The 54,451-nt window shown below is 66.7% G+C and carries 60 protein-coding genes, 1 tRNA gene and 6 pseudogenes (2 of these 67 cut by a window edge); 28 read left to right on the top strand and 39 right to left on the bottom strand.

Annotation, left to right across the window (positions count from 1 at the left end):
* The 3 genes from hrpB to IPM80_13985 form a co-directional block, all read left to right on the top strand.
* Window positions 1-1,018, top strand: the 3' portion of a protein-coding gene (gene hrpB / locus IPM80_13975; GenBank protein ID MBK8959501.1) for an ATP-dependent helicase HrpB. The gene continues 1,460 nt to the left of window position 1, outside the view; 1,018 of the gene's 2,478 nt are visible here — the last part of the coding sequence; its start codon lies off the left edge, out of view; its stop codon occupies window positions 1,016-1,018.
* A gap of 61 nt (window positions 1,019-1,079) precedes the next feature.
* Entirely contained in the window at window positions 1,080-1,727 is a 648-nt protein-coding gene (locus tag IPM80_13980; GenBank protein ID MBK8959502.1) for a glutathione S-transferase family protein, read from the top strand.
* 114 nt (window positions 1,728-1,841) lie between these two features.
* Window positions 1,842-2,501, top strand: coding sequence for a nitroreductase family protein (locus IPM80_13985; GenBank protein MBK8959503.1), 660 nt, complete (start codon window positions 1,842-1,844; stop codon window positions 2,499-2,501).
* A 97-nt stretch (window positions 2,502-2,598) separates the two neighbouring features.
* On the opposite strand, the gene IPM80_13990 is transcribed toward IPM80_13985, so the two are convergent.
* Window positions 2,599-4,278: an amidohydrolase family protein gene (locus IPM80_13990; GenBank protein MBK8959504.1), complete on the bottom strand. Its 1,680-nt coding sequence runs from the start codon at window positions 4,276-4,278 to the stop codon at window positions 2,599-2,601.
* A gap of 31 nt (window positions 4,279-4,309) precedes the next feature.
* Window positions 4,310-4,735, bottom strand: coding sequence for a hypothetical protein (locus tag IPM80_13995; GenBank protein ID MBK8959505.1), 426 nt, complete (start codon window positions 4,733-4,735; stop codon window positions 4,310-4,312).
* 215 nt (window positions 4,736-4,950) lie between these two features.
* Between IPM80_13995 and IPM80_14000 the strand changes: the two genes are divergently transcribed.
* The 4 genes from IPM80_14000 to IPM80_14015 all read left to right on the top strand — a co-directional run bounded on the left by IPM80_14000 (window position 4,951) and on the right by IPM80_14015 (window position 8,758).
* The gene (locus IPM80_14000) at window positions 4,951-5,856 is read left to right on the top strand and encodes a CoA ester lyase (GenBank protein ID MBK8959506.1); all 906 of its coding nucleotides are present in this window, start codon (window positions 4,951-4,953) and stop codon (window positions 5,854-5,856) included.
* A gap of 81 nt (window positions 5,857-5,937) precedes the next feature.
* A complete protein-coding gene (locus IPM80_14005; GenBank protein ID MBK8959507.1) occupies window positions 5,938-6,774 on the top strand; it encodes an SDR family oxidoreductase in 837 nt (278 codons plus the stop codon).
* 237 nt (window positions 6,775-7,011) lie between these two features.
* Window positions 7,012-8,265, top strand: coding sequence for a hypothetical protein (locus tag IPM80_14010; GenBank protein MBK8959508.1), 1,254 nt, complete (start codon window positions 7,012-7,014; stop codon window positions 8,263-8,265).
* A gap of 100 nt (window positions 8,266-8,365) precedes the next feature.
* Entirely contained in the window at window positions 8,366-8,758 is a 393-nt protein-coding gene (locus tag IPM80_14015) for a hypothetical protein (GenBank protein MBK8959509.1), read from the top strand.
* A gap of 119 nt (window positions 8,759-8,877) precedes the next feature.
* Here the strand turns inward: IPM80_14015 and IPM80_14020 are convergent, their stop codons facing one another.
* A complete protein-coding gene (locus IPM80_14020) occupies window positions 8,878-9,399 on the bottom strand; it encodes a hypothetical protein (GenBank protein ID MBK8959510.1) in 522 nt (173 codons plus the stop codon).
* Between the two features lie 661 nt (window positions 9,400-10,060).
* Window positions 10,061-10,137 (bottom strand) — tRNA-Arg (locus IPM80_14025).
* A 529-nt stretch (window positions 10,138-10,666) separates the two neighbouring features.
* Between IPM80_14025 and IPM80_14030 the strand changes: the two genes are divergently transcribed.
* Complete coding sequence (locus IPM80_14030; GenBank protein ID MBK8959511.1) at window positions 10,667-11,542, top strand: cytochrome c5 family protein; 876 nt, start codon at window positions 10,667-10,669, stop codon at window positions 11,540-11,542.
* A 94-nt stretch (window positions 11,543-11,636) separates the two neighbouring features.
* Here IPM80_14030 and uvrD read toward each other — a convergent pair.
* Window positions 11,637-13,812 (bottom strand): annotated as a pseudogene (uvrD, locus tag IPM80_14035) (DNA helicase II).
* Between the two features lie 99 nt (window positions 13,813-13,911).
* On the opposite strand from uvrD, the gene pmbA reads away from it, so the two are divergent.
* Window positions 13,912-15,258 (top strand): metalloprotease PmbA, encoded by a 1,347-nt coding sequence (gene pmbA / locus IPM80_14040; protein ID MBK8959512.1) that lies wholly within the window; start codon window positions 13,912-13,914, stop codon window positions 15,256-15,258.
* 135 nt (window positions 15,259-15,393) lie between these two features.
* Here the strand turns inward: pmbA and sthA are convergent, their stop codons facing one another.
* Window positions 15,394-16,776 carry a Si-specific NAD(P)(+) transhydrogenase gene (gene sthA / locus IPM80_14045; protein ID MBK8959513.1) on the bottom strand — a complete coding sequence of 461 codons (1,383 nt, stop codon included), beginning with the start codon at window positions 16,774-16,776 and terminating at the stop codon, window positions 15,394-15,396.
* Between the two features lie 289 nt (window positions 16,777-17,065).
* Between sthA and IPM80_14050 the strand changes: the two genes are divergently transcribed.
* The 4 genes from IPM80_14050 to IPM80_14065 all read left to right on the top strand — a co-directional run bounded on the left by IPM80_14050 (window position 17,066) and on the right by IPM80_14065 (window position 21,710).
* Window positions 17,066-17,983 carry an AAA family ATPase gene (locus IPM80_14050; protein ID MBK8959514.1) on the top strand — a complete coding sequence of 306 codons (918 nt, stop codon included), beginning with the start codon at window positions 17,066-17,068 and terminating at the stop codon, window positions 17,981-17,983.
* Entirely contained in the window at window positions 17,980-18,945 is a 966-nt protein-coding gene (locus IPM80_14055) for a DUF58 domain-containing protein (GenBank protein MBK8959515.1), read from the top strand. Before IPM80_14050 ends, IPM80_14055 begins: the two co-directional genes overlap by 4 nt.
* Entirely contained in the window at window positions 18,942-20,915 is a 1,974-nt protein-coding gene (locus tag IPM80_14060) for a DUF3488 domain-containing transglutaminase family protein (protein MBK8959516.1), read from the top strand. The genes IPM80_14055 and IPM80_14060 overlap by 4 nt, the downstream gene beginning before the upstream one ends.
* Before the next feature lie 147 nt (window positions 20,916-21,062).
* A complete protein-coding gene (locus tag IPM80_14065) occupies window positions 21,063-21,710 on the top strand; it encodes a VPLPA-CTERM sorting domain-containing protein (GenBank protein MBK8959517.1) in 648 nt (215 codons plus the stop codon).
* Between the two features lie 79 nt (window positions 21,711-21,789).
* Here IPM80_14065 and msbA read toward each other — a convergent pair whose 3' ends face one another.
* Window positions 21,790-23,544 carry a lipid A export permease/ATP-binding protein MsbA gene (gene msbA, locus IPM80_14070; GenBank protein ID MBK8959518.1) on the bottom strand — a complete coding sequence of 585 codons (1,755 nt, stop codon included), beginning with the start codon at window positions 23,542-23,544 and terminating at the stop codon, window positions 21,790-21,792.
* A gap of 128 nt (window positions 23,545-23,672) precedes the next feature.
* Here msbA and IPM80_14075 point away from each other — a divergent pair, with 128 nt between their 5' ends.
* The 4 genes and pseudogenes from IPM80_14075 (at window position 23,673) to IPM80_14090 (ending at window position 26,769) form a co-directional block, all read left to right on the top strand.
* Window positions 23,673-24,566, top strand: coding sequence for a phosphoribulokinase (locus tag IPM80_14075; GenBank protein MBK8959519.1), 894 nt, complete (start codon window positions 23,673-23,675; stop codon window positions 24,564-24,566).
* An 84-nt stretch (window positions 24,567-24,650) separates the two neighbouring features.
* A complete protein-coding gene (locus IPM80_14080) occupies window positions 24,651-25,310 on the top strand; it encodes an AAA family ATPase (protein MBK8959520.1) in 660 nt (219 codons plus the stop codon).
* Between the two features lie 124 nt (window positions 25,311-25,434).
* Window positions 25,435-26,056, top strand: a pseudogene (gene gstA / locus IPM80_14085) (glutathione transferase GstA).
* A 113-nt stretch (window positions 26,057-26,169) separates the two neighbouring features.
* Complete coding sequence (locus tag IPM80_14090; GenBank protein MBK8959521.1) at window positions 26,170-26,769, top strand: TetR/AcrR family transcriptional regulator; 600 nt, start codon at window positions 26,170-26,172, stop codon at window positions 26,767-26,769.
* A gap of 32 nt (window positions 26,770-26,801) precedes the next feature.
* On the opposite strand, the gene IPM80_14095 is transcribed toward IPM80_14090, so the two are convergent.
* The 6 genes from IPM80_14095 to hemC all read right to left on the bottom strand — a co-directional run bounded on the left by IPM80_14095 (window position 26,802) and on the right by hemC (window position 32,453).
* Entirely contained in the window at window positions 26,802-27,356 is a 555-nt protein-coding gene (locus IPM80_14095; protein ID MBK8959522.1) for a carboxymuconolactone decarboxylase family protein, read from the bottom strand.
* Window positions 27,357-27,452: 96 nt separating this feature from the next.
* Window positions 27,453-28,304, bottom strand: coding sequence for an amidohydrolase family protein (locus IPM80_14100; protein MBK8959523.1), 852 nt, complete (start codon window positions 28,302-28,304; stop codon window positions 27,453-27,455).
* Window positions 28,305-28,398: 94 nt separating this feature from the next.
* On the bottom strand, window positions 28,399-29,580 hold the full coding sequence (locus IPM80_14105) for a hypothetical protein (protein MBK8959524.1): 1,182 nt from the start codon (window positions 29,578-29,580) through the stop codon (window positions 28,399-28,401).
* Entirely contained in the window at window positions 29,577-30,698 is a 1,122-nt protein-coding gene (locus IPM80_14110) for a uroporphyrinogen-III C-methyltransferase (protein ID MBK8959525.1), read from the bottom strand. Before IPM80_14110 ends, IPM80_14105 begins: the two co-directional genes overlap by 4 nt.
* Window positions 30,695-31,489 carry a uroporphyrinogen-III synthase gene (locus IPM80_14115; protein ID MBK8959526.1) on the bottom strand — a complete coding sequence of 265 codons (795 nt, stop codon included), beginning with the start codon at window positions 31,487-31,489 and terminating at the stop codon, window positions 30,695-30,697. Before IPM80_14115 ends, IPM80_14110 begins: the two co-directional genes overlap by 4 nt.
* A 7-nt stretch (window positions 31,490-31,496) precedes the next feature.
* Entirely contained in the window at window positions 31,497-32,453 is a 957-nt protein-coding gene (gene hemC, locus IPM80_14120) for a hydroxymethylbilane synthase (protein ID MBK8959527.1), read from the bottom strand.
* Window positions 32,454-32,649: 196 nt separating this feature from the next.
* On the opposite strand from hemC, the gene gshB reads away from it, so the two are divergent.
* From gshB to IPM80_14170, 10 genes are all read left to right on the top strand, one after another.
* Window positions 32,650-33,615, top strand: a complete 966-nt coding sequence (gene gshB / locus IPM80_14125) for a glutathione synthase (protein ID MBK8959528.1) — start codon at window positions 32,650-32,652, stop codon at window positions 33,613-33,615.
* 39 nt (window positions 33,616-33,654) lie between these two features.
* Complete coding sequence (locus tag IPM80_14130) at window positions 33,655-34,092, top strand: hypothetical protein (GenBank protein ID MBK8959529.1); 438 nt, start codon at window positions 33,655-33,657, stop codon at window positions 34,090-34,092.
* 166 nt (window positions 34,093-34,258) lie between these two features.
* Complete coding sequence (locus IPM80_14135; GenBank protein ID MBK8959530.1) at window positions 34,259-34,558, top strand: energy transducer TonB; 300 nt, start codon at window positions 34,259-34,261, stop codon at window positions 34,556-34,558.
* The gene (locus tag IPM80_14140) at window positions 34,530-35,552 is read left to right on the top strand and encodes an energy transducer TonB (GenBank protein ID MBK8959531.1); all 1,023 of its coding nucleotides are present in this window, start codon (window positions 34,530-34,532) and stop codon (window positions 35,550-35,552) included. Before IPM80_14135 ends, IPM80_14140 begins: the two co-directional genes overlap by 29 nt.
* A 50-nt stretch (window positions 35,553-35,602) precedes the next feature.
* A complete protein-coding gene (locus tag IPM80_14145) occupies window positions 35,603-36,163 on the top strand; it encodes a YqgE/AlgH family protein (GenBank protein MBK8959532.1) in 561 nt (186 codons plus the stop codon).
* Window positions 36,160-36,555, top strand: coding sequence for a Holliday junction resolvase RuvX (gene ruvX, locus IPM80_14150; GenBank protein ID MBK8959533.1), 396 nt, complete (start codon window positions 36,160-36,162; stop codon window positions 36,553-36,555). Before IPM80_14145 ends, ruvX begins: the two co-directional genes overlap by 4 nt.
* A gap of 96 nt (window positions 36,556-36,651) precedes the next feature.
* Window positions 36,652-37,167 carry a bifunctional pyr operon transcriptional regulator/uracil phosphoribosyltransferase PyrR gene (gene pyrR / locus IPM80_14155; protein MBK8959534.1) on the top strand — a complete coding sequence of 172 codons (516 nt, stop codon included), beginning with the start codon at window positions 36,652-36,654 and terminating at the stop codon, window positions 37,165-37,167.
* 52 nt (window positions 37,168-37,219) lie between these two features.
* Window positions 37,220-38,188, top strand: coding sequence for an aspartate carbamoyltransferase catalytic subunit (locus tag IPM80_14160; GenBank protein MBK8959535.1), 969 nt, complete (start codon window positions 37,220-37,222; stop codon window positions 38,186-38,188).
* 10 nt (window positions 38,189-38,198) lie between these two features.
* Window positions 38,199-39,479, top strand: a complete 1,281-nt coding sequence (locus IPM80_14165; GenBank protein MBK8959536.1) for a dihydroorotase — start codon at window positions 38,199-38,201, stop codon at window positions 39,477-39,479.
* A gap of 1 nt (window position 39,480) precedes the next feature.
* On the top strand, window positions 39,481-40,371 hold the full coding sequence (locus IPM80_14170) for a dihydroorotate dehydrogenase electron transfer subunit (protein MBK8959537.1): 891 nt from the start codon (window positions 39,481-39,483) through the stop codon (window positions 40,369-40,371).
* A gap of 124 nt (window positions 40,372-40,495) precedes the next feature.
* On the opposite strand, the gene IPM80_14175 is transcribed toward IPM80_14170, so the two are convergent.
* The 22 genes and pseudogenes from IPM80_14175 to IPM80_14280 all read right to left on the bottom strand — a co-directional run bounded on the left by IPM80_14175 (window position 40,496) and on the right by IPM80_14280 (window position 51,364).
* The gene (locus tag IPM80_14175) at window positions 40,496-40,885 is read right to left on the bottom strand and encodes a hypothetical protein (protein ID MBK8959538.1); all 390 of its coding nucleotides are present in this window, start codon (window positions 40,883-40,885) and stop codon (window positions 40,496-40,498) included.
* Complete coding sequence (locus IPM80_14180; protein ID MBK8959539.1) at window positions 40,878-41,207, bottom strand: MGMT family protein; 330 nt, start codon at window positions 41,205-41,207, stop codon at window positions 40,878-40,880. Before IPM80_14180 ends, IPM80_14175 begins: the two co-directional genes overlap by 8 nt.
* 35 nt (window positions 41,208-41,242) lie before the next feature.
* Window positions 41,243-41,590, bottom strand: coding sequence for a hypothetical protein (locus IPM80_14185; protein ID MBK8959540.1), 348 nt, complete (start codon window positions 41,588-41,590; stop codon window positions 41,243-41,245).
* A 38-nt stretch (window positions 41,591-41,628) separates the two neighbouring features.
* Window positions 41,629-41,883: a hypothetical protein gene (locus IPM80_14190; GenBank protein MBK8959541.1), complete on the bottom strand. Its 255-nt coding sequence runs from the start codon at window positions 41,881-41,883 to the stop codon at window positions 41,629-41,631.
* A 25-nt stretch (window positions 41,884-41,908) separates the two neighbouring features.
* Entirely contained in the window at window positions 41,909-42,295 is a 387-nt protein-coding gene (locus tag IPM80_14195; protein ID MBK8959542.1) for a hypothetical protein, read from the bottom strand.
* Between the two features lie 94 nt (window positions 42,296-42,389).
* A complete protein-coding gene (locus IPM80_14200; protein ID MBK8959543.1) occupies window positions 42,390-42,683 on the bottom strand; it encodes a cupin domain-containing protein in 294 nt (97 codons plus the stop codon).
* A gap of 22 nt (window positions 42,684-42,705) precedes the next feature.
* Complete coding sequence (locus IPM80_14205) at window positions 42,706-43,185, bottom strand: nuclear transport factor 2 family protein (GenBank protein MBK8959544.1); 480 nt, start codon at window positions 43,183-43,185, stop codon at window positions 42,706-42,708.
* 98 nt (window positions 43,186-43,283) lie between these two features.
* The gene (gene yfcF, locus IPM80_14210) at window positions 43,284-43,928 is read right to left on the bottom strand and encodes a glutathione transferase (GenBank protein MBK8959545.1); all 645 of its coding nucleotides are present in this window, start codon (window positions 43,926-43,928) and stop codon (window positions 43,284-43,286) included.
* Between the two features lie 58 nt (window positions 43,929-43,986).
* Window positions 43,987-44,394, bottom strand: a complete 408-nt coding sequence (locus tag IPM80_14215; GenBank protein MBK8959546.1) for a hypothetical protein — start codon at window positions 44,392-44,394, stop codon at window positions 43,987-43,989.
* 58 nt (window positions 44,395-44,452) lie between these two features.
* Window positions 44,453-45,103, bottom strand: coding sequence for a DUF2238 domain-containing protein (locus IPM80_14220; protein MBK8959547.1), 651 nt, complete (start codon window positions 45,101-45,103; stop codon window positions 44,453-44,455).
* A 31-nt stretch (window positions 45,104-45,134) separates the two neighbouring features.
* On the bottom strand, window positions 45,135-45,740 hold the full coding sequence (locus IPM80_14225; protein MBK8959548.1) for a GNAT family N-acetyltransferase: 606 nt from the start codon (window positions 45,738-45,740) through the stop codon (window positions 45,135-45,137).
* Between the two features lie 42 nt (window positions 45,741-45,782).
* Window positions 45,783-46,241, bottom strand: coding sequence for a DUF3465 domain-containing protein (locus tag IPM80_14230; GenBank protein ID MBK8959549.1), 459 nt, complete (start codon window positions 46,239-46,241; stop codon window positions 45,783-45,785).
* 50 nt (window positions 46,242-46,291) lie between these two features.
* Window positions 46,292-46,723: an SRPBCC family protein gene (locus tag IPM80_14235; protein MBK8959550.1), complete on the bottom strand. Its 432-nt coding sequence runs from the start codon at window positions 46,721-46,723 to the stop codon at window positions 46,292-46,294.
* Window positions 46,724-46,754: 31 nt separating this feature from the next.
* Window positions 46,755-47,174: a hypothetical protein gene (locus IPM80_14240; protein ID MBK8959551.1), complete on the bottom strand. Its 420-nt coding sequence runs from the start codon at window positions 47,172-47,174 to the stop codon at window positions 46,755-46,757.
* A gap of 110 nt (window positions 47,175-47,284) precedes the next feature.
* Complete coding sequence (locus IPM80_14245) at window positions 47,285-47,734, bottom strand: hypothetical protein (GenBank protein MBK8959552.1); 450 nt, start codon at window positions 47,732-47,734, stop codon at window positions 47,285-47,287.
* A gap of 51 nt (window positions 47,735-47,785) precedes the next feature.
* The gene (locus IPM80_14250) at window positions 47,786-48,316 is read right to left on the bottom strand and encodes a hypothetical protein (GenBank protein ID MBK8959553.1); all 531 of its coding nucleotides are present in this window, start codon (window positions 48,314-48,316) and stop codon (window positions 47,786-47,788) included.
* A 9-nt stretch (window positions 48,317-48,325) separates the two neighbouring features.
* Window positions 48,326-48,838: a hypothetical protein gene (locus IPM80_14255; GenBank protein ID MBK8959554.1), complete on the bottom strand. Its 513-nt coding sequence runs from the start codon at window positions 48,836-48,838 to the stop codon at window positions 48,326-48,328.
* Between the two features lie 101 nt (window positions 48,839-48,939).
* Complete coding sequence (locus IPM80_14260) at window positions 48,940-49,368, bottom strand: hypothetical protein (GenBank protein MBK8959555.1); 429 nt, start codon at window positions 49,366-49,368, stop codon at window positions 48,940-48,942.
* A gap of 97 nt (window positions 49,369-49,465) precedes the next feature.
* The gene (gene murI, locus IPM80_14265) at window positions 49,466-50,287 is read right to left on the bottom strand and encodes a glutamate racemase (protein ID MBK8959556.1); all 822 of its coding nucleotides are present in this window, start codon (window positions 50,285-50,287) and stop codon (window positions 49,466-49,468) included.
* Window positions 50,288-50,386: 99 nt separating this feature from the next.
* Window positions 50,387-50,830 carry a GNAT family N-acetyltransferase gene (locus IPM80_14270; protein ID MBK8959557.1) on the bottom strand — a complete coding sequence of 148 codons (444 nt, stop codon included), beginning with the start codon at window positions 50,828-50,830 and terminating at the stop codon, window positions 50,387-50,389.
* A gap of 18 nt (window positions 50,831-50,848) precedes the next feature.
* Complete coding sequence (locus IPM80_14275; GenBank protein MBK8959558.1) at window positions 50,849-51,118, bottom strand: hypothetical protein; 270 nt, start codon at window positions 51,116-51,118, stop codon at window positions 50,849-50,851.
* Between the two features lie 93 nt (window positions 51,119-51,211).
* Window positions 51,212-51,364, bottom strand: a pseudogene (locus tag IPM80_14280) (transposase).
* A 595-nt stretch (window positions 51,365-51,959) separates the two neighbouring features.
* Between IPM80_14280 and IPM80_14285 the strand changes: the two are divergent.
* Window positions 51,960-52,451 (top strand): annotated as a pseudogene (locus IPM80_14285) (IS3 family transposase).
* A gap of 102 nt (window positions 52,452-52,553) precedes the next feature.
* Here the strand turns inward: IPM80_14285 and IPM80_14290 are convergent.
* From IPM80_14290 to IPM80_14305, 4 genes and pseudogenes are all read right to left on the bottom strand, one after another.
* Window positions 52,554-53,693 (bottom strand): annotated as a pseudogene (locus IPM80_14290) (IS256 family transposase).
* Between the two features lie 195 nt (window positions 53,694-53,888).
* Complete coding sequence (locus IPM80_14295; protein ID MBK8959559.1) at window positions 53,889-54,260, bottom strand: transposase; 372 nt, start codon at window positions 54,258-54,260, stop codon at window positions 53,889-53,891.
* Complete coding sequence (locus IPM80_14300) at window positions 54,202-54,381, bottom strand: transposase (protein ID MBK8959560.1); 180 nt, start codon at window positions 54,379-54,381, stop codon at window positions 54,202-54,204. Before IPM80_14300 ends, IPM80_14295 begins: the two co-directional genes overlap by 59 nt.
* Window positions 54,382-54,451 (bottom strand): annotated as a pseudogene (locus tag IPM80_14305) (IS256 family transposase) (it continues 1,182 nt past the right edge of the window).

Here is a 54,451-nt window from a genome sequence, read left to right on the forward strand (position 1 = left end):
GCGCTTGAAAGTCGAGGACACGGACGACGCGCCGCGCGAGCAGCACGCGCTCGGCGACGTGCTGGCGCTGGCCTACCCGGATCGCATCGCGCGCCAGGACGACAACAACCCGCAGCGCTACGTGATGGCCAACGGTCGCGGCGCGCAGCTCGGTCCACTGTCAGGCTTGGTGGGCGAGCCGTGGCTCGCCATTGCCGAATTGCGTTTCGATACGCGCGACAGCCTGGTGCAACGCGCCGCGCCCTGTTCACCGGAGTTTCTGCGCGAGGCCTTCGCCAGCCATTTCACGCGCGAGCGCAAGCGCGCCTTCAACGCCGCCAGCCGCGCGGTCGAGGAAATTGAAGAAACGCGCTTCGCCGCCATCGTGCTCGAACGTCGCACGCGGCCTGTCGCACGGGACGCTGAAACGGCGGCGCTGCTGGCGACCGGCGTAGCATCGCTGGGACTCGACTGCCTGCCGTGGACCGATGCACTGCGCGAATGGCAGGCGCGCGTGGTGAACCTGCGCACCTGGTGCCCCGAGCTCGGCCTGCCCGATGTGTCGGACGCGGCCCTCACCGCCCATGCCGATGTGTGGCTGTCACCGCTGTTCGACGGCAAGGCACGCCTGTCGGAGCTCGGCGGCGGCGAATTCGCCGAGGCCCTGCGTCACCAGCTCGATTACGCCCAGCGTCGCGCGCTCGACGAGCACGCGCCCGAAAACCTCACCGTGCCGAGCGGCATGCAGCGCAAGCTCGCCTATGCCATCGGCGAGCCGCCGGTGCTGGCGGTGAAACTGCAGGAAATGTTCGGCCTGGCCGAGACGCCGCGCATCGCGCGTGGCCGCGTGGCGGTGCTGTTGCACCTCTTGTCGCCGCGCCAGACACCGTTGCAGGTCACGCAGGATCTGAAAGGCTTTTGGGAACGCACCTACCCGGAAGTCAAAAAGGAAATGAAGGGCCGCTATCCCAAGCATCCGTGGCCCGACGACCCGTGGACCGCGACCGCCACGCATCGCGCCAAGCCACGCGGCACCTGAGCGCCACGCGCGCTAAGCTTGGGCGACATCGGCTTCAACAACGCCATCCGGGAGCGCCGCCATGCAGCTTTATTCGTTTGAAGAATCGGGCAACAGTTACAAGGTGCGGCTGTTGTGCGCGCTGCTGGATGTGACACCGGAAGTCAAAAACGTGTCACTGCTGCACGATGAGCAACACCAGCCACCGTTCATCACCTTGAATCCGCGCGGCGAGGTGCCGGTGCTGGTCGATGGCGCGCTGGTGCTGCGCGACTCGGCCGCCATCCTGCTCTACATCGCGAGCAAGCATGGCCACGGACTGTGGTGGCCGCAAGACGCCGCCGCGCAGGCCAAGGTCATGGAGTGGCTGGCGTTCGCCGCGAGCTGGGTGCAGTACGGCGTGTTCACGGCGCGCGCGCTGTTGTCGTTCGGCATTCCGGCCAATGGCCTGCCGGCGGATTTCAAAGGTGAAGCCCTGGCTGCCGCGCAGCTGCGCGGGCAGCGTTCGCTCGAGATCCTCGAAACCGAACTGCGCGCCCAGGACTGGCTGGTGCCGGGGCGTCCGACCATCGCCGACATCGCGGTGTTTCCCTACATCGCGCTCGCGCCCATGGGTGATGTGTCACTGGCGCCTTTTGCCGCGGTCCGGGCGTGGCTGGCACGCATCCGGCAGCTGCCGGGTTTCATCGGCATGCCGGGGCTCGACGATGCGGGCTATCGACGCCGCTGAGTCGGGCGCGGCATGCGCGACTGTCTGGCCTCGCGTATGCTGCCGCACTCTCCCCGGCGCGCGACGTGATGCGCCCGCGCCATTCAACGCCAAGCTTTTTGCCAAGGAGTCTCCATGGACCTCACCACTGTCGATCACCTGCTTTCCACCACGCGCTCGGTGCGCAAGCGCCTCGATTTCAACCGCCCGGTGGAACGCGAAGTCATCACCCGCTGTATCGACCTCGCACTGCAGGCGCCCACCGGCGGCAACTCGCAGGGCTGGTCGTTCATGGTGGTGACCGACGAAGCGAAACGCGCGGCAATCTCGGCGCTGTACAAGAAGGCGTTCAAGCTCTACAGCAGCGACCCGAACATGCGTTCGCGCTATGACGGCGACAGCGACGATCTGCGCGCCAAGCAGTTGGACAGGGTGTTGAGTTCCGCCGACTACCTGTCCGACAACATGCACCGCGCGCCGGCGCTGGTCATTGCCTGCATCGAAGGCCGCGTCGAAAAGGCCAGCGCGCTGGAACAGGCCGGCGTGTATGGCTCGATCCTGCCGGCGGCCTGGTCGTTCATGCTGGCCTTGCGCTCACGCGGGCTCGGCACCGCGTGGACCACGCTGCACATCATGTACGAACAGGAGGTCGCGAACATCCTCGGCATTCCCGCCACCGTCACCCAGGCCGCGCTGTTCCCGGTCGCCTATTTCACCGGTGATGATTTCAAGCCCGCCAAGCGTCTGCCGACCGAGCGCTTCCTGCACTGGGACAGCTGGGGCGCGAAGTCCTGACGTTCCGCCTTGGCCAGGACGCAGCCGCCTCCTGGCCAGGGCAAAGCAGGTCCGATGCCGTGGGTCCGATTGAGATCGGGCCCGCGGAAAATGCCCGTCAAGCTCTCAGCAGGCGCCCCGGCAAGGCACCGGTGTGCACGCCGTTCTCATAGGTGACTTCGCCCTTGCAGATGGTGGCGACATAGCCGCGTGCCTTCTGAATGAGCCGCTTGCCGCCGGCCGGCAGGTCGTAAACCATCTCGGGGTCTTCCAGCGCCAGCGCGTCGAAATCGATGATGTTGAGATCGGCGCGCATACCGGCGGCGATCACGCCGCGATCGGTCAGGCCGTACACCAGCGCCGTGTCGCGCGTCATCTTGTGCACGGTGTATTCAATGGGAAAAATCGGCCCGCGCACGCGGTCGCGGCTCATGTAGGCCAGCATGTAGGTCGGCATGCTGGCATCGCACAACACGCCGCAGTGCGCGCCACCGTCGGACAAGCCGAACACCGAGTGCGGATGGGCGATGCCGGCATGCTGCTTTTCCAGGCTGCCGCTGTACTCGCCGATCAGGAACAACAACGGCCGCCCGGCTGCCATGATGTCCATCAGCGCTTCGCGCACGTGGACGCCTGCGGCCGCGGCGATGCCGGCCACCGACTCGGCGAAGCTCGGTTCGTAGCTGAGATCGGCCGGCAGGATGAACATCTTGTCGAAGGTCGAGATCATGTTGGCGGTGGTCGCGTCGCGCGGCACCTTGGGCGTGTCGGCCAACACGCGGGCACGGAACGCCGGGTCCTTGAGCTTGCGACGCTGTTCGTCGATGGGCAGCCGGGCAATCTCCTTGTAAGTGCCGAACTGGCGCATGGGGTTGACCGTGCCTTCCAGGCTCATCAGCACCGACGCCGGCCGCGCACCGACCTGCGGACGGATCTTGAGTCCTTGGGCATTGAGCCGGTCAGCCATGCCCCACACGTCGGCGCCGATATTGGAGGTGACGAGGATGGTCACCGGGCGCCCGGTGCGACGCGCTATCCACTCCACCCACTGCTGTTCATCGGGGTCGTCCATGCGGTCGGAAATGATCTCGACCGTGCCGTGCGCGACTTCCGCCAGCGCATTGCCAATGGCCTTCAGCTCTTCGCCGTCGGCATGGGTGCCGGGCACGAGCTCACCGTGCTTGTCGAAGTGCCCGTAGAAGCGCGAGGTGGTGAAGCCCAGTGCGCCGTCCTGCAAAGCCTGTTTGGTGATGGCCGCCATCGCGGCAATATCTTCACGGGTGGCGTCGTCGTAGCAACGTGCGCCCATCACGTAGTGACGCACGGCGACGTGCGGCACCTGCGCACCGACGTCCATGGCGTAGGGGGTATCGATGCTCGCGAGGTAGTCGGCGAAACTCTCCCAGCCCCACGGAATGCCTTCGTGCAGGGCCGTGCCGGGAATGTCTTCCACCGATTCCATGATCTCGACCAGCTCGGTTTCGGTGCCGGGCCGCACCGGTGCGAAACCGACGCCGCAATTGCCCATCACGATGGTCGTCACGCCATGCCAGCAACTCGGCGTGAGTTGCTTGTCCCAGCACACCTGGCCATCGTAGTGGGTATGGATGTCGACGAAGCCCGGCGTCAGCAATTTGCCTTGCGCATCGATGCTGCGTTTGGCCGGCCCGGCGATGGGCGGTTCGCCGGCGCGCGCCACCGCGACGATGCGGCCGTCCGCCACCGCCACTTCGCCCATGAAGGGCGGGGCGCCGGTGCCGTCGACGATGCGAGCATTGCGAATGATGAGATCGTGCATGGCGGTGCTCCGTGGCAGTGCGAAGAGTCGGTCAGGCCTGCTTCAAATCGTGCAGGAAGGTTTTCAATTCTTCTTTCAAGGCCGGGTCGTCGTCCTTGGCAAGGCTCTTTTCGGCCTGGCTCGCGTAGGCCAGCGCGGCGTCGAGGTCGTCTAGATCGCGGTAGCGCTCGGCGATGGCCAGCTGGATGGAAGCGCGGCAGTCCGACTGTTCGAGTTTGTCGGCGAGCTCCAGCGCCTGCTCGTAGATGTCGATGGCGTCTTCGTCGTCGAGCGTGAAGTCGCCCAGGGATTCGAGGTAGAAAGGATGGGCGGTGCCGGCGGTCTGCGCTTCGCCGCACAGCTTTTCCAGTTCGGCGTATTGCTTGGTGAAGGCGCGATCGTCATCGCGCTCGACCGCATCGGTCAGGGCGTTGGCGAGCGACAGCACGCGGTCGTAGAGTTTGATATCGAGCGTCATGGGGAAGGTTCCGTGCTGGGGGAAGGCGCGGGCGGTCGCGATGTCGGACGGTCGATGACATCGCGCGTCGACCACCGCCGGATTATCAGTCCACACCGGAGCCGTCACAAGGACGCCGCCGCGCCCATGGCCGGGGCTGCGCGCCGTGGGCACGCACCGCGCGACCATGAACGGCTATCATCCCGTCATTCCGACAAGTCGCCAGCGAGGCCGCCATGCATCTCGTCCGCTCCTCCCTCTTCGTGCCCGGTCACAAGCCCGAATGGGTGCCGAAAGCCCAGGCCGCCGGCGCCGACGAATTGATCCTCGACCTCGAGGACGCCGTTCCGGACGATGCCAAGAGCGCGGCGCGACCGTTGGTGCGCGAGAGCGTGAAAGCACTGCATGCCGCCGGGCAGTACTGCTCGGTGCGCATCAATGGCTATGCCACCGGTCGTACGCTGGACGACCTGGACGGCATCCTGTGCGCCGAGCTGCGCTCGGTGATGCTGCCCAAGGTCGACAGCGTGGCCGACATGCAGGCGCTGGATGCCATGCTCACGCAGCTCGAACGGCGGCATGGCGTCGCCCACGGCACGGTCAACACCACCTTGCTGCTGGAAACCGCCGGCGCCATGCGCAACGCCTATCACATCGCGCTTTCGAGTCCGCGCGTGCATCAGTTGGTATTGGCAGCCGGTCCCGGCGGCGATGCCGCGCGCGCGGTCGGCTACCAGTGGACCAAGGGCGGTGAAGAGACGCTGTTCCTGCGTTCGCATGCGGTGCTCGACGCGCGCGCCGCCGGCATTCCCTATCCCATGACGAGTTCGTGGTGGGACATTCGCGATCTGGACGGCCTGCGTGCCGATGCCATCCGCAATCGTCGTCTCGGCATGCGCGGCATGTGCGTGATGCATCCCAGCCACGTGCCCATCGTCAACGAGATCTTCAGCCCCCAGGCTGACGAGGTCGCCCATGCGCGCGGCGTGCTGGCCGCCATGGCGGCGGCCGAAGCCGAAGGGCGCGCGGCGGTGATCTACGAAGGCGACATGGTCGACTACGCGATGGTGGCGACCGCACGCGAATTGATTGCGCTGGCCGAGAGCATCGAAGCGGCCGGCGGCAAACCGCTCAACACCTGAAGCCATCACGACAAGCCTTAGACACGGCGCCGCGCAGCGCGCTTGCGCCCATCGATCCATCCGACACCATGGGAAGGTTCCATGCAACTCAGTGACAAGACCATCGTCATCACCGGCGCCAACAGCGGCATCGGCCTCGAAACCAGCCGTGAACTGGCGCGCGGCGGCGCGACGGTAGTGATGGCGTGTCGTGATCTCACACGCGCCAAGGCCGCGCGCGCCGACATTGCGAACAGCGTGCCGGGCGCGAAGCTCGCCCTCGTACCGCTCGACCTGGCGTCGCTGGCCTCGGTGCGTGCCTGCGCCGACACCCTGGTCGCGCAATGGCCGCGCATCGACGTGCTCATCAACAACGCCGGCCTGTTCCCCTTCAAGCGGCAGCTGACCGAGGATGGCTTCGAGATGCAGTTCGGCGTCAATCACCTCGCGCATTTCCTGCTGACGCAAAACCTGATGCCGGCGCTGCTGGCCGCCGGTCGCCCACGGGTGGTGAACGTCGCATCGATGATGCATCACCTCGGCAAGATTGATTTCGACAGCTTCCGCGGTGAGCGACCCTACGGCGCGCTCAAGGCTTATGCGCAATCGAAGCTGTGCAACGTGCTGTTCGCGCGCGAACTTGCGCGCCGCCACGGCGGCGATGGCCTGTTGAGCTGGAGCCTGCACCCCGGGCCGGTGGGCACCAACATCATGGGCCGCGGCCTCGTCAATCGCACCCTCTATCGCCTGATCGGTGCCTACATGAGCGCCAGGCGCGGCGCGCGCACCAGCGTGCACCTGGCCTCGGCCGATGGCATCGAAGCGACCAACGGCGCCTACTACGACGAATTCCTGAAAGTGAAGCCGGGCTCCAGGCTGTCGCAGGATGCGACCCTCGCGGCGCGGCTGTGGGAAGTGAGCGCCAGCCTGGTGGCGTGAGCCGCGCACCGGCTCGCAATCACGGCCGCGCCACGCGGCGATTTGTGACGGGGCGGACAATCAAAGCCGCTTATACCCTGCTGACTGTCCGCCAATTTTGTCATCGCGCCGCCGATAAAGAATTCCAGGCGCCGCCCCGGTATCGCCCGTTCCCGCCAGGAACAGCCTCTTCCCGCATGTCGAATGCTGCCCCTCACTCCGGGCGGTTCTCCATTTTCCCGGATTGGATTTACTCGCATGTTTCGCGTCGTCGATTGCATTGCCCTTCAACATGACCGCTCGCTGTTGGTCATCGCGGGGCTCGTCTGTGTTTTTGGTTCGGTGGCCACGGTGCTGTCCGCGCGCCGCCTGGATGCCGGCTCTCACGCCTGGCCGTGGCGCGTGATGGTGGCGGTGTGCGTGGCGTCCACCGTGTGGGCCACGCACTTCCTCGCCATGCTCGCCTACCGCCCGACGCTGGCGGTGGCCTTTGACCTGCCGCAAACCGTGCTCTCGTATTTCATCGGTCTCGCGGTGATGGGGCCGGCCATGGTCTGCGCGCGTTGCGTGGCGGTGTGGCAAACGCGCGTACTGTGTGGCGTGGTGTTCGGCGCGGGTGTGGCCTTGATGCATTACCTCGGCATGGCGGCGGTGCGCGTGCCGGGCACGCTCAGCTACGACTTGGCGCAGGTCGCCTGGTCGGTCGCCGCGAGTTGCGTGGGCGGCGCCGCCACGGTGTTGGCCCTGTACGGACGTCGTACCGCGAGCCGTCGCCTGCTCGCCATGGCGGCACTCTCCTTGACCATCCTCGGCCTGCATTTCACGGGCATGAGCGCGGTAACGCTCACCCTCGATGCCTTGATGCAGTCCACCGACGGCACGCTGTCACGCCAGTTGCTGGTGGTCGAGACCTGCATGGCCGCCGCCGCCGTGCTTGGCATCACCTTGCTCGGCATGCAGTTCGATGAACGCATGACACGCGCCCTGCGCGAGGAAGCGGCACGCTTTCGCACGCTCGCCGACGGCGCGTTCGAAGCGCTCATCATCCATCGCGGCGGCGACATCATCGATCACAACGCGGTGGCTTGCTCCCTGCTCGGCCACGCCACGTTCACCATGCCGTTTGCGTCGCTGTTCCCCGAGGGACTGCTGCACGAGAACACCGGGCAGGCGCTCGAGACCGTCATGCGGCACCGCGACGGGCACCTGATCGCGGTCGAAATCAATCGCCGACCGATACTCACCCCTCAGCGCGAGTGGGCCGAACTGGTCGCGGTCCGCGATCTCACCGCCCAGCATGCGGTCGAGGGCAAACTCGAACAGGCCATGCAAAGCCTGGGCGCGCTGCGCGCGCTGATCCCCATGTGTGCATGGTGTAAACGCGTGCGCGACGACGAAGGCTATTGGAACGCGGTCGATCAATACCTGAAGGAAGTGACCGGCAACGACATCACTCATGGCATTTGTCCGAGCTGCAGCGAAAAAGAACTGGCGAGGTTCGGACGTGCTTAGGGCGCCGGGTGGGCGTGAACATCGGCGCGTCGGCGCGACATTGTCCGACGACGTGACCATACTTGACCCCATGCCTTGGCAAAGGCCGGAGATTGCAACCATGTCGAATGACCTGCCGGCCAAGGATCTCAGCTATTCCATCGATCACGGTAGCGGGCTGTTGCACATGCGCTGGCGCGGCGTGGTGAGCAGCGCCGACGTCGGGCAATTCTGGACACGCCTGCTCGACGATGGCGACGCGCTCGCCATCGGACGTCACCTCGATGACCTGCGTGATTGCCGTTTCACCTTCTCCGGCAACGAATGGCAGGAACTGGTGAAAGGCTACCTGGTGCCGGCGCCGCCCCATGCGCGGTGGAAGGCGGCATTCGTGGTCAACAGCTCGGAAATGTACGGCGTGCTGCGCCAGTTCATCGCCTACGCCGGCGAGCTGGTGGAGGCCGAGATCTTCAGCGACGTGAACAGCGCGCTGGCTTGGTTGGTGAGGAAGTAGGGGCGCGGTGGAGTGAGTTGGCGCGCCCGACAGGATTGATTCGCCCGCGCTTGGGTGCGCGCTCACCCCTGCGGGGCGTCGGCGGGGCCTGTCAGTATTTTTGTGTGCGAGGCATTCGGTTAAGTCGGGTTGGTAAAGCGTTCGCCGAAGGCAATGGCGAACTGGTTCATGGCCTGTCGCCATTCCAACAGACCGGTCCAGTCGGCTGGATGTGCGCAAGGCCAGCCATAGCAGTTTGCTCCCGCTCGTCCAGGGAAGTGTCCCCGGGTCTTGATGATCTTGCGCAGCTGGCTTTGAGGCTGATCGCGTTGGTGGTGTAAATCACGCGCCGGATCCGGGAGCGAACGCGAAGAACGGGAGACGGGCCACCCGGGGCTACCACCGTCGGATGCTTCTGTGGCGCTGGCCTCGAACGCGTTCAATGCCGCCGGCCGCTTCGCGCTGCCGCGTAAATCGCCGGAGCGCCGCCGCCAGCCTGCGGTCTTTCCACGATGCGTAGTCGAGGCTGTTGCGTAGCAGGTGCACGATGCAGGTTTGCAGCGTCTCGCCGGACCGTAGATAAGGCTTGGCAGGCCCTTCAGGCCATCCGTCACCGCGATCAGGATGTCGCCGATGCCGCGGGTCTTCAGGTCGTTGAACACCTTCCGAACTTGGCGCCCGGCTGTTCAATCCACAGGCCCAAGACGCGTGCCGTCCGGCAGCACGGCCAGCGCCAGGTAAACGGCCTTGTTCCGAACCACCGCGTCGGATCTTCACCCGCAGGGCGCGAAGAACGGGCGAGCGGCGGCTCGCCAAGCGACCACGGGGGGGGGGGGGGGGCGGGCCGGGGGGAGCCCCGGGCGCGCTCCCTTGGTCGTCTTTCTGCTTGGCATAACGAGTCCTCGGTCATGTTACGGCAGGCGCATGTTGTCGCAGATCCTCATCGAGCGTCACACAAGAATGGGCCCCACTGGCCCATTTCTTTAGTTGGCGCGCCGACAGGATTGATCGCCCGCGCTTGGGGGCGTCGGCGCACGGCGCCTGTCCAACATCGCTGGCGATGTTGTCGAACCTCAGGTCCTCATCGAGCGGTCAGGCACAACAACTAAAAGAAATGGGCCCCACTGGGCCCATTTCTTTTAGTTGGCGCGCCCGACAGGATTGACTCGCCCGCGCTTCTACGCGTGCTCACCCCTGCGGGGCGTCGGCGCAGGGCGCCTCCGTCCAACATCGCTGCGCGATGTTGTCGAACCCAGGTCCTCATCGAGCGGTCAGGCACAACAACTAAAAGAAATGGGCCCCACTGGGCCCATTTCTTTTAGTTGGCGCGCCCGACAGGATTCGAACCTGTGACCTCTGCCTTCGGAGGGCAGCACTCTATCCAGCTGAGCTACGGGCGCGTGGTGAGGCGGGAAGTATAACGGCATTCGGGGGCGGCCGTTGGCCCGACAGGATTGATTCGCCCGCGCTTGGGCGCGTGCTCACCCCTGCGGGGCGTCGGCGCGTTGCGCCTCCGTCCAACATCGCTGCGCGATGTTGTCGAACCTGTGACCTCTGCCTTCGCCGGAAAGCACTCTATCCAGCTGAGCTACGGGCGCGTGGTGAGGCGGGAAGTATAACGGCATTCGGGGGCGGCCGTTGGCCCGACAGGATTGATTCGCCCGCGCTTGGGCGCGTGCTCACCCCTGCGGGGCGTCGGCGCATGGCGCCGCCGTCCAACATCGCTGCGCGATGTTGTCGAACCTGTGACCTCTGCCTTCGGAGGGCACTCCCTCGAGCTCGGGCCGCGGGCACTCGCTACCCGCTCCCAATGCCCTGAGTAGCCTAGTGAAACAGTTCGATTTGGCTATAATGCCGGCGGCCCGCGTCCGGCTGGAATGCGCGGCATAAGAATGATCTGGCGCTTCCCTCTTCCTTCGAGAGACCAAAATGAGCAATCAACAAGACGACTCGGTGTTCGTTAGAAATTTCTCCCTGGTACTGCTGTTCCTGGTGGTGGTGGGCTTGACGGCCTTCGTGTTGGCGAAAATCGTCAACGGCGGCGCGGAGGTCAAGTACGGACCGAGAGGCAACGAAGCGGCCAATGTCGCGCCGGTCGGCGCGGTCAATACCGGCGGTGATGCGGTCGCCGTGGCGGGCGCCAACACCGGCGCCGAAGTGGCCAGCACGGCGGCACCGGCCGCCGCCGCGAGCAGCGACCCGGGCAAGTCGACTTACGACAGCGTGTGTTTTGCGTGCCATGCGCAAGGCATTGCCGGCGCGCCGAAGCACGGCGATGTGGCGGCCTGGGAAAGCCGCGTGGCGCAGGGTCACGACACCCTGGTGCAGCACGCCATCGCCGGTTTCACCGGGCAGGCGGGCATGATGCCGGCGCGCGGTGGCAACCCGACCCTGACCGACGCCCAGGTCACGGCCGCGGTGGAATACATGATGGCCGCCGTCGGCGGCAAGAAAGAGGGCGACGCCGCACCGGCCGCCGCCCCCGCCGCGGAGCCTGCCGCCGCGGCGCCGGCCGCTGACGCCGCAGCCGCCGCGCCGGCCGTGGCTGACGCCGGCAAGGGCAAGGCCACCTACGACGCAGTGTGCTTCGTGTGCCACACCCCGGGCGCCGCCGGTGCACCGAAACTCGGCGACAAGGCTGGCTGGGAGCCGCGCATCGCCAAGGGCGTCGACGTACTGCACGCCAGCGCCATCAATGGCTTCATGGGCAGCGCCGGCATGATGCCGCCCAAGGGTGGCCGTCCGGACCTGGCGGACGCGGACGTCAAGGCCGCCGTCGACTACATGCTCGAGGCCGTCAAGTAGGCTTCACCGCGACGAGGCCCTGCCCATCACGTTGCACGCGGCGTGATGGGCAGGGCCTCGTTTTTTTTACCGGACTTGCGTGCCCGTCGACACGTCAGCCGCTGGCCTCGAGGTTGGCATAGGCGGCCACCAGCCACTTCACACCATCGGCCTCGAAGTTGACCTGCACCCTGGAATGTTCGCCCTGGCCTTCCATGTGCAACACCACGCCCTCGCCGAAGATCTTGTGACGCACGCGTTGGCCGAGGCGCAGACCGAAAGCGTTGGCGGAGTGCTCCATCACCAGCCCCGAGCCGCCGCTGACGCCGGTGCGCCCGGCGCTCACACGCCCACCCAGCCGCACTTCCTCCATCACCTCGCGCGGCAGTTCGCGGATGAAGCGCGACGGCTGCGGATAGAAATCGGCGCCATGCAGGCGTCGTGATTCCGCGTAGGTGATGGTGAGCTTCTTCATCGCGCGCGTGATGCCGACGTAGCACAGCCGCCGCTCTTCCTCGAGTTGCACCGGGTCTGCCGCCGAGCGCATGGGGGAACAAGCCCTCCTCGACGCCGACCAGGAATACCTGCGGAAACTCGAGGCCCTTGGCCGAATGCAGCGTCATCAGCTGCACGCAATCGCTGTAGGCCTCGGCCTGACCATCGCCCGATTCCAGCGCGGCATGGGTCAAGAAAGCGGCGAGTATCGGGATCTCCTCATCGTCGATGGCAGGCTTGAAGTCGCGCGCGGCGCTCACCAGTTCCTCGAGGTTCTCGATGCGATCCAGCCCGCGCTCGCCCTTCTCCTTCTTGTAATGCTCGACCAGGCCGGACTGCGCGATAACGTGCTCGAGCAGCTCCGCCAGCGGTAGCTCATTGACCGCGATGCTCATGCGGTCGATGAGATCGAGGAAGCGTTGCAGCGCGCCCAGCGAGCGGGCCGACAGTTCCTTGGTGTCGGTCAGGCGTCGCGTCGCCTCCCACAGCGTGATGCGTTCGCGCTTGGCGACTTCGCGCAGCTCATCGATCGAACGCTGCCCGATACCGCGCGGCGGCACGTTGACGATGCGTTCGAAGGCCGCGTCGTCGCCGCGTGAACTGGCGAGGCGCACGTAGGCCAGGGCGTCCTTGATCTCGGCGCGCTCGTAGAAACGGAAGCCACCATACACGCGGTAGGGCAGCTCGGCCTGGCGTAAGGCGTCTTCCAGCACGCGCGACTGGGCGCTGGTGCGATAGAGCATGGCGCACTCGGTGAGGCGTCCGCCGTGGTCATGCCACAGGCGAATGCGGTCCACGCAGAAACGCGCTTCGTCCAGATCGTTATAGGCCGCGTAGAGCGTGATGGGGTCGCCCTTGGCGCCGTCGGTCCACAGCTCCTTGCCGAGCCGTGAAGGATTGTTGGCGATGAGGGTGTTGGCGGCCGACAGGATGTTGCCGGTCGAACGGTAGTTCTGTTCCAGGCGCACCAGCTGGTGGCCAGGAAAATCCTTGCGAAAATGCTGCATGTTCTCGACGCGCGCGCCGCGCCAGCTGTAGATCGACTGGTCGTCGTCGCCGACCACGAAGATATTGCCGTCGTCGCCGACCAGGTTCTTCAGCCACGCGTATTGAATGGCGTTGGTATCCTGGAACTCGTCCACCAGCACGTGCCAGAAGCGTTCGCGGTAATGACGCAAGAGGCCCGGATGAGCGAGCCACAGCTCGTGGGCGCGCAGCAGCATCTCGGCGAAATCGACCAAGCCCGCGCGCTGGCAGGCGTCTTCGTAGGCGCGATAGATGTCGACCATGGTATGCAGCGCGCCGTCGCCGTAATCGTCGACATGCTGCGGACGTTGGCCGTCGTCCTTGCGCGCATTGATGAACCACTGCGCCTCCTTGGCCGGCCATTCGTTCTCGTCGAGATTCAAGCCGCGAATGACGCGCTTGACCACGCGCAGCTGGTCGTCGGAATCGATGATCTGGAAGTTGTCGGGCAGGTTGGCGTCGCGCGCATGGGCGCGCAGGATGCGATGGGCGATGTTGTGAAAGGTGCCGACCCACATGCCGCCGATGGGCCGGCCGGTCAGTTGCTCGATGCGGCCGCGCATTTCGGCGGCAGCCTTGTTGGTGAACGTCACGGCGAGTATGCCGAGCGGCGAGGCTTGGCCGGTCTCCAGGTACCAGGCGATGCGATGCACCAGCACCCGCGTCTTGCCGCTGCCGGCACCGGCCAGCACCAGCACCTGGTCGACGTTGGAGGCGACCGCGTCACGCTGACGCTGATTCAGTTTGGCGAGAATGGGGGAATCGGTCATGGGCGGTGTCGAGGTCAAGGCGGGCAAAGCGCTTAGTTTAGGCCATCGCGCCGCGCCTCGCCGATGGTCGGCCCGCGCGATATTTCTTAAGCTAGCGCCATGAAACAGCCCATCGCCAGCGACTACAACCACCCCGCCGTGCTCGACGAACTGGCGGTGCGCACCCTCGATGCGGCGCGTCGTGCCGGCGCCAAGGCCGTCGAGGTCGGCGTGAGCGCGGGCGAAGGCCTGTCGGTGACGGTGCGCGGCGGCGCCTGCGAGACCGTCGAGCACGAGCGCGACAAGAGCCTCGGCGTGACCATTTACCTCGATGGCCGCAAGGGCAGCGCCACCACCTCGGACTTTTCCGACCAGGCGCTCGACGAAACCGTGCGCGCAGCGCTGCGCATCGCCGAGGTGGCCGAGCCCGATCCCCATGCCGGGCTGGCCGCCCCCGAGTTCCTCGCCAACGCCCTGCCCGATCTCGATCTCGATCATCCGTGGGACATCGACGCCGAGGCGGCGATCGCGCTCGCCATCGAATGCGAGAACGTGGCGCGCGGCGCGGACGCACGCATCAAGCAGTCGGACGGCTGCAGCGTCAACCGCTATCGCGGCAGCCGCGCTTACGCCAACTCCCACGGCTTCCATGCCGCCTACCGCGGCACGCGCCATGGACTGTCGGCGGTCATGATCGCCGAGGACGGCGGCGGCATGCAGCGTGGTTACTGGTTCACCAGCGGGCGCGACGCCACGCGGCTCGAAGACGCAGCCACGGTCGGGCGCCTAGCCGCCGAACGCACGCTGGCCAAGCTCGGCGCACGCAAGATTGCCACCACCCGCCTGCCGGTGATCTTCGAAGCCCGTATCGCCACCGGCCTCATCGGCCACGTGATCGGCGCCATCAGCGGCGGCGCGCAATACCGCCGCGCCTCTTTCCTGCTCGACGCGCTGGGCGAAACCATCCTGCCGTCATTCGTCACCGTCACCGAAGACCCGCTGATCCCGGGCGCGCTCGGCAGCGCCGCCTTCGACGACGACGGCGTCGCCACCCGGCGCAAGACCATCATCGAGCAGGGCCGCTTGAATACCTATCTCTTGAGCGCCTACGCCGCGCGCCGTCTCGGCCGCGAGCCGACCGGCAACGCCGGCGGCACGCACAACCTGTTGGTCAGCCACGGCGAGCGCGCGCTTGCCGACATCATCGCCGGCTGCGACAGGGCGCTGCTGGTCACCGACCTCATGGGCATGGGCGTCAACGGCGTGACCGGCGATTATTCACGCGGCGCCAGCGGCTTTCTCATCGAGAACGGCGAAATCGCCCACGCGGTGGAAGAGATCACCGTGGCCGGCAACCTCAAGGCCATGCTGAAGGACATCCGCGAAATAGGCGCCGACGTCGAAACGCGTGGCACCGTGCATATCGGCTCGGTGATGATCGGGGAGATGGCGGTCGCGGGGTCGTGATTCCCGGGGTGCGATTTCTTCTCCATTCTGAATGTCAGACTGAAGTCTGGCCCACGGAGAAGCCCCGATTTTGGGTGTGCGAATGAATTCGCACCTACCCTGGGAGTTATCCGCGCATGTGCAACGAATTCGCCCCTACAGCTTGTTCCACGCATCCAGCGCCGCGATCTTGTAGGCCTCGGCCAGGGTCGGGTAGTTGAACACCGCATCGACGAAGAAATCGAGCTTGCCGTCATGGGCCAGCACCGCTTGGCCGATGTGGATGAGTTCGGTGGCGCCCTCACCGACGATGTGCACGCCAAGCAGACGGCGGTCTTCGAGCGACACCAAGAGTTTCAACAAGCCTTCACGCAAGCCAAGGATCTGGCCGCGCGAGGTTTCGCGAAAGCGCGCGATGCCGGTTTCGTAGGCGATACCGGCGGCGCGCAGTTCTTCCTCGGTCTTGCCCACCACGCTCATTTCCGGCACCGCGTAGATGCCGAACGGGAAGATGTCGTTGGTGGCCTTGGCCACGCCGTTGAAAGCATGGGCCGCGGCTTGGCGGCCCTGCTCCATGGAAGTCGAGGCCAGCGCCGGAAAGCCGATCACGTCGCCGGCCGCATAGATGTGCGGCACGGCAGTGGCAAAATTGGCATCGACTTCCAGGCGTCCGCGGCTGTCGGTGGTGAGACCGGCGTTCTCGAGCTTGAGCTTGTCGGTGTTGCTCACGCGCCCGGAGGCAAACAAGGCCATGTTGGCGCGGATGTGTTTGCCGCTGGCGAGATGCACGACGAGTTTCTTGTCGTCGATGACTTCCACCGACTGCACGGTTTCGCCGAGGCGCAGGCTCACGCCACGGTCGCGCAGGTGATGGGTGAATTCATCGACGATTTCACGATCGAGAAAACCGAGGATGTCGGTGCGCCCGTCGACCAGCGTCACGCCGATGTCGAGCGCACTCAGCATGGCCGCGTACTCGACGCCGATCACGCCGGCGCCGACCACCACCACGGTGCGCGGCAATTCCTTCATGTCGAGGATGTTGTCGCTGTCGACCACGTTGGGGCGGTCGAAGGGTATGCCCGGCGGCTGCACCGGCCGCGAGCCGGTGGCGATGAGGATCTTGTCGGCCTCGATGAGTTTCACCTCGTCGCTGCCGGTCTCGATGCGCAGCACGTGGGGCGCTTCGAACACCGCGTTGCCGGCGATGGTGTCGACGAAATTCCTGTGCAGCTTGTGCATCAGGATCTCGATTTCGTGGCGGATGGTGATGTCCAGGCGTTGCATCAGGTCTTCGGCGGTGATGCGCTCCTTGACCCGGTAGCTGCGCCCGTAGAAGCCGCGTTGACGCCAGCCGGACAGGTACAACACCGCCTCGCGCAAGGTCTTGCTGGGAATAGTGCCGGTATGCACGCAGGCGCCGCCGATGGAGAACGAACGCTCGATGAGCGCCACGGTGCGTCCGAGCTTGGCGGCCTGGATGGCGGCGCGCTGCCCTGCCGGTCCGCTGCCGATCACAACAAAATCGTACTTGGTCATGGTGTTCCTTTCAGCGACCGCGTCCCGCCGCCCGTTTTCCGCCCCTGCCACGGCTCGCACGCTCGCGCGCGCTTGTTTAAGCTAAAGCGGAGGGCGCCCTGCACGGGGCTTCACGAGTTGAGATCAACGGAAGATGCGCCGATAACTTGAGCGCGGACGTTCCGGCAGCGGCCCGCGCACGCACGCCCGAACGGTCCGGACCGCCCAACAGGAGAACCCTTGCGTGTCACAACGCCCCGTCGAACACATCTCCGAACCCCGCCTGCGCGCGACGCCGGCCGGCGACATCCTGCGCGCCCGCCTGGAGACGGTCATCAAGACCGCCGAGCAGGTGGTGTTCGGCAAGTCCAATGAAATCCGCCTGGCGCTGGCCTGCCTGCTGGCGCGCGGACACCTGTTGATTGAAGACCTGCCGGGCGTCGGCAAGACCACCCTTGCCCACCTGCTGGCGCGCCTTATGGGCGTCGAATTCCAGCGCATCCAGTTCACCAGCGACCTGCTGCCGGCCGATGTGCTGGGCGTCTATGTCTACGAGCGCGACGCCGCGCGCTTCACTTTTCATCCCGGCCCGATCTTCACCCACGTGGTGCTGGCCGACGAGATCAATCGCGCCACGCCGCGCGCCCAGAGCGCGCTGCTGGAAGCGATGGAAGAGCGGCAGGTGACGATAGAGAACGAGACCCATGCCTTGCCGCAACCGTTCTTCGTCATCGCCACGCAGAATCCCAGCGATCAGATAGGCACCTTCGCCTTGCCGGAATCGCAGCTCGATCGTTTTCTCATGTGCATTTCCCTGGGCTACCCCGACCGCCGCGCCGAGCGCGCGCTGTTGAAGGCGCCGGACCGGCGCGTGGCGCTGTCGGAGCTGGCGCCGGTGCTGTCGCGCCAGGAACTGCTCGAACTGCAGGACAAGGTCGACGGCGTGCACGTGAGCGATGCTCTGCTCGACTACGTGCAGGACCTGCTTGATTACAGCCGTCGCGCGCCGCAGTTCGGCTGCGGCCTGTCGCCGCGCGCCGGGCTCGCCCTGTTACGCGCGGCGCGCGCCTGGGCCTTGCTGGACGGCCGCCATCACGTGATGCCGGACGACATCCAGGCGGTGCTGGCGAGTGTCGCCGTGCATCGCCTGCGTCCGCTCGATACCTCGCGCAGCGTCGACGCGGCTTTCGTGCGCGAGCAACTCGCCAACGCCGTGCCCATTCCGTGAGCGTGGTCGCGGCGCCCGCCGCGCGGTCGCGTGAGCAGCGCCTGGACAGGCGGCGGGTCTACATCTTCCCGACCGCGAGCGGCGTCACCTTCGGCGCCATGCTGACCGTGATCCTGATCGGCGCCATCAACTACGACAACGCGCTCGGCTACCTGCTGGCCTTCCTGCTGTTCGGCCTCGTGATGGTGGCGATGCTGCACACCTATCGCAATCTCAACGGGCTGGTGTTCCATGGCGCGCGGGCGCTGCCGGTACATGCCGGCGAGGATGCCGGGTTCGAATGCCGCTTCGAGAATGTCTCTCCCTTGCCGCGCCTCGCGTTGCGCGTCGGGCCGTGGCCACGCGGCCTCGATCGCCAGGCGCGACGATTCATGTTGCGCGCCGAGCGCGGCATGGACATCGCGCCGCTGTCGAGCGACAGCGTCACCTTGGCGCGTCTCACCGACAGGCGCGGCTGGATGTCGCTCGGCCGGTTGCGCGTCGAAAGCGTGTATCCGCTCGGCATCCTGCGCACCTGGGCCTATTTCGAGTGCGACAGTCCGTGCCTCGTGTATCCCGCGCCGCGCGGTCATCTGCCGCTGCCCTACGCGCCCACCACCGCCAGCGGGCAGTCGGATCTGCATGGCGTCGGCAGCGGCGAGTTTGCCGGCCTGCGCCGCTATGCGCCCGGCGACCCGGTGCGCGCCATCGCCTGGAAGACCCTCGCGCAGGAACGCGAAGTGATGGTCAAACGCTTCCATGGTCAGGGCGCGATGCGGCTCACGCTGTCGTGGGCGGCGGTCAGCTCGGTGGCGGGCCTGGAGCCGCGCCTGTCGCAGCTGTGCCGCTGGGTGCTCGATGCCCATGCCGCCGGTCATAGCTATGCACTGGAGCTGCCTGGTGTGTTTTGCGCCCACGGCCGCGGGCGTGAACATCGCGACGCCTGCCTGCGTGCGCTCGCGCTGTACGAGGCGCCGGCGTGAATCCGGCCCCGATCAGCGCGCGCGAAGTCGCATGGGTGGCGGTGGTGCTGATGCTGGCGCTGCTGCCGCACATGCCGCGCTTCCCGTGGATCCTGAATTTCGGTTTCGTGCTGGCCTGCGGCTGGCGTTTTCTCGGCGCACGGGGAGTGTTGCCACTGCCCGATCGCGAGCATCGCCTGCTGTGGCTGTTGAAGCAGCTGCTGGCCATCACCGCCTTCGTCACCATTTACATCGCGTTTCGCGGCAAGCTCGGCCGCGACGCGGGTGTCGAACTGCTGGCCGCGCTGCTGGGCTTGAAGCTGCTGGAAATGCGCAGCCCACGGGATTATTTCGTGGTGACGTTTCTGTGCTACTTCCTGGTGGTCACCAATTTCTTCTACTCCCAGACCATCCCCACCGCGCTCTACATGCTGGGCGTGGTGGTGGCCGCGACCGCGGTGCTCATTCAATACAACACGCCGCCAGCGTGGCGCCAGCCGCGCGCGATGCTGCGCTTGTCAGCGCTGATGACCGCACAGGCGCTGCCCTTGATGCTGATTGCCTTCGTGTTGTTCCCGCGCATACCGGGGCCGCTGTGGGGCTTGCCGCAGGACGCCTTCGACGCGGTCACCGGCTTGAGCGACAGCATGACGGTGGGCGAGATCACACGCCTCGGCATGTCGAACGAGATTGCCTTTCGCGTGCAGTTCCACGGGCCCGAGCCACGCGCCCGCGCGCGTTACTGGCGCGGCCCGGTGCTGTGGCATAGCGACGGCCGCACCTGGCAGGTGGCGACCTTCAACGCGGCGCCGCCGCCGCTCGAACAGCATGGCCAACGCTATTTCTATACCGTGACCATGGAGCCCCATCGCAAGCACTGGCTGTTGGGGCTCGACGCGGTGACGGGCAAACCGCGCGATGTCATGCAGACCAGCGACTACGCGCTCAAGAGCCGCCAGCCGGTGCGCAAGCGCATGCGCTACGACCTCGACTCCGCCATCGAGTACCGCATGGCGGGCCTCGGCGATGCCGAGCGTCACGCTGCGCTGGAGCTGCCGCCTGGCCATCATGCGCGCGCGCGTGAACTGGCGGAAAGCTGGCGCGCCGCCAACAGCGACGCCGGCGCCGTCATCGAGCGCGCGTTGGCCTTCTACCGCGACCAGAAATTCGTCTACTCCTTGACGCCGCCGGCGCTGCCCGGCGACGCGGTCGATGATTTCCTGTTCGTGACCCACGAGGGCTTCTGCGAGCACTTCGCCTCGAGCTTCGTCATCCTCATGCGGGCGGCCGGCATTCCGGCGCGGGTCGTGACCGGCTACCAGGGCGGTGAATACAACGAAGTCGGTGAATACATGGTGGTGCGACAGCGCGACGCCCACGCCTGGGCCGAGGTCTATCTCGACGGGCAGGGCTGGGTGCGCGTCGACCCGACCGCCACCATCGCACCGAATCGCGTGTCGCTGGGTTTTGCCGACGCCAATGCGCGCGGCGCGCCGGGCAGCGGCTTTGCGCGCGACGCCTTCGGCGGCCGCGTGTGGACACGTCTGCGCGATTCCTTCGACGCCATCACCTATGGCTGGAATCAATGGGTGCTGGGTTACACCAGCGCGCAACAGCGCAACCTGTTCGAAGACCTCGGCTTCGAGGACCTCGACTACGGCTCACTGGTGATCGGTCTGACGCTGGCGCTCGCCCTGACCACCGGCGCGCTGGCCTTGATGATGTGGCGCGCCACGCGCAAACCGCTCGATCCGCTCGGCGCCGCCTACGCGTTGTTCTGCGCGCGACTCGCGCGCATCGGCTTCACGCGTGGTGCCAGCGAAGCGCCGCTCGCATTCGCCGAACGAGTCATCCGCTTGCGCGGCGATCTGGCCGACGAGGTGCGCGCCATCACGCGCCTGTATGGATTGCTGCGCTATGGGCGCGGCGGCGTGGACGTCAAAGCGCTACGGCGACGGGTGGCGAAGTTCAAACCGCGACGGCGGAGCTGAGGGACCATCGCCCTGCGTGCGGGGGAGACGAACTGACGGGAATCAAGACGCCTCGCCTGCGCCGGGTGGAGCATGGGACCATGCTCGCCCGAGATTGGACGGCGAGCGTGCGCGCTTCGTCGCTACCTACAAGAAGGAGAATCCACCATGCGCTACCCATCCGCACTCGTCGTCGCACTCGCGACTTTGTCCTTCGCGTCCGCCAGCCAGGCCGCCACCCTGCCGTTCGCCTCGACCTCCGATACCGCCGCGTGGCAGGTCGCGACCAATCTCAGCGATATCGATGGCGGCCCCTTTCCGACCAGTGGCTTCGTGACCGCCAGCCGCGTCGATGGGCGCGTCACCGAAGGCATCAACTGGTTGGCCAACAATACCAGCGGCAGCAACGGTGGCGTCGGCAACTGGACGCAGTTCGTGTTCCGCCAGTCTTTCGACCTGACCGGCTTCAATGCCGCGGATACCGAACTCGAGTTCCAATGGGCGGCGGATGACTCGGGCGAAATCATTGCCGACCGTGGCCATTGGGTACCGAAGTTCAGCCTCAACGGTGGCGCACTCGTGCCCTGGGGCACGGGCCCGACCTACAACTTCGGCCCGGTGGTGACTGTCAACAGCGGTTTTGTCGCCGGCCTCAATCACATCGACTTCTTCGTGCAGGGCAATGGCCAGACCGACGGTTTCGCGCTCAAGGCCTTGAGCCTCACCGCAAGCCCGGTGCCGGCGCCGGCCAGTGTCGGCTTGATGCTGGGCGGTGTGGCGGTGCTGACGGGGCTCAAGCGCAAACGCAATTGCTGACTTATGCCGTCAGGCTGAAGCCTGACCCACAAGGGAAAGGTGCGGCCGTGGGTCAGGCTTCAGCCTGACATGTTCGCGCCTATACCGCGACTTCGGACAACTCTTCGAAGCCCGCCGAGTAGAGGCGCGCATAGGCGCCGCCGGCGGCCAGCAGATCGCGGTGGCAGCCGCTTTCGATGATGCGGCCACCGTCCAGCACCACGATGCGATCGGCTTGTTCGATGGTCGACAGTCGATGCGCGACGATGAGGCTGGTGCGGCCTTTGCGCACCGTGTTGAGCGCCTCCTGCACCAGGCGCTCGGCTTCGTTGTCGAGCGCGGCGGTCGCTTCGTCGAGGATCAGGATCGGCGCGTCTTTGAGCAAGGCGCGCGCGATCGCCACGCGCTGGCGTTGTCCGCCCGACAGGCGCACGCCGTTCTCGCCGATCAAGGTATCCAGGCCCTGCGGCAGGCCGTCGGTGAAGGCGCTGACCTGCGCTTCGCGCGCCACGCGTTCCACCGCTTCGCGCGGCACCTGGCGCAGGGCACCGTAGGCGATGTTGTTGTACAGGGTGTCGTTGAACAGCACGATGTGCTGGCCGACGTAGGCGATGTGGCGGCGCAGGCTGGCGAGGGTGTATTCCTCGAGCGGCCGACCGTCAATCAACAGGCGTCCGCTGGTGAGCGGGTAGAAGCGCGGCACGAGATTGACCAGCGAAGTCTTGCCGCCGCCCGAGCGCCCCACCAGGGCCACGGTCTCGCCGGCCTTGATGTCGAGATTGATGTCATCGAGCGCGGTGCGTTCGCCATAGCGCAAGCTCACGTGTTCGAAACGGATGGCGCCTTCGAGCTTGGCGTCGTGCTGGCCCTGGTCGACTTCCGGCGTGACATCGACCAGCGCGAAAATCGAATCGGCGGCGGCGAGGCCGCGCTGCAGGAATTCGTTGACGCCGGCCAGGCGCTTGGTCGGCGGCAGCACCAGCGCGGTGGCGGTGACGAAGGCAATGAAGTCGCCGCGCGTCATGCTGCCGCTGGCGGCGGCGCGCACCGCCAGCACCACCATCAGCGCGATGCCGACCGACACGCACAACTGGATCAGCGGCACGATGGTGGCGCTGGACCCCACCACCTTCATGTGGAATTTGCGCGCGTCGTTGATGGCGCGGTCGAAGCGCTGGGTCTCGTAGTCGTAGCCGTCGAAGACCTTGACCTCGCGGTGGCCGCGCACCGATTCCTCGGTGACCTGGTTGATGGCGCCGACCGACTCCTGCAGGCGGCGGCTCATCTGCCGCATGCGCTGCGAGGCGCGCCGCACGATGAAGGCGATGGGCGCCGCGAACAGCACCAACAGCGCGGTCAGCTGCCAGTTGAGATAGAACAGGTAGCCGAACAGCACCGTGATGATGGCGGTGTCCTTGATCAGCACTTCGATGACGCGGGTCGCGGCCTGCGCCACCTGGGTCACGTCGAAGGTGAACTTCGAGATCAGCTCGCCGCTCGAGCGGCTGTCGAAGAAGCTCGCGGGCAGCCGCACCAGGGTCTTGAACATGGCCATGCGCAAGTCCGCGATGGTGCGCTGGGCGACCCACTGCAGGGCGAACATGTCGATGTAGTTGAGCAGGCCGCGGGCCGCGAACAGGGCCACCAGCAGGCCGCCCGTGATATAGGCGTTGCGCCCGTGGGCGATATCGAAATCTTTGTCGATCAGCGGTTTGAGCAGCGCCGGCAGCATCCACTCGGTGGCGGCCAGGGCCACCATGGCGGTAATCGCCCAGGCGAACTGGCGCCAGTAGGGGCGTACGAAGCCGAGCAGTCGATGATAGATCTCGCGGTCCGCGATGGTCCTCTGGCGCATCGCGCTAGTGTGCCCGCCAGCCACCTTTTTTGCATCCGCACATCGGCTCCGGCCAACGGTGGCTGGCCGCAGATTTCGCCCCTACAATACCGACGAGCCTGCATTTCGAACCATAAATACGACAGCCCATGTCCGAACTGCACCCCATCGTGGCCGTCACCGGTTCGTCCGGCGCCGGCACCAGCAGCGTCAAGACTGCCTTCGAGCGCATTTTCCAGCGCGAGGGCATCAATCCGGCCGTCATCGAGGGCGACAGCTTCCACCGCTACGATCGCAAGCAGATGTCCTGGGAGGTCGAGAAAGCCGCCCTGCAGGGCAAGACCCTCACCCACTTCGGCCCCGACGGCAACCTGCTCGGCGAGCTCGAAACCCTGTTCCGCGCCTACAGCGAGAACGGCAGCGGCAAGCGCCGCTACTACGTGCACACCAGCAAGGAATCGAAGCGCCTGGAGAGCAAGCCCGGCACTTTCACCGAGTGGCAACCGCTGCCGCGCGACACCGACCTGTTGTTCTACGAGGGGCTGCACGGCGGGTTCATCGGCGATGAGGCCAATATCGCGCGCTTCGTCGACCTGCTGGTCGGCGTGGTGCCGATCATCAACCTCGAATGGATCCAGAAAATCCATCGCGACCGCGCGGTACGCGGTTATTCGGCCGAGGCCGCGACCCAGATGATCCTGCGCCGCATGCCCGACTACGTGCACTACATCTGCCCGCAGTTCTCGCGCACCGACGTCAACTTCCAGCGCGTGCCGACCATCGACACCTCCAACCCCTTCACCGCCAGCGAGATCCCGACCAACGACGAAAGCATGGTGGTGGTGAAAATAGCCAACCGGCGCAAGATCAACCCGGATTACCGTTACCTGCTGGAAATGCTGCAGGGTTCGTTCATGTCGCGCCCGGATACCATCGTGGTGCCGGCGGGCAAGATGGTATTTGCCATGGAGTTGCTCCTGAACCCGGTCATCGAACGCATGATGGAGCGGCGCGACCGCGCGGTGAAGCAAAGCGCGGCCTAGCGGTTGCGAGGGATTCGAACGGCGCCGCCGAACGCGCGCGCCGCGATTGATATTGGACAGGTCAAACCCTTAAGGGGGCTCGCGATGCGCGCGATTCTGGTGCTGAACGCCAAAGGTGGCAGCGGCAAGACGACGGTGGCGACCAATCTCGCCGGTTATTACGCGGCCGAGGGCGCCAAGGTGGTGCTGGCGGATTACGACCCGCAGGGCTCGAGCATGGACTGGCTGCGTCAGCGCGGCGCCAATGCGGCGAAGATCGGCGCTGTGGACGCGGCGGCCGGCCCGCTGCGCGTGCCGCGCAGCACCGACGTCGTGATCATGGACGCGCCGGCCGGCACCCATGGCGACATCCTCGCCGTCTTGTTGCGCAAGGCGCACACCGCCATCGTGCCGGTGGTGCCCTCGCCAGTCGACATTCGCGCCGCCCAGCGATTCTTTGGCGAGCTGCGCGAAGTGCGGCCGCTGGTGGAGAACGACGTCAAGATCTGCACGATCGCGAGCCGGGTGCGCGATGGCGCCCGCACCTCGGACGACCTCGAGGACTTCCTCATGGATCAGAAACTGCCGTCCGGACGGCGCTTTCCGTTCCTGACCTGGCTGCGCTTGAGCGCCGCCTATCTCAAGGCCGCCGAGAAAGGCCTGTCGATCTTCGAGATGCCGCCCTCCCAGAGCGCGGTCGACCGCGAATACTGGATGCCCCTGCTGAAATGGCTGGCAAGCCCGCGCAGCATGCCCGACGCGTGAGGCCGTCGCGCGGCAGCGGTTGAAATCCCGCACCGGGGGGACGGAAACCTGCTCGACGTCGATGGGGGTTTTATTTTGTACTTTTTAGTACATAATGAAACCACCCCATCACCGAGACGCCGCCATGCAACTGTACTTCTCGCCGTTTGCCTGTTCCCTCGCAAGCCATATCACCGCCCGCGAGGCCGGTCTCCCCATCGACCTCTGCCGTCACGCTCGCCACCAAGCGTACTGCCGACGGCGGCGATTTCCTGACCGTCACGCCCAAGGGCCAGGTGCCGGCGCTGCGCCTGGACAGCGGAACGGTGCTGACCGAAGGCCCTTCCGTCCTGCAATACCTGGCCGACGCCGCGCCCGCCGCGGGCCTGTTGCCGGCACCCGGCAGCGAACAGCGCTACCGGGTCGTCGAGTGGGTAAACTACGTCGGCACCGAGGTGCACAAGCTGTGCTTCTACCTGATGTTCGCACCCGATTCGCCGGCCGAGGCCAAGGCCTGGGGTCGTTCACTGCTGGACAGGAAGCTGGCCTATGTCGACGGCCAACTGGCAGGGCGCCAGTTCCTGGTCGGCGAGCGCTTCACCATCGCCGATGCCTACCTGACCTGGGCGCTGACGCTGTGCGCCAAGATAGGCGTCGGTCTCGACGCCTACCCGGCGGTGGGCGCCTACCTGTCGGCCATGCACGCGCGCCCCGCGGTGCAGGCGGCGATCGCGGCGGAAGCTGCCGCCGCGCAGCAGGCCGCGTAAGCCTGGCGGCCGCGCCCAACGCCGGGCGCGGCCACCGCCTGCCGGCGCAGCAGCGAAAGCCGGTTAAGATGCCACCATGTGCCGCCGCCTGAACGCTCGCCCACCGAACTCGCATGTCTCCACCCCGCGGTAGGCCCCGCCAGTTCGAGCACGGCGCGGTGCTGCTGCGCGCACTCGAAGTGTTCTGGCGGCAAGGCTTTGCGGCCACCACCATGGACAACCTGGCGGCGGCCATGGGGCTCAACAAGCCCAGTCTCTACAACGCCTACGGCGACAAGCAGGCCATCTACCGCCAGGCGCTGGCGGCCTTCATCGCCCAGGTCGAACAGGAGGTCGGCGCCGCCCTCGCCAGCAGCGGCGAGCTGCGCGAAGCGCTGCAAGCCTTCTTCGATGGCGCACTGGCCGTGTATTGCGCCCATGACCCACCCCTGGGCTGTTTCGCCATCTGCACCGCCACCGCCGAAGCCGTCGCCCATGGGGAAATCCAGCGCGACCTGGCCGGCGTCATCGCCGGTCTGGATGGCATGTTGGCCGCACGTTTCAGCGCCGCGCTCGACGCCGGGCAGATCAAACCGACGCCCACCCCGCGTGACCGCGCGCGCTTGACCCAGGCGGTGCTGCACAGCCTGGCGGTGCGTTCGCGTGCGGGGGAGTCGCGGGACAGCTTGCGCGAATTGGCGACCCAGGCCATCGCCATGGTGTGTGGTGACTGAGGGCGCGAGTTCATTCGCGCCGTCAGCGACGTTCAATCTTTCCTGGGCTGCAACTGTTCGAGCGAATAGGTGCCGGCGCTCGGCTCGAGTTCTATTTCGAACACTTCCATCACGCGCGCCGCCAGGCCATAGAAGGCGGCGGCCAAGGTCAACTCCACCAGTTGTCGTGGCGGCAACAGGGCCGCGAGCGCCTGGAACGTCGCATCGGACACCCGCACCTTGGTCGTCAACTCGTCGGTGAAGGCCAGCGTCTTGTTCTCGAGATCGTTGAACGCCGCCGCGCCCGCGCCCTCGGCGATGGCCGCAACCTGCGCATCGCTCGCCCCGCACTGCTTCGCGATCGGGACGTGTTGCGTCCACTCGTAGTGCGCGCCGGTCAGATGCGCGACGCGCAGGATCGCCAGCTCGCGCAGTTTGCCGTCCAGCGACTGCCCGCTGAGGATGGACGAGCCCATGGCCAGGAACGGAATGAAATTACCTTGCGCATGGGACAGGATGCGCAGGATGTTGAGCGGCGGCAGTTGCGCCAGCCGCGTGCGCACTTTGTCGTCGAGCTCGGCGGGATCGGGATAGGGAATGCGCGCCACGGAACCTCCTCGTCGGTGTCATGGAGGGCAGACGATACTGCGCTCGAGCCGACGGTAACGCGCGACCGCGAAGCGGTCAAACCACGCGCGTGCGTGTCAGCGACGCGGCGCCCAACGATAGACGCGCGTGAGGCTGCCGCCCATCAAGGCCGCGCGCTCGCTGCTCGACAGTCCCAGCGCATCACGAAACATGTCGACGCCTTGCGCATAGGTGACGAAGGCCGTGGCGCGCGTCCAGTCCGTGCCCCACAGGCAACGCTCGAAGCCGTAAGCATCGAACAGGCGTTTCAAGGGCGCATGGATGTCGGCATAGGGATAGGGCTGATGCGACAAGGTGCAGGCGCCCGTGATCTTGATGACGACATTGTCGAGGCGCGCCAGTGCCAACACTTCATCCAGCGCGGCGAACGGCGCGGCCGGTGGCGGTGGCGTGAACGCCTGGCGCAGCCCGCAGTGATCGAGCACCAGCTGGGTGTCGGGATGCGCGCGCGCCAGGGTGGCGAAGAGGTGGAGTCGCTCCCAGGCGAGGATATTGATCGGCAGCGCGTGTCGGGCGCCGGCCTTGAGGATGCGCGACAGCCCCGGATCCTTTTCATCGATGACATGGTCGTGCCACAGCACGATGCGCGCGCCGACCGCCCCGGGCGTACGCGCCCATTGGGCGATCTCCTCTTCAATCGCGGGCGAGGCCGGATCGAAAGGCTTGATGAGCCCGAAGCGGTCGCCGTGCCTGGCATGCACCTCGAGCGCATAGCTCGCGTCGAAGCGATACAAACTCCACGGCGAGATCAACAGCGCGCCGTCGACGCCCACCGCGTCCATGGCCGCCACCATGTCGTCGCCCGTGACTTCATCCGGACCGTGCAGATGGCCGACCCAGGGTCGCGCCGCGTGGTTGCGCTGGTAGGCGTGGACCTGGGCGTCGATGACGAGAGAGTCGTGGGACATCGGGATCCTTGCCGGTGGTATGGGCCAGAATTCAGTCTGACATTCGAACGACGAAAGGTGGCGTCAGGCTGAAGCCCGACCCACAAAGGCACGCTCAGCTCGTCGCCAACTCCAGGCCCTGCTTGCGATAGCGCTGCGCGGCCTCGGCATCACCGGCGCCGTCGGCGACTTCGGCCAGCAGGCGATAGAACAGCGGCAGGGGATGATCGCGCACCAGTTGTTCGAGCTGGCTGCGCGCCGGACCCCACAGCTGCGAGCGCATGGCGAGCCGCGCGCGCGCCAGGCGCAAACCGGCATCGGCGTCGTGGCGCTGCGCCCACTGTTCGACGCGCCGCAGCTGGCGGGCTGCCGGCTCGCAGTGGATTTCGCCGTAGAGCGCGGCCAGGTCGCTGTGCCAGCTGTGATCGAGATGGCGCGCGAGCAGACGTTCGGCTTCATCATCGCGCCCGACGCGCATCAGCGCGCGCACATGGGCCGCCAGCACTTCGGGCGTGGCGCGCAGCGACTTCGAGAAACCTTCCCACAGCGTGGTCAAGGCCGCGGCGTCGAGTTGCGCGTCAGCGAGCACCGCCACCGCGCATTGTCTTTCCAGGGCGTCGGCCTGGTCATGGCTCATCACCCGGTCGCGACGCAGCGCCGGCAACAGGCGCAGCACGGCGGCATGCTCGCCGCGCTGACGGGCGAGTTTCAACTCCAGCGCCAACAGCGCCGGACTCTGCGGCTGGCTGTGCTTGAGCTGCTGGAGCAGCGCCGCGGCCTCGTCGGTGTGCGCCTGATCCAAGAGCCATCCCGCGCGCTGCATGTCGAGGCTGACGCTCGCTTCCGGTTTCAGGTCGCGCGCCAGGCGCAGGTAATTGTCACGGCGTCCGTTGGCGCTCTGCGCCTGCGCGGCCTCGGCGGCGGCAAGGTAATGCACTTCCGGTTGCGCCTGGTCGTCGGCGCCGAGGCTGAACAGGCGCTCGGCGCGCGCGTGATCGCCGGCCGCGCGCGCCAGCAGGCCGTCGGCGAGCGAACGATAGGCACGACGCCGACGATAATCGCCCGACCAGCGTCCGAAGCGTCCGCGCAGGGCGAAAAGATGCGCCATGAGGCGCAGACCGATGTACAGCGCCAGCACGCTGCCGAGCACCGCGATCACGAAGAACGCGAAGGTCGTGCGGATGACCTTGCCGCCGATGCCGATGACCATGAAGCCCGGATCGACGGCGATGAAATGACCGGCCAGCACGGCCGCCATCAAGGCCACCAGCACCACCAGGACCAGGCGCACCATCATGGCTGGGCGGAGGGCTCCGTCGGCGTCGACTGCGCGGTTTCGGCGGGCGCGGGTGCGGGCGTGGCCGGCGTGACGGGCGCGACACGCAGCGCTTCGCGCGCGGCGCGCACCGCGTCGAGGCTGGCGTTGACGTCGGGCAGCTTGGGCGCGAGTTCGATGTTGCGCACATCGGTCAGCATCTGCGCCAGCGCCTTCACGCCGGCATCGTCGGCGTCGTAGTAGCGCGACACGGCGTCCTGCACGATCTCCACCGCCACGCGGTAGTTGGTGGTGTCCCGTTCGAGGATGGCGAGGCGCGCGCTCGACAGTTCGAGTTTCAGGTTCTGTTCGACGAAGTGGCGCAGCTTGGGATCGAACAGCACGCTGTCCGGCAGTTCGTCGTCCTTGATCTGGACCAGGCTCATGAGGTCGTCCCACATGGCCTGCAACACGCCGCGCCAGTTGTCGGGCGTGACGCGCTGTTCCCGGCTGTGCTTGAACGACGTATCGACCTCGGCGATCGCCTTGGTGGGCAGGCGGTCGGCCTTGCGGATCTGCGCGGCGAATTTCAGCGACAGCCCTTCGATGTCGGGCTCGGCCACCGCCGCCAAGGCCTGCAGGTCGCGCGCCAGCTGTTCGCGCAGCGGCGCGAGCGCCGGATGCTCGGCGCCGCGCAAACGCTCGTCCGCGGCCGCGAGCGCCGCCCGCGCACTGGCGACGTCATGCGCGAGCGCCAGGCGCTGGCTGGCGGTCAGCACCAGGTATTCGCATTCGGCCAGCACCCAGTCGAGGGCATGATCGCCACGCTGCGCGGCGAGTTCGTTCACGGACCGGCTCAAAGCCTGGTTGTCACGACGCAAGGTTTCGATAGCGGCCAGCGTGTCGCCGTGATTGTTCTCGAGCTTGGCGAGGCGCTGGTCCGCGTCGCTCACGCGCCTCGCCAGTTCGTCGCGCTCGGCGCCGACATCGTCGAGACGTGCGCGCAGCGCGGCGGCGCCCGGCTCGGCGACGAAGCGCGTCCAGTAATATCCGCCGGCCGCCAGCGCCACGGTCAGGATCAGGGCCAGCAGCGCGAGCTTGCCACCGCGCGCGGGCGCGGCTTGCGGCGCGGCGGCCGCCGGGGGCGGGGTATCGCTCATGCTTCGTCGTTGGCCCAGTGGATGAGACGTTTCAAGATGCTGTCGTCGGACGGATTCTCGACCACCAGCGCGCGATGCGTGAAACCACGCGCTTCGACTTCCTGGCCGACGCGCGCGCCGACCACCAGCATCTGCATGTCGAACAACTGGTCGATGCCTTCGTCTTCGATTTTCTCTACCAGGTTGTCGAGCACCTCGATGCTGGTGGCAAGACCGATGTCCGGCACTTTCACCGCGCTCTTCTTGAGGGTCGAACCCAACACCAGCGGCGGCTTGCTGCGCTCGTAGCATTCGCAATAGACGACATCGGCATTGCGCCGCTCGAGGGTCTTGGCCAGGTACTCGCGCCCGCCGACGCCGCGGAAGATGACGATACGCTTGTCCTTGATCTTGGCCTCGGACAGGCCGTCGAGTCGCAACAGCCCTTCGGAGCTGAATTCGCTGGCGGGCGTGATGACGTTCTTGACGCCGAGATTCTTCAGGCACGCGGCGGTGCCGAGTCCGACCGCGAACACCGCCATGCCGTCCAGCGACTGCCCTTCTTCCTTGATCAGGGCCACGCCAAATTCGGCGGCGTTGCGACTGACGAAGATCACGATGTCGAAGCTGGCGAGCTCACGAGCCACGGCGCCCGCCACGGAGCCGTCGTGCAAGCCGGTAATCACGATCATGGGCGCGCGTATGGCGGTGCCGCCGGCGCCTTCGATGGCGCGCGCCAGGCTCTCGGCCTGTTCGGCCGGGCGCGTCACCAGCACCGAGATTCCGTCCAATGCGTCGTCTTGTGTCTGCATTTTGGGATTAACTCTGTTCGTGCAATCGACGCAGGATGCGATCCGCTCCCGCGGCCAGCAAAGCCTGGCCCAATTCATCACCAACACGTTCGGCCTCGGCGACGAGGCCGCTGGCAGTTTGCCGGACGATGTCGTCGCCGTCGACCGCGGCAACCAGGCCACGCAAGGTCAATTGTCCGTCATGCAATTGCGCATGCCCCGCCACCGGCACCGTGCAGCTGCCGCCGAGGCGCGCATTCATGGCGCGCTCGGCATGCACACAGCTGGCGGTCGCGGCATCGTGCAATGGTGCAACCAGGCTTTCAATATCAACATCACCACGCCGGCATTCGATACCGATGGCGCCTTGGCCGACCGCTGGCAGCATGTCGCTGACGTCGAACGCGCGAGCAGTGTCGCCATACAGGCCGAGACGCTTGAGGCCGGCCGCGGCCAGCACGATGGCATCGTATTCGCCGCGTGCCAGGCGACCGAGTCGCGTCGGCACGTTGCCACGCAAATCGAGCAGCTTGAGGTCGGGCCGCAAGGCGAGGATCTGACTGCGACGGCGCAGGCTCGACGTACCGACCCGGCAGCCCGGCGGCAAGGCGTCGAGGCGCCGCGCGTCGGCGCTCAGCAATACGTCGCGCGGGTCTTCACGGCCGAGGATGGCGGCGATGTAAAGCTCGTCGGGCAATTCGAACGGCACATCCTTCATCGAATGCACGGCGAGATCGGCACGACCTTCCATCATCGCCACCTCGAGCTCCTTGATGAACAGGCCCTTGCCGCCGATCAGCGCCAGCGGCCTGTCGAGAATGCGGTCACCGGTGGTGGTGATGGGCACCAGCTCGGTGGCGAGTCCCGGCCACGCGGCTTCCAGCGCGGCCGCGACATGACGACTCTGCCACATCGCCAGTTCGCTGGCGCGCGTGGCGATGCGCACCAGGGCGCGCGCGGGACGCGGAGTATCGAAACGGGTCATGGCTAGCTGCGCTTGCTCGAACGCTGGTTGTGGGCGGCAATGCTAACGAGCGCGCCCTTGAAAAACTACTGCGCGAAGCGCCCGGCGCCGGGCCATGCGGCGCGGCCTTGCGCGCCGTCAAGCAGCGAGCCCCCGGACGGGGAGGTCGGGTGTGATAAGGTGTGTGTTGACCATTCCATAGTTAGAGGGTGTGCGCATGTCACGGCGTCTTGGCGTCATCATGGATCCGATAGACGCGATCAAGCCCAAGAAGGACACCACGCTCGCGCTGCTGCTCGCAGCCGCCCGTCACGGCTATGAACTCTATTACATGGAGATGTCCGACCTGAGTCTGCGCGACGGTCGCGCCTGCGCGCGCACGCGACGGCTCAAGGTCCATAACGACCTCGAGCACTGGTACGACTTCGACGGGCCGCGCAGCGAGGAGCCGATGCCGCTGGCCACGCTCGACGTGGTGCTGATGCGCAAGGACCCGCCCTTCGACATGGAATTCGTGTTCGCCACCTACATGCTCGAACGCGCGCAGGCCGAGGGTGCGCTGGTGGTGAACGATCCGCGCTCCATTCGCGACGCCAGCGAAAAGCTCTTCACCGCGTGGTTTTCCGATGTGTGTCCGCCGACGCTGGTGACACGCAACATGGACGAGCTGCGCGCCTTTCAGCGCGAACATGGCGACATCGTGGTCAAGCCGCTGGACGGCATGGGCGGCGCGTCGGTGTTTCGCGTGCGGCCCGATGACGGCAACGCCAGCGTCATTTTTGAAACGATCACGGCGCTCGAGCAGCGCTACTGCATGGCGCAGCGCTACCTGCCGGCGATCCTCGACGGCGACAAGCGCATCCTGGTGGTGGACGGCGTGCCGCTGCCCTACGCCTTGGCGCGCATCCCGGCCAGCGGCGAGCTGCGCGGCAACCTCGCCGCCGGCGGACGCGGCGTGCCGCAACCCTTGTCGGCGTCCGATCGCGCGATCGCCGAAAGGGTCGCGCCGGAATTGAAAAAGCGCGGCCTCATCTTCGTCGGCCTCGACGTGATCGGCGATCGGCTGACGGAAATCAACGTCACCAGTCCGACCTGCGCACGCGAGATCGAGGCGGTCTACGACATCGACGTCGGCGGCCTCTTGATGCAGGCCATCGACAGCCGCCTCGCCGCGCGCGGCTGACGAGCGCGACGGGGTCCGCCCACGCGTCGCACTATCGACATGAGCGAGGCGCTGCTCGAACCGCCGGTGCGGAGCGACGACCGGCTGCTGCTGACCATCGTGATCGCGGCGGCGGTGCACGTGATGGTGGTGCTGGGCGTGCGCTTGCCGCCCGACGCGCCGGTCAAGTCGCGGTTCTCGGCCATGGAAGTGGTGCTGGTACCGGCCGCCGTGCCTGGCGCGCCGGTGGCCACCAACGCCGCGCTGACGCCGGCCGCCGAAAACCAGGACGAACCGCCGCTGCTGCCCATGCCGCCGGTGGAAAAGCCCGAAATCAAAGCCGCGCCGGCGCCCGTGATCGCGCCCGTCAGGCCCGCGCCGACGCCGCGGGTCGCGGCCCGGCCCGCGCCAAAAGCAACGCCCAAGCCACGCCGGCGCCGCCCGCGGCAGCCACCGCGCCGCCGGCCGCCGAGGCCGCGCCGGCGCGGCCTCGGGTAGCGGCGATGCGCCGCCCCTGCCCCTGCCCACCGCCGCGCAGCTCATCGAACGCTCGCTGGCCATCGCCGCCACCGGCGCCGGCCTCATCGAAGAAAAGACCGTCAGCGGCCAGTCGCTCAGCGAGCGCACGCTCTATATCAGGAACAACACGCGCGATCTGACCGAGATGGCCTATGCCGAGGGCGTGCGCAACCGCGCCAAGCGCTTCGGCGAGCTGTTCGAACGCGACGTGCCGAGCGGCCGCGTCGGCCTCGACGTGGCGGTGGCCAGCGACGGCAGCCTGGCCAACGTCACCATCACTCGCTCATCGGGCATCGAGGCCACCGACGCCAAGGCCGTGCGCATCATCGAGAAGGCCGCGCCTTTCGGCGCGCTGCCGCCGGAGATCGCCAAGAAGTACGACGTCGCGCACATCGAGTTCACCATGAGCATCGTCGATGACCAGGGCTTCAGCGGTGGTCAGTAACGTACGCGCGCTACGCCAGGCCACGCGTCCTGGCGACTTCAACAGCGACGACCGCCTGGCGCTGACCATCGTCGTCGCCATCGTGCTGCACGCCATGGTGCTGCTGGGTGTGAGTTTCGCGCCCGAGCCCAAGGCGCCGTCGCGCTTCGAGTCGATGGAAGTGATCCTGGTGGCGGAGAAATCGGCGCGCGCCCCCAAGGAGGCCAAGCTGCTGTCGCAGGCCAATCTCGAGGGTGGCGGCGACACCGACGACGAGCTCAGGCCCAGCGCGCCGGTCAAGTCGCCCCTGCCGGCGCCGACCGCGGCGGTCGCGAGCCCACCGCCACCGCCGGCGCGCGCACGGCCGGCGCCGCCGGTGGCACAGCCGGCGCCCGCGCCGGCGCGCCAGGGCCGCACCCAGGTCAAGGATCACGTGGCGCGCGTGGCCCGCCAGGGCGAATTGCCGGTGCCGCACGAGAGCGCCACGCGACCCACCCAGGTGCGGCCCGAAGCGCCGCCCGAACCGCAACCCGAGCCACAACCGGTGGTCGACAACGAACCCCTGCCCGACGGCGCACAGCAACTCGTGCACTCCTTCGCCATCGCCAACCTGTCGGCCGAGATCCAGGAAAAACTCGAGAGCCGCGCCAAGCGCCCGCGCCGCAAGTACGTGTCGGCCACCACCCAGGAATATCGTTACGCGGCCTACATGGAGGCGTGGCGCGCCAAGGTCGAACGCATCGGCAACATCAACTATCCCGAGGAGGCGCGTCGTCGGCGCCTGTCGGGCACGGTGATGCTGGACGTGGCGGTCAACCGTGACGGCAGCGTCGGCGAGATCAGCATCCGCAAGTCGTCCGGCATCACGCTGCTCGATGATGCCGCCGTGCGCAGCGTGCATCTGGCCGCGCCCTATGATCCGCTGCCGCCCGAGATCCGTAAGGAAGTGGACGAACTGCACGTCACGCGCACCTGGAAATTCTTCGATGCCAGCGGCGTGTCGGTGTCGCGCTGAGCCGCATGGCGCGGCTTGTCAGCGCACGCCGCCAGGGAGAAACTGACTCGATGCAGCACTTCAATCTCACCGACCATTTCCTGATCGCGATGCCGCAACTGGCGGATCCGAACTTCGTGCGCTCGGTGACCTACATCTGCGCGCACAACGAGGACGGCGCCATGGGCATCGTCATCAACCGTCCGCTGGACATGGCGCTGGGCGAGGTGCTGATGCAGATGGAACTCGCGGCCAGCACGCCGGCCATCGCCGAGTCGCTGGTGTATCTCGGCGGGCCGGTGCATACCGACCGGGGCTTCGTGCTGCACCGGCCGGCGCAGAACTGGAACTCGACCATCGCCATCACCGCCGAAGTCGCGGTCTCGACCTCGCGCGACATTCTCGAAGCCATCGCCCGCGGCCAGGGCCCCATTGATGCGCTGGTGGCGCTCGGCTATGCCGGCTGGGGCGCCGGCCAGCTCGAGAACGAGATGGCGCAGAACGCCTGGCTGTCGGGCCCGGCCGATCTCGACATCGTGTTCAAGACGCCGGCCGAATTACGCTGGCAACGCGCTGCCGCGCGGCTCGGCATCGATCTGGCGTCGATTTCCCACGACGTCGGCCACGCTTGAGCACGGTCACCGCGCTGGGCTTCGACTACGGCGAGCGGCGCATCGGCGTGGCGGTGGGTCAGAGCCTGACGCGCACCGCCGAGGCGCTCGTCACCCTGCCGGTGCGCCATGGCCAGGTCGATTGGCCGGCCATCTCGCGACTCATCGACACCTGGCGACCGCAGCAATTGGTGGTGGGCCTGCCCGGCACAGAGGACGGCCAGCCGCACGCCAATGCCGACGCCATCGCGCGCTTCGCACGACGTCTGCACGGCCGCTTCAAGTTGCCGGTCGCGTTTGTCGATGAACGCCTGTCGTCGTATGCTGCCAGCGAGGATCCGGATACCCGACGCGTCGGCCTCGACGCGGTGGCGGCACGGCTGATACTCGAAACTTGGCTGGCCGGGTGCTGACGAGCATCCTCGACACCGGCGTGCGCCCACTGGCGCCGCGCACCAGCGCATTCCACTTTTAGTCCCTGGACGCGGCGCCGGCCGCACGCTAACGCCATGCACGAACTCGAACAACTCGATGTCGATTCCTTGATAGCCGACATCGCGGCCCGCCTGAAGAAACGGATCGCCGAACAGAACCTCACCAACCCCGCGCTGGTCGGCATTCGCACCGGCGGCGTTTGGCTGGCGCAACGCCTGCAGAAGAAACTGAAACTGGCCGGTCCCATCGGCGAATTGAACATTGCCTTCTATCGCGATGACTTCAGCCGCATCGGCATGCACCCGACCGTCGAACCGTCGGCGCTGCCTTTCGATGTCAACGATCGGCACCTGTTGCTGGTCGACGACATTCTCTACACCGGTCGCACCATTCGCGCGGCCATGAACGAGATCTTCGATTACGGCCGGCCGCGCTCCATCAGCCTGGTGGTGCTCATCGACAGGGGCGGCCGCGAACTGCCGATCGATGCCAACGTCTACGGCGCGCGCGTCACCCTGCCGCCTGGACAGCATGTTAAACTCATCGGACCCGATCCCCTGCGACTCGAAATTGGCGCGACCAAGTCATGACCAGCGAAGGCGGCCGCTTGTCCGGCGCACACATGTTCGATGAGGCCCGCTGATGGCGCAGGACAGCATTCAACTCGACAGCCAGGGGCGGCTGAAGCATTTCCTGAGTACCGAGCACCTGCCGAGGAGCCTGCTCACCGCCATCCTCGACCACGCCGAACGCTTCACCGTGGTGGGCGACCGCGCGGTCAAGAAAGTGCCTTTGCTGCGCGGCAAGACCGTCGTCAACCTGTTCTTCGAGCCGAGCACGCGCACCCGCACCACCTTTGAACTCGCGGCCAAGCGCCTGTCGGCCGACGTCATGAATCTCAACATCGAGGCCAGCGCCGCCAAGAAGGGCGAATCGCTGGCCGATACCCTGCGCACCCTCGAAGCGATGCAGACCGACATGTTCGTGGTGCGTCACCATGAATCGGGCGCGCCGGAATTCATCGCGCGCCAGGTCGGGCCCGAGGTCAGCGTCATCAACGCCGGCGACGGCCGCCACGCGCACCCGACCCAGGCGATGCTCGACATGTTCACCATCCGCCGCTACAAGCGCGACTTCGCGCAGCTGAAGGTGGCGATCGTCGGCGATGTCGCCCATTCGCGCGTGGCGCGCTCCGAGATCCATGCCTTGAAGACGCTCGGCGTGCCGGAGATCCGCGTGGTCGGACCCAAGACCCTGTTGCCGCGCGGCATCGAGGCGCTGGGCGTCGACGTGCATCATTCGCTCGACACCGGCCTCGAAGGGGTGGACGTGGTGATGATGCTGCGCCTGCAACAGGAACGCATGCAGAGTGCCCTGTTGCCGAGTGGTCACGAATACTTCCATACCTTCGGCCTGACGCCGGCGCGTTTGAAACGCGCCAAGCCCGACGCCATCGTCATGCATCCCGGCCCCATCAATCGCGGCGTCGAAATCGACTCGGCGGTGGCCGACGGCAAGCAGTCGGTGATCCTGCAGCAGGTTACCCACGGCATCGCGGTGCGCATGGCGGTGATGTCGATGGCGATGGGCACGGCCGCGCAGGCCTCATGAAGTCCGCAGCATGAAGATTACGATCAGTGGCGGCCGCGTCATCGACCCGGTCAACCAGCGCGATGAAGTCGTCGATGTCTTCGTCGACGGCGACACCATCATCGGCCTCGGCCGCACGCCGGCCGGCTTCAAGCCGGCGCGCGTCATCGACGCCAAGGGCGCCATCGTGTGCCCGGGCTTCACCGAGGTCGGCGCGCGCCTGCGCGAGCCCGGCGCCGAGCACAAGGCCACCATCGCCAGCGAACTGGAAGCCGCCGCCGCCGGCGGCTTCACCACCGTGTGCTGCATGCCCGACACCAATCCCGTCATCGACACGCCGGCGGTGGTGGAACTCGTCAACCAACGCGCGCGCGGCGTGCGCGGCGCGCGGGTGCGCTGCATCGGCGCCTTGACCCAGGATCTCGGCGGCTCGGTGCTGGCCGAGATGGCGGCGTTGAAAGACATCGGCTGCGTGGGCGTGGCCAATGCCGGTCGCGCACTGCGTGACAGCAACGTCTTGAAAAACGCCCTCGCCTACGCCGCCACGCTCGACATGACGGTGTTCCTCGATGCCGAGGACCCCTGGCTGTCGGCGCAGGGCTGCATGCACGAAGGCGCGGTCAGCACGCGCCTCGGCCTGCCCGGCATTCCGGCCGCCGCCGAGCTCATCGGCTTGGGACGCGACCTGGTGCTGCTCGAAGACTCGGGCGCGCGCGCGCACTTCCGCACCCTGACCTGCGGCCGCTCCATCAAGTACGTCAACAACGCGCGCAAGACCGGCCTCGAGGTCAGCGCCAGCGTCGGCATCTCGCACCTCGTCCTCACCGACGAGGACATCACGCGCTTCGACGGCCTGTTCCATGTGCGGCCACCGCTGCGCACGCGCCGCGATCGCGCGCGCCTCATTCGCGGCCTGGCCGAGGGCCAGGTCGAGGTGCTGACCGCCCATCACGAACCCCAGGACGCCGACGCCAAGGCCGGGCCTTTCGGCGCGACCGCGCCCGGCATCTCGACCCTGGACAGCTTCCTGCCGTCGATGCTGAGCCTGGTCGAGTCCGGCCAGATGGACCTCATGCGCGCCATCGACGCGGCGGCCGTGCAGCCGGCGCGCGTGATCGGCAATGCGCCGGCCAGCCTCGGCGTCGATGCGGTGGCCGACATCTGCATTTTCTCGCCGACCGATAGCTGGACCTTGAGCGCCGACACCATGCTCTCCCGCGGCAAGAACACGCCCCTGCTCGGGCGCGCCATGCGCGGACGCGTGCTGGCGACGCTGGTCGGCGGTCGCATCGTGCACGAACGGAAAGCCTGAGATGGCCGACGCGGCCGGCAGTTCACGCCCACATCGCGGCACGATTGGTCTCGCCGACGCCACCATCGTCGCCGTCGAACACTTCGCCGGCGCGCAGCATTACCTGCGCCTGCAATGTCCGGGCATCGCCGCACGCGCCCTGCCGGGCAGCTTCGTGCATCTGAAATGCGACAACGAACTGCCGATGCGGCGGCCGATGTCGGTGATGCGCGCCTCGGCGCGCGACGGCTGGCTGGATGTGCTGTACAAGGCCCACGGCCATGGCAGCGGCCTGTTGGCAACGCGCGTGGTCGGCGAAACCCTGAGCGTGATGGGTCCCATCGGCCAGCCTTTCAAGCTTCGCGATTACCGTCCGCGCCCGCTGCTGATCGGCGGCGGCGTCGGCATGCCGCCCATGCTGTACCTGGCCGAGCACCTGCGTGCCACCGCGCCCGGCGTGCAGCCACTGGTATTGCTCGGATCCGAAGTGCCGTTCCCGTTCAGCGCGCGGCCCTCGACCATCATGGTGCCCGGCGTGCCGGCCGACGTGATCGCGGCCATGCCGCTGCTCGAGGATTGGCACATCGCCTCGCGTCTCGCCAGCCTCGCCGGCTTCCCCGGTTGCTACGAGGGCTATGTCACCGAGCTCGCGCGTGCGTGGATTACGAGCAGTGGCGTGGCGCGCGACGACATCGAGATCTTCGCCTGCGGCCCGACGCCCATGCTGCGCGCGGTCAAGGCGCTGGCCGCCGAGTTCGCACTGCCCTGTCAGATCTCGCTCGAGGAATACATGGCCTGCGCGGTCGGCGGCTGCGCCGGCTGCACGGTCAAGGTCGAGACCGCCAACGGCCCGGCCATGAAGCGCGTGTGCGTGGACGGGCCGGTGTTCGAAGCGTCGACTGTCGCTATCTGAGCGTAGTGCCGTCGATCGCCTCTTGCAGGCGCGAATTCATTCGCACGCTTCGGTTGTCAGGCTGAAGCCTGACCCACAAAGAGAGCGCTGGCCAAGCAGTCTGAGTGTGCGAATGAATTCGCACCTACAGGCTCTTGAGCCCCTTCGCGACCAGCGCCTGTTCAATCTGTTCACGCTCGAAGCCGACGAAGGTCTGATCGCGCAGCGTCAGGATTGGGATCACCTTGACCGCTTGCGCGGCGAAGCGCCGCTTGCCTTCGGCATCGGTCTCGATGTCGTATTCGCAGTACTTGATGCGCTCACCGACCAGGTAGCGGCGCGCCTGGCGACAATAGCCGCACCAGGTGGCGCTCAGCATCACCACGGTGTCGGCGTCAGGGGTAAGATCCTGCCCGCAGCGTATCGCCTCAGGCGAGCGGTTGTTCACCATCTGGATCATCGCCCATAACCCGATCACCACCACCAACGCATAGGTCGGCAGGTGGTTGCGCGATACGGCGGGCGGCTCAGCCACCGTAATCCCACTCGAAACGCGCGAGGTCGATACGTCCGAGCGCGTCGAAGGCCACGCCTTCCAATGCCAGGCGATCGTATTGCTCGTTGGGCGCCTCGCCGTCGCCGCGTGGGCTGATAGCGCCTTTCACGTTCACCACCCGATGCCAGGGCACCTCGCTGTCGATAGCGAGCGCGGCCAGCGCATAGCCGACCTGGCGCGCGCCGCTCGGCCCTTCGATATGCGCGAGCGCCGCGACCTGCTTGTAGGTGGCGACGCGTCCGCTGGGAATGGCACTGACCACCGCCCACACGCGCGCGTTACGGCCCGGCGTTTCCGCCACCGGTTGCGCGGACGGGCGCGCGCGCAGCGAGCGCTTCAACACTTGACCTCGTCGTCGACCCGCGGCGGGTCCGACAATTCCACGCGCACGCCATGGTGTGCCGCGCCGCGGGGTTTGAGACACATGAGCACCGTGCGCTGCGCGAGCCAGGTCAGGCCTATCTGCTTGCCGGAAAACGGTGCGCCGTCGTTGGCGAGTTCGGTGCTCACCGCCGGCGCGCCGGCCGCCATGCCGCGCGGCACGAGGTAGAGATGGACCTGGTGCGCGCCATCGCGACCGGCGCCCGCCACCAGCGTCACGCGCAACAGGTAATCGCCGTCGGGCGAGGTGAATTCACTCAGGGTCTGTTCGGGCGCCGCGCCGCAGGCGGTCAGCAGGAGCACCAGTGCAGCGCATGGGCCCGACCGCCGCAATTGCGCCATCATCGCTGGCCGAGGGCCTCGTCACGCGCGGTTTTGTAATCCTGGTAGCGGCTGCGATCGGGGTGCTGCGGGTTGGCGCATTGGCTGGCGCGGGCCTCGGCGTCGCGCTGGTGGGCGCCGCCCTGCTGGCAGGCGAGGTTGTCGCCGACGTCGTAGAACCACTGCTGCCACGGCGCCGTCGTGCAGGCGCTGAGCGAGACACACACCGCCGCCAGCAGCGGTGCGGCGAGTTTGCAGCGCCGGTGCAAGCTCATGCCCGTGCCACACCTGCCGCCGCGCTCAGCGCGCGCGCTCGTGGCGCGCGTCGAGAAAGTCGACCCAGGCCTCCCAACGCTTGGTATCGGACGGGAACTTGGGATGATCGAAACGCGCGATGACGACATGCTCGGGACCGGCGCGGTAGGCGATGGCGGCGACGAAGATCAAGCCATCCTTGTAGGCCTGCCGCTGTTCGTCGGGCACGCTCTTGTGCGGCGTATCGGACCATAAGCCGCCGGCACGCAGCGGCGCTATCCAGCTGTCGGCGGCGTTCGCGGTGCTGCCACGCAGGGTGCCGAGGTACAGGCTGCCGTTCAGTTTGTCGCCCGGATCGAAAGCCAGGTCGTAGTTGTCGACGATGACGGCGTTGCTGAACTCGGCCGGCACGCCAGGCGATTGCGCGCTCATGAAGAATGCTCCCGTGGATCATGCCGCGGCTCCGGTGCCGCGGCGTTGAAAGACCACGCTAACCCAGGCGCGACACCCGATCAATCCTGCCGCTTCAGGGTTTCAATTCGACTTCGACGAATGACAAGAAATGATCGCTGGCGTTGATGACATTGTGTTCGACACCGACATTGCGCGAATAAGACACACCGACCTTGAGTTCGGCGCGCTTCTCGCCTTCCGGCGTTTCCAGCAGCAAGGTGCCATCGGTGAGCGGCACCACCACGTAGTCGTGACCGTGGACGTGCCAACCGGTTTCGGCGCCTGCCGCGAAACGCCATTCGGTGACGATCACGCGTTCGTTTTCGAACTGCTTGACGCCTTCGGCCTGGGGGCGGGATTGACTCATGAAAATTCCTCGTTCGATTGATTCAGGCGAGCGCGGCGGCATCGCTCCAGGCCAGCGCGGGGAAGCGTTCCACGCCGTCGGCGAGAAATTCCCCGTCGCTGTCCATGCACACGCAATGGCGGCGTGTGATGCGCCAGCCGGCGTCGGTCAGCGCAAAGGTATCGTGATAAGAGCCGCGCACTTCCCAGCGCGTCAGCGTACCTTCCGGCAGACGCTGCAGATGGGTGGCGATGACGCGCGCGCTGGCATGCGCGCTCCGGCCCGTGACTTCGATCATGGGGCTCGCGATCACGTGGTTGGTCCAGTAGCACAGATCGAGGAACTGGCTGAAAGCGGCGACCGCGCCGGCGCCGGTGCAATCGAACACGTGACCCGACACCTCGTAATGCAGCGCGGCGGTGGGCGTGAATACCTGGTCGAGGTACTCGAAGCGCTTCTCGTCGAGGGCGCGGGCATAGATGGCGTAGTTATGCGAGATGGCAATGTAGGCGTCGTGATCCATGGGCTCCCCTTGCGTGCGAACCGTGCGTCGCGTCGCCGCCAGTGTAGGCGTGACGCGCGGGGCGGCATAGCCTCGCGGTCAGCGCATGCGTCGCGCCGTCACAGCCCCGACGGTCGCGGCAGCGACAGCCAGGCCTGCACCGACGGCCGTTGCCATTGCGCGCGCGCATAGGCGGCGACCGTCGCCGGCACCGCGTCGCCGCTGTTCAACAAGCGCTGCACCATCAGCGCGAGATCGGTGTCGGCAATCGACCACTCGTCGAACAGCTGGCTGGCGCCCGCCGGCAACAGCGACTCGACCAGTGCGCACAAGCGCTGCGCGTCATCGCGCGCCGCGGCGGGCAACGGCGTCGCCAACGGCGCGCCGAATACCGCGGTGGTCGGACGCGCCTCGCGCAGCGCGCCGAGATCGCTGCGCAGCCAGGCCTGGATCTGCCGCGCACGGGCACGCGCCTTCACGGCCTGCGGGTACAGGGCGCGATAACCGGGCGCCGGCAGCAGGTCTTCGAGATATTCACCGATCGCCGACGATTCACTCACATGGAAATCGACATGGCTCAACATCGGCACGCGGCAGGTCAAGGATGCTCGTGCATAGTCCGGCGCGCGATGGGCGGCGGCGCCGAGGTCCACCAGTTGCAGCGTGAACGGCACGCCCTTCTCGGTCAGCGCCACGTAGGCCGACATCGCGTAAGGGCTGACATAACGAGCATCGACATGCAGCAGGAAGGGCGTGGTGGACATGGCGGACTGGCGCTCCGGTGACGGGATATGGATACGGCGGCCGCGCGGCCGGCCGCGCTCAGGGCAATACGGTCGTGCAGCGCGAAGTGCAGCGCGCGATCTGGTTCTTGAGGCGCGTGTACAGCGTGTCGCAGGCGCCGCGCTTCGATTCGCACAGCACGCGCGTCACCAGGGTCGGGTTGCCGTTCTTGAACACGATGTCGCGGCGCACGAGGGTCGGGTAGGCCGGATGCCCCTTGGGCGCGAAGGTCCAGGTGGTGAAGTCATCGCCGGCTTCGTCGGTGATGATGGTCCAGCCGCCGTGGTCGGCGGTCGCGACGGCCGGCTTGGCGCTGAGCGCCTTGCGCGCGGCGCCGACCGACGCGTAGCCGATGCCGCTGACGGTGGTCTGGGCGGCGAGCAGGGCCGGCGCGAGGCTGGCGGCAAGCGCGAGCATCAGCAAGGAATGACGGACGTGATGGCGCATGACGAACTTCGGCAGGAAAAGCAGGGCAGCGGCCGGCCGTCGGCAAGGATAGCCGCTTTCACGCGCGTGGCGGAACGTCGGCCAGCGCCGCGCTCGCCAACGCCGCCAGTTGGCGGTCGTGCCATCGCGCCAGCAGCAGCAAGGCAGCGCAGGCGCCAATCAGTGCGCAGAACATGTCCCACTGGGTGTCCCACGGGTCGCCCTGGGTGCCGAGGAATTGATCGGCGCCCTGGCCGAGGATCATGGCCGCGGCCCATTCGATCAGTTCGTAGCTGGCGCTCACCGCCAGCACGATGGCGACGCAGATGAAGGCCAGCATGCGGCTGCCGCGCACGTAGTCGCCGCCCTTCAGGATCTCGCGCGCCACCATCACCGGCACGAAGCCCTGGAACAGGTGGCCGATGCGATCGTAGGGATTGCGCTCGAGGTGCAGCAGGTGCTGAAGCTCGAAGCCGAGCGGCACCCGCGCATAGGTGTAGGCGCCGCCCAGCATCAACACGCAGGCGTGCAGGAAAATGAGCACGTAGAGCAGCGTGGTCAGCGGCATGCGGCGACAGGTCCAGGCCAGCAGCGGCAGCGCCAGCATCACCGGCATCACTTCCATCAGCCAGGTGGCGCGGTCGTAGGGCGCGCTGCCGGACCAGACGAGCAATGCCACCAGCGCCAATGCCGCCGCCGCCAGGCGACGCTCCCGTGTTTCGCGTGTCATGACGAGCTGACTCCCAAGCGCCTTGCCAGGTTCACGCGCCGCGCGCGTCATGACGCGCCAGCCGATGCTGAAGATGATGTTTCACGTCCGGCCATTCACTGGCGAGGATGCTGTACATGACAGTGTCGCGCACCGTGCCGTCGCGACGCAGGGCATGATGCCGGATCACGCCGTCGCGCTTGGCGCCCAAGGCCTCGATGGCGCGCTGCGAACGGAAATTGAAGTTGTCGGTGCGCAGACCCACCACCTTGCATTCCAGCGTTTCGAAAGCATGGCCGAGCAGCAACAGCTTGCATACGGTGTTCAACGGGCTGCGCTGGCGGCGCTCGGCGTACCAGGTGTAACCAATCTCGACGCGCGAGACGCCGGGGATGATGTCGTGATAGCGCGTGCTGCCCAGCACGTCGCCGCTGCGCGCGTCGCACACCACCCATGGCAGCATGTGGCCGGCGCGCTGGCCGTCGAGCGCCGTGGCGATGTAGCCATCAACCTCGGCGGGTTCCGGCACCGAGGTGTACCACAGTTCCCACAGGCGGCCATCGGCGGCGGCGGCGGCGATGCCCGCCGCGTGGGCGGTACCCATCGGCATCAGCCGCACGTCGCGCATTTCTAGCGTGGTGGGGATCGGAGTCTTCATGCTGTGTTTCCTCGCGCGAACGGCACGACGCCCGGCGCTCGTTCATTCATAACGCCTGCCGCGCAGCTCGAGCCAGCCGCCGGGATGTTGGCCGCGCGGGTCTCGATGCGTCCAATGCAGCACGCCGCCGCGTTCGTTCCATTCGTATTCGCCGGCAAAGCGCACGCGATCGCCGACTTCGAGCGCGTCGAGGCGCGGCGCGAGGTCGATGTTGTGCGCCACCAGCAAGGTGGCGCCCGACGCCAGGCGCAGGATGAAACGTTGATGACGGCTGCCGCGCTCGTCGTCGTCCAACAATTTGATCACCTCGCCTTCGCCCTCGATGGCCACATCGCTGCGTCGTGCCGCGAACGCCGCCGCCACCGCCTGGTCGGCATTGCCGACCGCGACCGCCGGCGCGGAAGAAGCCGGCCCGGGCAGGCGGTCGTGGCCGAAAACATAGGCCAGCACCAGGGCCAGCGCGATGCTGAGCAGGCGGCTGCCCAAGCGGGAATGTGTCATCGCAAGTCTGCCTCGGCCGTGCGCCGCGGCGGCACGGCATGGTGCTCCGTTCAAATGGCGGCGCTGCTTTCCGCGTGCCGCTTCAAGCCACGCGCTTCCTGTTCGAGGTAGCGGCGCGTGGTGCGTCCCGCCAGCCACGCGACGGGACGCGCCAGGATGCCATCGAAGCACAGGCGCAGAGCGACCATGCAGCCGCCATCGCGCGGCGTCAGCGTGTGCTCGGCGCGCAGCTTGAGACCCGGACTCGCCGTGGTCCAGGAAAAACCCTGGCCCTGACGCCAGTCATCGATCTCCCACACCGCCGGCTTGAGGCGCGGCTGGGTGATGCGCACGCGCATGCCGATGGCGGGCGGCCCCGGCTCAAGGCATTCCACTGTGCTCATGGTCGGCGTCCAGTTGGGCCAGCGTTCAATGGCGGCCAGCACCGCCCACACCCGCGCCGGCGACGCATCGATCATCACCTTCTCACGAAATTCGACCATGATGAGGGCCTCCTTCGTGCTTCGAAACGGGCTAGGGCGTGGCGCTGCTCGCGGCCTCGGGCGCCGCTTCGTCACGGCGCCCGGCGGACGGCGGCCGATGCAGGATGATCTCCTCGCCCGGACTGTCGGCGTCGGTGAGCACCAGGCGCTCTTCGCCGATCTCGACGACCTTGTAGTCGTACTCGACGTCTTCGCAGCAGGTGATGGAGAGGCGGGAGCCGATCAATCGCCATCGCCCGTCCACCGCCGATGGGCGATCGTGCAGCCACGAATTGTAGGTGTGCACGCCGTCGTTATCGGCCAGTTCGATGGCTTCGTCGGGACAGTCACCGCTTTCGCACTGCCAATAGCCCAGCAATCCATCGGCCTGCGGGTCGTCGGCCCAGGCCGGAGACAAGGTCACGAGACCGCCGAGCACCACGCACAGATGGAGTTTCGCTGTTCGCACCATGGCCACCCTCCGCATCGCTGCCACCATGGTACCGCACGGCGTCCATGGGCGACGCCGGGTCGTGACCGGGAAACGCCATCATCAACGGTTGACGCCTGGCCTCGTCAGGCTCATTCGTGGCGCACGGGAAAGCGCGCCAGCAGCGCCGCGCACGCCTCGATCAGCGCCTCGAGCTCCGCCTGCTCGAAGGCGAAGCCGAAATCGTGCATCTCCGACTTGTGGTCGGGCGTGATGCGCACCTTGCCGATGAACTTGTCGCCGGGCACGGCCCACAGTTCCATCTTGAGATTCGGTTCCATGCAGAACAGGCCGGCTTCCTGAACCTGGCGCGCCGCAAGCTTGGTGCAGCCGTTGTGCAGGGTGACGATTTCGCTGAGGTGCACCAGCGGTCCGGCCACTGTCACGCGAGCGCGGGCACTGCGATACTCGGCGCGCACCGTCATCCAGTTGCCGTCCCAGTAATCGCTGCGCTCGCCCGGGTGGCGACCATCCACCCACAGGCGCAGGCCCGCGAGCTCAAGGTCCGGCTTGCTGTCGCGCTCTCGACTTCGTTCATTCATGGTCACGGGGGGCGGCTGTCGGTCAGGGTTCGATGGTCTCACGATCGCAGCCTAGATCGCCGCGTCGTGCAGGCCGATTTCAAGAAAACGCAGGCGCAGTTCGCTGCGCTGATCGTCCGACGGCGCGGCGCGCAATGCCAGGCGGGCCGCCGCGTCGGCAGCATCGGCGTCGGCCACGGCGAGCCACGCCTCGGCCGCCACCGCGTGCAATAACCACACGCCGCCCGCGTGCGGGACGAGATGGGGCGCGATGTCGTCCAGGGCCGTGCGCGCCTCGCCATGTCGCACCAGGAATCCGGCCAGGAAATATCGCGCGACGTTGACGCCGGTCGCGTCACCGTCACCGGCGAGGGCCCGTTCGCTGGCCAACGCCGCGCGCAGCTGCTGCTCGGCCGCGTGGTGTTTGCCTGCCGCTTCCAGCACCGCCGCCAGCTCGCTGTGATAGTCGGCGCGCGCGGGGTCATCGACGGGCGCCGCCGCGAGGGCGGCCTGGTACTCGGCTTCGGCCTCGTCGAAACGGTCCTGCTGCCACAGCGCCAAGCCTTCGGCGGCGTGTCGCGCGGCGGCGCGGCTATCGGGCATGGGCTCGACTCACGGCGCCGTGCTGCCCCATTTCGCGAGGTCTTCGACGTCCTGCATGATGGGCAGCTTGGTGGCCTTGGCGAACTCGTCGATGTTCATGCTGCCGACGTCGACCAAGGTCATGGCGTACTTGCACACTTCGTCCTTCGGCCCCTTGCTGAACAACTGCGTGGTGGCGGCTTCGCCGGTGCGCTGCGCCGAGGCGTAATAGGCGCGCTCCACCGTGTCGCGCGCCTCGGGGTTCTCGATCTCGCGCAGGCGCGCCGCGAGATATTTGCGTGCCGCATCGAAATAGCGGGCGTTGTCGCGTTGCCATTTGTGCTGGAACTCGGCCGGCGTTTCCTTGCGGCCGATCTCCGCCAGGCAATCGCGGCCGATGCGTCCGACAATGAAGTGCTGGGTTTCGATGAAGGTCGACGATGCGTCCCGCGCCTTCGATTCCACCGAATCGGCGCTGGCGTGCTGCGCAGGGGCGAGCCACAGCGCGAGGGCGGAATAGAGGATGAGGAAATGACGCTTCATGCGGCGCTCTCCGTGCTGGTTGGTGGCTATCAATGAACAGTGCGCGGAAATGTAACCGGGATGTGGACCCGCGCGGCAATGGTACAGGCCAGGCGCGCTAATCATTTTGCGTATTTCCGCAAGGCGTCGGGCGGCAGGCTCCAGGCGTGACCAGCGAGGGTCGGCGTAGCCGTGGTGAGGTTGGCGAGACGTGTCGAGCATTCCTTGTTGCGCTCCTCTTCCGACAGGTTGCGTAGCGCTTCGGTGGCCGCGAAGCTGGCATTGATGGTAGGCGCGGTGCCCTCGCGCGTGACGTCGGCGAGCCCCGGGATCGGCATCCGCAGCACTGCCCAGTGCTTGATGGCTCGCGCGTAGACCGGCTTCACGGCCGGGTAGGCTGCCGAGCACGCGGCCACGTAGCCGATGTTCTCGAGCACCAGGGTGCGCACACAAGCATCGATGTCGGCGCCACAGGCGGGCGCCTCTGCGTGGGCGGGCATCATTGCGCATAGGGTCATCAGCGCCAGGGCCAGGCTCGTGCAGTCAGTCATGCAATGAATCTCGCGGTAAAGGGTGACGGTTGGCAAGTCGAGGAAGTCTGGCGTAGACCGGGCCCGGCGACGACGGTTCGCGGCGGTTCACAGCCCGTCAGTGACAAGCCGGCTCGCCGGCCAGCACTTCGACTTCGACCGGAGCGCCCCACAGCTGCGAAAACACCGTGCGGGCATGTTCGGGCGAGCCGGTGGTGAGGAATATCTCGCGCGGCGGTGACGACGTCATCGCCGGCAGCGGCGCCTGGTCGACATGGCGCAGCGTGTGGCGCGCAACGGCGTCGGACGACTCGATGATGGTCACCGTCTCGCCCGCCAGTTCGCGAATGAGGGGCGCGAGGAACACGTAGTGAGTGCAGCCGAGCACCAGGGTGTCGGCGCCCTTGGCCAATAGCGGCGCAATGAGAGCGCTGAGCGCGCTGCGCGTGGCGGCGCTGCCGAGTTCGCCGCGTTCGACCAGTTCCACGAGTCCCGGGCAGGGCTGCAACAGCACTTCCACACCGCGCCCGAAGTCGCGGCACAAACGCGCGACGTTGGCGCTTTCCAAGGTGCGGGTGGTCGCCAGTACGCCGATCACGCCGGAACGGGTATGGGCCACGGCAGGTTTGATGGCCGGCTCCATCGCCACCAGCGGCACCGGCAGCTGCGAGCGCAGCTTTTCGACCGCGACCGCGGTGGCGGTATTGCAGGCCACCACGATGACCCCGGCGCCGGCGTCGAGCAAGGCTTCGGCGATGCGCGCCGCGCGCGCCGCGATGAAGGCCGGCGGCCGTTGCCCGTAGGGTGCGTACAGCGAATCGGCGATGTAGATGAAATCCATCGTCGCTCGCTGGCGGCGAATGGCTTTCAACACCGACAGGCCGCCGACCCCGGAATCGAACACCCCCACCAGGTGGCCCGCGCTGGAATTGTGCTGCATGGATCTGACTGCGTTATCGGCCGGTGTGCCTCGCCGTCGGCATGCGGCGCTGAGCGTCGGCGAGGCACCGGCCAAGGATAGTGGCAAGGTCGGTCCGCATCAAAGCAGGATGCGCATCGGCACCATGCTCGAACGTGCAAAGCCGTGCTTCGCGTAGAAGCGCTGGGCGTCGTGATTGTCGTGGTCGGTGAGCAAGGTGATGCGCTTGCAGCCCGCGCCGCGCGCGGCCACCAGCGCCTCGCCCAGCAGGCGTGAACCGAGTCCCGTGCCTCGAACGCCTGGCGCCACCACCATGTCTTCAAGCAAGGCCACACGCTCGCCGAGCGCCGTGGACACTGTAAACAGGAGATTGACCATGGCCAATACGCGCTCGTCGGCAGCGGCCAACAGCACCAGCCCCGTGTCGGGACTCGCAATGATGCGCGTGAGGCCGCGCCGTTGAGCGGGAACATCGGGCCTGAACTCGTGCTCCTGGCCGAACAACACGCTCAGGAGATCCGACAACGCATCAACATCGGCCAGTGTCGCGACGCGGATGGTCACTGCGACCGGCAGTGGCATCTAGCCGTGCCCGCCCGCATCCGCCCGCGAGGCATCCCGCGTGCCCGGCAGTTTGCGCAGGACGCCAAGCGCCACGGTGAACGCGCACACCGTCAGCGGCAAGCCGACGGCAAACGTGTAATGCAAGGCGTTCCATCCCCACCAACTTGCCGGCCGCGTGCCGGGGTTACTGAGCATGTAAGCCAGGATTCCGAACAGGCTAGCACCGGCCGTCAGGCTCATGAGGCCGGCAAGCACTGTCCAAAGCGTGGTAATGACCGCGGTTCGCATTCGCCTAGCTGACGGTAATCCGGCGAGGAATTCAATGCTGACGTACAACGCGCGCGTCTGAGGATCGTGAAGGAAAAGGGTTCTTCACCCAACTCAAGTGAAGGCTGCTCGGATCTTGAGGAAGAAGTAGGTGTCACCGTGGAAGCCGTAGGCCATGCGCTTGATGGCTTTGATTTTGTTATTAATGCCCTCGATGAGGTTGGTGCCTAGGGGGTATCGGCAATGGGCCAGGATGCCGGGCAGATAAGTTCGTGAAGTTGATCCGCTTTCGTGGACATCCGATCCTTTTGAGTCTGGAGGCCACGATGCCGAAATCAAGAATGCCCTACCCGCCGGAGTTCGGCGCAAGATTGTCGAACTGGTTTGAGTCTGGGCGAACGCCCGAGAAGGCTCCGGGAATACGAGCCGTCTGCGGAGTCGATCCGGAACTGGGTCAAGCAGGCCGAGCGTGACGCTGGCGAGCGCCAGGACGGTCTGACAACGGACGAGCGGGACGAGCTCAATCGCCTGCGGCGTGAGGTCAGGCAGCTCAAGGAGGAGCGCGAAATCCAAAAAAGCCGCAGCGTGGTTCGCTCGGAGACCGGGGCGGTGCCCGGGAAGTCTTCGAGTTCGTGAAGGCGAACCACGCGACCTACGGCGTGAGAGCGATGTGTCGGGTGCTGGGCGTGACGGCGAGCGGCTACTACGCGTGGCGTCACCGGCCGCTCTCGGCGCGGCAGCGAGACGATGCCTTCTGACCGACCAACTACGGCGTTTCCATCGACTGTCCCAGAGCGATACGGACGGCCGAAGCTCTGCATGGATCTGGCCGAGGCAGGATTCCGGGTGAGCGGCAAACGGGTTGACGCTTGATGCGGGCGGCCGGTCTGTCGGCGTTTCCCGGCGCCGGTGGCCGAAGACGACGGTGCGTGACCGCGAGGCTCGGCCGGCCCCTGACCTGGTCGAGCGGCGGTTCTGGGCGTCGCGCCCGGACGAACTGTGGGTGGCGGACATCACCTACGTGCCGACCTGGGCGGGCTTCCTGTACCTGGCGGTGGTACTGGACGTCTGCAGCCGGCGCATCGTCGGTTGGGCCATGGCCAACCACCTGCGTGCCGAACTCGTGCTCGACGCGCTCGAGATGGCGCTCCAGCAGCGACGGCCGCAGAACGTCATCCATCACAGCGACCAGGGCACGCAGTACACCTCGATAGCCTTCGGCAAGCGCTGCCGCGAGGCCGGCGTGCGGCCCTCGATGGGATCGGTCGGCGACTGCTACGACAACGCGATGTGCGAAAGCTTCTTCGCAACCCTGGAATGCGAGCTCCTGGCCAGTGCCCGCTTCCCAGCACGCCGCGGCCCGGCTCGCGCTCTTCGAGTTCATCGAGGGCTGGTACAACGATCGTGTCCCTGGACGTGGTGTAAGAGCGCGAGCCTGGGCAGGTGCTCACCTGCGTTAGTTGATCACGGCGGAGAGCCGTGCAGCGGGATTGTCGATCAGGGACTGCAAGCCCTCAAGCTGCATGTAGCGCCGCTGCAGGGCCCACCTCCGTCGTCTGCTCGAGCAGTATCGCGCCGACGAGCCTGGTCACCGCCGCGTCGTTCGGGAAGATGCCGACCACGTCGGTGCGTCGTTTGACCTCGGCGTTGAGTCGCTCAAGCGGGTTGGTCGAGTGGATCTGAGTTCGATGGGCCTTGGGGAAGGCGAGGTAGCCCAGCACCTCGGTCTGCCTCGTCCATCAACGCGCCGAGCTTGGGGAACTTGACGCGTAACTGGTCAGCGACGATGCGCCATTGCGCGACCGCCGCCTCGCGTGTCTCCTGGGCGAAGGCGGTGTTGATGGCGGCCAGCACCATCTGCCGTTGGCCCTTGCCGGCGTGAGCGAGCGCGTTGCGCAGGAAGTGCACCTTGCAGCGCTGCCAGGTCGCGCTCAACGCCTTCGACGCCGCCGTCTTCAAGCCTTGATGGGCGTCGGAGATCGACGAGCTTCACGCCGCGTAATCCGCGCCGTGTCAGGCTGCGCAGGAAGTGCGTCCAGAACGGCTCGGCCCGTTTGGCCCAACCGCCATGCCGCGCACCTCGCGCATGCCGTCGGTATCGACCGCCACGGCGATTATTACCGCCTTACAGATCCGGCCGGCCTCCGCGCTTTGAGTAGGTGGCGTCGACCCACAGGTACGGCCAGCGCCTCCAGCGGCCGGTCCAGGAACGCCCCGACCCGCTGGTCCATTTCGGCGCACAGTCGCGACGCCTGGATCTTGAGATCCCGGCTGATACCCATCGCCTTGACCAACTGGTCCACTGAACGGCCCGACGCCTTTGTACGCAGGGTGCTGATGACCGCCGCCAGGGCCTTCTGCCGCGGCGCGGCTCGAGGAACGGCGGAAGTAGCCCCACCGCGCAGCGGATCTTGAGCGGGATGCCGCCGGCGCGCGTCTCCCCACAGGCGCGCGGTAGCTGCGGCTGTCTGTTGCGTCGCGCGTCGCCGCAGGCCGCGCGCAGATTGCGACGTCCACGCCATCAGGCCTCGACGACGTGGTGACCGGGCTCGCGAAGGGGAAAACTTTGTCGGCCCCTCTCGACCAGCTCGGTCAGGCAATGCTTGTCAGGTCGTCGGGTTTCCAGGTCACGGCTGGCTGATAACTCAAGCCAACCCAGACCCACGATGGCCTTGATCCGGCGCCAGCCTCGCGGTGCGGGCTGGGCTAACCGGACCAGCCACCTTCGCCACACCCGGCGCTACCGGCATAACCCGCGTCGACGGCACTCGGCCATCGACTATCTCTCCCATCAACTACGAAAAGGAGGCTGCATCTTCAAGATACCAACCGTGCGACACTGAGCGCGGCTTGAGACCCAAGCCGTTGACCGTCCAAGAACACGGATCAACTTCATTCGGAGCTTCGTGGCAAAGTGGCGCAGCGGCGCGATACCGCTGCGCAGTGCCTTGCGGTACCAGATCTTCCAGGCGCGCACGGCCAATGCCGGTCGGCGTTGGGTCCTCAAGTTCTTGAGCGCATCGCGCCGTATGTAGACGACAAACAAGCTGTGATTGGCAGCCTGTAACTCGTCAAGTGCAATGTCCTCGCCAGGGCGCAACGAGTCACGGTTCCGGAGCAGCAGCCAGCGCGCCCTTGACGATGGGCCGCCCTCGGCGGTCATGACGTAGCTCATTGGCCCGGTTGACCCTTACTCGGTCGATGACCTCGCGAACGTGTTTCGCGACAACGTGGAACAGGTCGAAGACGATGATGGCGTTCGGGCAATGACGCTGGACCTCCACCTAATAGCCGGCATTCATGTACATCACGGCCGCCTCGAGCCGTGCGCTGCGCTGCCACTCCATGACCGAT

This window comes from Pseudomonadota bacterium (assembly GCA_016719885.1).
Lineage (GTDB): Bacteria > Pseudomonadota > Gammaproteobacteria.

What these genes read in the sequence shown, in the direction of transcription:
- sthA (MBK8959513.1), bottom strand. Translation starts at nt 16,776, where the DNA reads ATGACCAAGTACGATTTTGTTGTGATCGGCAGCGGACCGGCAGGGCAG.
- IPM80_14100 (MBK8959523.1), bottom strand. Translation starts at nt 28,304, where the DNA reads ATGTCCCACGACTCTCTCGTCATCGACGCCCAGGTCCACGCCTACCAG.
- IPM80_14200 (MBK8959543.1), bottom strand. Translation starts at nt 42,683, where the DNA reads ATGAGTCAATCCCGCCCCCAGGCCGAAGGCGTCAAGCAGTTCGAAAAC.
- IPM80_14145 (MBK8959532.1), top strand. Translation starts at nt 35,603, where the DNA reads ATGCAGCACTTCAATCTCACCGACCATTTCCTGATCGCGATGCCGCAA.
- IPM80_14030 (MBK8959511.1), top strand. Translation starts at nt 10,667, where the DNA reads ATGAGCAATCAACAAGACGACTCGGTGTTCGTTAGAAATTTCTCCCTG.
- IPM80_14065 (MBK8959517.1), top strand. Translation starts at nt 21,063, where the DNA reads ATGCGCTACCCATCCGCACTCGTCGTCGCACTCGCGACTTTGTCCTTC.
- IPM80_14240 (MBK8959551.1), bottom strand. Translation starts at nt 47,174, where the DNA reads ATGGTGCGAACAGCGAAACTCCATCTGTGCGTGGTGCTCGGCGGTCTC.
- IPM80_14005 (MBK8959507.1), top strand. Translation starts at nt 5,938, where the DNA reads ATGCAACTCAGTGACAAGACCATCGTCATCACCGGCGCCAACAGCGGC.
- IPM80_14205 (MBK8959544.1), bottom strand. Translation starts at nt 43,185, where the DNA reads ATGGATCACGACGCCTACATTGCCATCTCGCATAACTACGCCATCTAT.
- IPM80_14140 (MBK8959531.1), top strand. Translation starts at nt 34,530, where the DNA reads ATGACCAGGGCTTCAGCGGTGGTCAGTAACGTACGCGCGCTACGCCAG.
- hemC (MBK8959527.1), bottom strand. Translation starts at nt 32,453, where the DNA reads ATGACCCGTTTCGATACTCCGCGTCCCGCGCGCGCCCTGGTGCGCATC.
- yfcF (MBK8959545.1), bottom strand. Translation starts at nt 43,928, where the DNA reads ATGTCCACCACGCCCTTCCTGCTGCATGTCGATGCTCGTTATGTCAGC.
- IPM80_14130 (MBK8959529.1), top strand. Translation starts at nt 33,655, where the DNA reads ATGAGCGAGGCGCTGCTCGAACCGCCGGTGCGGAGCGACGACCGGCTG.
- IPM80_13995 (MBK8959505.1), bottom strand. Translation starts at nt 4,735, where the DNA reads ATGACGCTCGATATCAAACTCTACGACCGCGTGCTGTCGCTCGCCAAC.
- IPM80_14250 (MBK8959553.1), bottom strand. Translation starts at nt 48,316, where the DNA reads ATGCCCGATAGCCGCGCCGCCGCGCGACACGCCGCCGAAGGCTTGGCG.
- IPM80_14295 (MBK8959559.1), bottom strand. Translation starts at nt 54,260, where the DNA reads ATGACCGCCGAGGGCGGCCCATCGTCAAGGGCGCGCTGGCTGCTGCTC.
- IPM80_14165 (MBK8959536.1), top strand. Translation starts at nt 38,199, where the DNA reads ATGAAGATTACGATCAGTGGCGGCCGCGTCATCGACCCGGTCAACCAG.
- IPM80_14190 (MBK8959541.1), bottom strand. Translation starts at nt 41,883, where the DNA reads ATGAGCTTGCACCGGCGCTGCAAACTCGCCGCACCGCTGCTGGCGGCG.
- msbA (MBK8959518.1), bottom strand. Translation starts at nt 23,544, where the DNA reads ATGCGCCAGAGGACCATCGCGGACCGCGAGATCTATCATCGACTGCTC.
- IPM80_14225 (MBK8959548.1), bottom strand. Translation starts at nt 45,740, where the DNA reads ATGAAGACTCCGATCCCCACCACGCTAGAAATGCGCGACGTGCGGCTG.
- IPM80_13980 (MBK8959502.1), top strand. Translation starts at nt 1,080, where the DNA reads ATGCAGCTTTATTCGTTTGAAGAATCGGGCAACAGTTACAAGGTGCGG.
- IPM80_14215 (MBK8959546.1), bottom strand. Translation starts at nt 44,394, where the DNA reads ATGCGCCATCACGTCCGTCATTCCTTGCTGATGCTCGCGCTTGCCGCC.
- IPM80_14000 (MBK8959506.1), top strand. Translation starts at nt 4,951, where the DNA reads ATGCATCTCGTCCGCTCCTCCCTCTTCGTGCCCGGTCACAAGCCCGAA.
- IPM80_14245 (MBK8959552.1), bottom strand. Translation starts at nt 47,734, where the DNA reads ATGAATGAACGAAGTCGAGAGCGCGACAGCAAGCCGGACCTTGAGCTC.
- IPM80_14075 (MBK8959519.1), top strand. Translation starts at nt 23,673, where the DNA reads ATGTCCGAACTGCACCCCATCGTGGCCGTCACCGGTTCGTCCGGCGCC.
- IPM80_14080 (MBK8959520.1), top strand. Translation starts at nt 24,651, where the DNA reads ATGCGCGCGATTCTGGTGCTGAACGCCAAAGGTGGCAGCGGCAAGACG.
- IPM80_14010 (MBK8959508.1), top strand. Translation starts at nt 7,012, where the DNA reads ATGTTTCGCGTCGTCGATTGCATTGCCCTTCAACATGACCGCTCGCTG.
- IPM80_14220 (MBK8959547.1), bottom strand. Translation starts at nt 45,103, where the DNA reads ATGACACGCGAAACACGGGAGCGTCGCCTGGCGGCGGCGGCATTGGCG.
- IPM80_14015 (MBK8959509.1), top strand. Translation starts at nt 8,366, where the DNA reads ATGTCGAATGACCTGCCGGCCAAGGATCTCAGCTATTCCATCGATCAC.
- gshB (MBK8959528.1), top strand. Translation starts at nt 32,650, where the DNA reads ATGTCACGGCGTCTTGGCGTCATCATGGATCCGATAGACGCGATCAAG.
- pyrR (MBK8959534.1), top strand. Translation starts at nt 36,652, where the DNA reads ATGCACGAACTCGAACAACTCGATGTCGATTCCTTGATAGCCGACATC.
- IPM80_14260 (MBK8959555.1), bottom strand. Translation starts at nt 49,368, where the DNA reads ATGACTGACTGCACGAGCCTGGCCCTGGCGCTGATGACCCTATGCGCA.
- IPM80_14275 (MBK8959558.1), bottom strand. Translation starts at nt 51,118, where the DNA reads ATGCGAACCGCGGTCATTACCACGCTTTGGACAGTGCTTGCCGGCCTC.
- IPM80_13990 (MBK8959504.1), bottom strand. Translation starts at nt 4,278, where the DNA reads ATGCACGATCTCATCATTCGCAATGCTCGCATCGTCGACGGCACCGGC.
- murI (MBK8959556.1), bottom strand. Translation starts at nt 50,287, where the DNA reads ATGCAGCACAATTCCAGCGCGGGCCACCTGGTGGGGGTGTTCGATTCC.
- IPM80_14195 (MBK8959542.1), bottom strand. Translation starts at nt 42,295, where the DNA reads ATGAGCGCGCAATCGCCTGGCGTGCCGGCCGAGTTCAGCAACGCCGTC.
- IPM80_14235 (MBK8959550.1), bottom strand. Translation starts at nt 46,723, where the DNA reads ATGGTCGAATTTCGTGAGAAGGTGATGATCGATGCGTCGCCGGCGCGG.
- IPM80_14160 (MBK8959535.1), top strand. Translation starts at nt 37,220, where the DNA reads ATGGCGCAGGACAGCATTCAACTCGACAGCCAGGGGCGGCTGAAGCAT.
- IPM80_13985 (MBK8959503.1), top strand. Translation starts at nt 1,842, where the DNA reads ATGGACCTCACCACTGTCGATCACCTGCTTTCCACCACGCGCTCGGTG.
- IPM80_14110 (MBK8959525.1), bottom strand. Translation starts at nt 30,698, where the DNA reads ATGAGCGATACCCCGCCCCCGGCGGCCGCCGCGCCGCAAGCCGCGCCC.
- IPM80_14170 (MBK8959537.1), top strand. Translation starts at nt 39,481, where the DNA reads ATGGCCGACGCGGCCGGCAGTTCACGCCCACATCGCGGCACGATTGGT.
- IPM80_14090 (MBK8959521.1), top strand. Translation starts at nt 26,170, where the DNA reads ATGTCTCCACCCCGCGGTAGGCCCCGCCAGTTCGAGCACGGCGCGGTG.
- IPM80_14105 (MBK8959524.1), bottom strand. Translation starts at nt 29,580, where the DNA reads ATGATGGTGCGCCTGGTCCTGGTGGTGCTGGTGGCCTTGATGGCGGCC.
- IPM80_14230 (MBK8959549.1), bottom strand. Translation starts at nt 46,241, where the DNA reads ATGACACATTCCCGCTTGGGCAGCCGCCTGCTCAGCATCGCGCTGGCC.
- IPM80_14255 (MBK8959554.1), bottom strand. Translation starts at nt 48,838, where the DNA reads ATGAAGCGTCATTTCCTCATCCTCTATTCCGCCCTCGCGCTGTGGCTC.
- IPM80_14135 (MBK8959530.1), top strand. Translation starts at nt 34,259, where the DNA reads ATGGCCTATGCCGAGGGCGTGCGCAACCGCGCCAAGCGCTTCGGCGAG.
- pmbA (MBK8959512.1), top strand. Translation starts at nt 13,912, where the DNA reads ATGAAACAGCCCATCGCCAGCGACTACAACCACCCCGCCGTGCTCGAC.
- IPM80_14115 (MBK8959526.1), bottom strand. Translation starts at nt 31,489, where the DNA reads ATGCAGACACAAGACGACGCATTGGACGGAATCTCGGTGCTGGTGACG.